The 50,057-nt window shown below is 67.8% G+C and carries 64 protein-coding genes and 32 pseudogenes (1 of these 96 cut by a window edge); 41 read left to right on the top strand and 55 right to left on the bottom strand.

The features are described 5' to 3' along the window. A pseudogene (locus DA06_RS25215) lies at positions 1 to 278 on the top strand (carbon starvation CstA family protein) (its annotated part extends 201 nt beyond the left edge of the window); the annotation flags it as partial. 375 nt (positions 279 to 653) lie between these two features. Here DA06_RS25215 and DA06_RS25210 read toward each other — a convergent pair. Beyond that, entirely contained in the window at positions 654 to 833 is a 180-nt protein-coding gene (locus DA06_RS25210) for a hypothetical protein (protein WP_418606384.1), read from the bottom strand. A gap of 51 nt (positions 834 to 884) precedes the next feature. Here DA06_RS25210 and DA06_RS25205 point away from each other — a divergent pair, with 51 nt between their 5' ends. From DA06_RS25205 to DA06_RS25190, 4 genes and pseudogenes are all read left to right on the top strand, one after another. Then, positions 885 to 1,760: an extracellular solute-binding protein gene (locus DA06_RS25205; protein WP_418606382.1), complete on the top strand. Its 876-nt coding sequence runs from the start codon at positions 885 to 887 to the stop codon at positions 1,758 to 1,760. Continuing rightward, positions 1,700 to 1,840: pseudogene (locus DA06_RS25200) on the top strand (ABC transporter permease subunit); the annotation flags it as partial. The gene DA06_RS25205 and the pseudogene DA06_RS25200, both read left to right, overlap by 61 nt. Positions 1,841 to 1,940: 100 nt before the next feature. Continuing rightward, positions 1,941 to 2,494: pseudogene (locus DA06_RS25195) on the top strand (sodium-dependent transporter); the annotation flags it as partial. 31 nt (positions 2,495 to 2,525) lie between these two features. Continuing rightward, entirely contained in the window at positions 2,526 to 2,789 is a 264-nt protein-coding gene (locus DA06_RS25190) for a hypothetical protein (protein WP_418606381.1), read from the top strand. A 114-nt stretch (positions 2,790 to 2,903) separates the two neighbouring features. On the opposite strand, the pseudogene rpsB reads toward DA06_RS25190, so the two are convergent. Further along, positions 2,904 to 3,335 (bottom strand): annotated as a pseudogene (gene rpsB / locus DA06_RS25185) (30S ribosomal protein S2); the annotation flags it as partial. Here rpsB and DA06_RS25180 point away from each other — a divergent pair. Continuing rightward, positions 3,335 to 3,859: pseudogene (locus DA06_RS25180) on the top strand (alpha-1,4-glucan--maltose-1-phosphate maltosyltransferase); the annotation flags it as partial. The pseudogenes rpsB and DA06_RS25180 overlap by 1 nt on opposite strands. Before the next feature lie 521 nt (positions 3,860 to 4,380). On the opposite strand, the gene DA06_RS25175 reads toward DA06_RS25180, so the two are convergent. Beyond that, positions 4,381 to 4,869 (bottom strand): amino acid permease, encoded by a 489-nt coding sequence (locus DA06_RS25175; RefSeq protein WP_418606379.1) that lies wholly within the window; start codon positions 4,867 to 4,869, stop codon positions 4,381 to 4,383. Positions 4,870 to 5,096: 227 nt separating this feature from the next. Between DA06_RS25175 and DA06_RS25170 the strand changes: the two genes are divergently transcribed. Beyond that, complete coding sequence (locus DA06_RS25170; protein ID WP_052437089.1) at positions 5,097 to 5,282, top strand: hypothetical protein; 186 nt, start codon at positions 5,097 to 5,099, stop codon at positions 5,280 to 5,282. Between the two features lie 64 nt (positions 5,283 to 5,346). Beyond that, entirely contained in the window at positions 5,347 to 5,556 is a 210-nt protein-coding gene (locus DA06_RS25165; protein WP_418606377.1) for a hypothetical protein, read from the top strand. Between the two features lie 120 nt (positions 5,557 to 5,676). Here DA06_RS25165 and DA06_RS25160 read toward each other — a convergent pair whose 3' ends face one another. The 3 genes and pseudogenes from DA06_RS25160 to DA06_RS25150 form a co-directional block, all read right to left on the bottom strand. Beyond that, positions 5,677 to 6,093: a drug:proton antiporter gene (locus DA06_RS25160; protein ID WP_043507483.1), complete on the bottom strand. Its 417-nt coding sequence runs from the start codon at positions 6,091 to 6,093 to the stop codon at positions 5,677 to 5,679. 5 nt (positions 6,094 to 6,098) lie between these two features. Further along, positions 6,099 to 6,621: pseudogene (locus DA06_RS25155) on the bottom strand (sodium-dependent transporter); the annotation flags it as partial. Between the two features lie 69 nt (positions 6,622 to 6,690). Further along, positions 6,691 to 6,945 (bottom strand): GlsB/YeaQ/YmgE family stress response membrane protein, encoded by a 255-nt coding sequence (locus DA06_RS25150; protein ID WP_043507476.1) that lies wholly within the window; start codon positions 6,943 to 6,945, stop codon positions 6,691 to 6,693. A 360-nt stretch (positions 6,946 to 7,305) separates the two neighbouring features. On the opposite strand from DA06_RS25150, the gene frdD reads away from it, so the two are divergent. Continuing rightward, complete coding sequence (frdD, locus tag DA06_RS25145; protein ID WP_043498333.1) at positions 7,306 to 7,665, top strand: fumarate reductase subunit FrdD; 360 nt, start codon at positions 7,306 to 7,308, stop codon at positions 7,663 to 7,665. Between the two features lie 35 nt (positions 7,666 to 7,700). On the opposite strand, the gene DA06_RS25140 is transcribed toward frdD, so the two are convergent. The 8 genes and pseudogenes from DA06_RS25140 to DA06_RS25105 all read right to left on the bottom strand — a co-directional run bounded on the left by DA06_RS25140 (position 7,701) and on the right by DA06_RS25105 (position 10,932). Then, the gene (locus DA06_RS25140; protein WP_418606375.1) at positions 7,701 to 7,949 is read right to left on the bottom strand and encodes a hypothetical protein; all 249 of its coding nucleotides are present in this window, start codon (positions 7,947 to 7,949) and stop codon (positions 7,701 to 7,703) included. Positions 7,950 to 7,991: 42 nt separating this feature from the next. Further along, positions 7,992 to 8,135: a hypothetical protein gene (locus DA06_RS25135; RefSeq protein WP_418606374.1), complete on the bottom strand. Its 144-nt coding sequence runs from the start codon at positions 8,133 to 8,135 to the stop codon at positions 7,992 to 7,994. Between the two features lie 38 nt (positions 8,136 to 8,173). Then, positions 8,174 to 8,685: pseudogene (gene kgd / locus DA06_RS25130) on the bottom strand (multifunctional oxoglutarate decarboxylase/oxoglutarate dehydrogenase thiamine pyrophosphate-binding subunit/dihydrolipoyllysine-residue succinyltransferase subunit); the annotation flags it as partial. Further along, positions 8,685 to 9,220: pseudogene (locus tag DA06_RS25125) on the bottom strand (cbb3-type cytochrome c oxidase subunit I); the annotation flags it as partial. The pseudogenes kgd and DA06_RS25125, both read right to left, overlap by 1 nt. 313 nt (positions 9,221 to 9,533) lie before the next feature. Then, on the bottom strand, positions 9,534 to 9,893 hold the full coding sequence (locus DA06_RS25120) for a hypothetical protein (RefSeq protein WP_418606373.1): 360 nt from the start codon (positions 9,891 to 9,893) through the stop codon (positions 9,534 to 9,536). A gap of 94 nt (positions 9,894 to 9,987) precedes the next feature. Continuing rightward, on the bottom strand, positions 9,988 to 10,128 hold the full coding sequence (locus DA06_RS25115) for a hypothetical protein (RefSeq protein ID WP_418606372.1): 141 nt from the start codon (positions 10,126 to 10,128) through the stop codon (positions 9,988 to 9,990). A 253-nt stretch (positions 10,129 to 10,381) separates the two neighbouring features. Further along, positions 10,382 to 10,678, bottom strand: a complete 297-nt coding sequence (locus tag DA06_RS25110) for a hypothetical protein (protein ID WP_052437088.1) — start codon at positions 10,676 to 10,678, stop codon at positions 10,382 to 10,384. Further along, positions 10,624 to 10,932, bottom strand: a complete 309-nt coding sequence (locus DA06_RS25105; RefSeq protein ID WP_418608422.1) for a hypothetical protein — start codon at positions 10,930 to 10,932, stop codon at positions 10,624 to 10,626. Before DA06_RS25105 ends, DA06_RS25110 begins: the two co-directional genes overlap by 55 nt. On the opposite strand from DA06_RS25105, the pseudogene DA06_RS25100 reads away from it, so the two are divergent. Beyond that, a pseudogene (locus tag DA06_RS25100) lies at positions 10,817 to 11,320 on the top strand (zinc-binding dehydrogenase); the annotation flags it as partial. The gene DA06_RS25105 and the pseudogene DA06_RS25100 sit on opposite strands and share 116 nt — an antisense overlap. Before the next feature lie 78 nt (positions 11,321 to 11,398). Here the strand turns inward: DA06_RS25100 and DA06_RS25095 are convergent. Together DA06_RS25095 and DA06_RS25090 are read right to left on the bottom strand one after the other, a co-directional pair. Next, a pseudogene (locus DA06_RS25095) lies at positions 11,399 to 11,824 on the bottom strand (ABC transporter permease subunit); the annotation flags it as partial. 58 nt (positions 11,825 to 11,882) lie between these two features. After that, positions 11,883 to 12,293: pseudogene (locus tag DA06_RS25090) on the bottom strand (dihydrofolate reductase family protein); the annotation flags it as partial. On the opposite strand from DA06_RS25090, the pseudogene DA06_RS25085 reads away from it, so the two are divergent. Together DA06_RS25085 and DA06_RS25080 are read left to right on the top strand one after the other, a co-directional pair. Further along, positions 12,256 to 12,372 (top strand): annotated as a pseudogene (locus DA06_RS25085) (hypothetical protein); the annotation flags it as partial. The pseudogenes DA06_RS25090 and DA06_RS25085 overlap by 38 nt on opposite strands. 70 nt (positions 12,373 to 12,442) lie before the next feature. Then, positions 12,443 to 12,644: pseudogene (locus DA06_RS25080) on the top strand (CueP family metal-binding protein). A 718-nt stretch (positions 12,645 to 13,362) separates the two neighbouring features. Here DA06_RS25080 and DA06_RS25075 read toward each other — a convergent pair. From DA06_RS25075 to DA06_RS25060, 4 genes and pseudogenes are all read right to left on the bottom strand, one after another. Beyond that, positions 13,363 to 13,688, bottom strand: a pseudogene (locus tag DA06_RS25075) (AAA family ATPase); the annotation flags it as partial. A gap of 590 nt (positions 13,689 to 14,278) precedes the next feature. Beyond that, positions 14,279 to 14,770, bottom strand: a complete 492-nt coding sequence (locus tag DA06_RS25070; protein WP_052437086.1) for a phospholipase D-like domain-containing protein — start codon at positions 14,768 to 14,770, stop codon at positions 14,279 to 14,281. A 63-nt stretch (positions 14,771 to 14,833) separates the two neighbouring features. Further along, complete coding sequence (locus tag DA06_RS25065) at positions 14,834 to 15,145, bottom strand: TusE/DsrC/DsvC family sulfur relay protein (RefSeq protein ID WP_043507440.1); 312 nt, start codon at positions 15,143 to 15,145, stop codon at positions 14,834 to 14,836. 5 nt (positions 15,146 to 15,150) lie between these two features. Beyond that, a complete protein-coding gene (locus DA06_RS25060; protein ID WP_418606371.1) occupies positions 15,151 to 15,492 on the bottom strand; it encodes a hypothetical protein in 342 nt (113 codons plus the stop codon). An 80-nt stretch (positions 15,493 to 15,572) separates the two neighbouring features. Here DA06_RS25060 and DA06_RS25055 point away from each other — a divergent pair, with 80 nt between their 5' ends. Continuing rightward, on the top strand, positions 15,573 to 15,875 hold the full coding sequence (locus DA06_RS25055) for a nuclear transport factor 2 family protein (protein WP_418606370.1): 303 nt from the start codon (positions 15,573 to 15,575) through the stop codon (positions 15,873 to 15,875). Positions 15,876 to 16,116: 241 nt separating this feature from the next. Beyond that, entirely contained in the window at positions 16,117 to 16,776 is a 660-nt protein-coding gene (locus DA06_RS25050; protein WP_418606369.1) for a DUF2255 family protein, read from the top strand. Here the strand turns inward: DA06_RS25050 and DA06_RS25045 are convergent. Together DA06_RS25045 and DA06_RS25040 are read right to left on the bottom strand one after the other, a co-directional pair. Continuing rightward, complete coding sequence (locus DA06_RS25045; RefSeq protein WP_418608218.1) at positions 16,676 to 17,875, bottom strand: PQQ-dependent sugar dehydrogenase; 1,200 nt, start codon at positions 17,873 to 17,875, stop codon at positions 16,676 to 16,678. The genes DA06_RS25050 and DA06_RS25045 overlap by 101 nt on opposite strands. 422 nt (positions 17,876 to 18,297) lie before the next feature. Continuing rightward, a complete protein-coding gene (locus DA06_RS25040; protein ID WP_418606368.1) occupies positions 18,298 to 18,537 on the bottom strand; it encodes an STAS domain-containing protein in 240 nt (79 codons plus the stop codon). Positions 18,538 to 18,632: 95 nt separating this feature from the next. Here DA06_RS25040 and DA06_RS25035 point away from each other — a divergent pair, with 95 nt between their 5' ends. From DA06_RS25035 to DA06_RS25025, 3 genes and pseudogenes are all read left to right on the top strand, one after another. Further along, complete coding sequence (locus DA06_RS25035) at positions 18,633 to 19,331, top strand: 2,3-bisphosphoglycerate-dependent phosphoglycerate mutase (protein ID WP_418606367.1); 699 nt, start codon at positions 18,633 to 18,635, stop codon at positions 19,329 to 19,331. A gap of 80 nt (positions 19,332 to 19,411) precedes the next feature. Further along, a complete protein-coding gene (locus DA06_RS25030; RefSeq protein WP_418606366.1) occupies positions 19,412 to 19,696 on the top strand; it encodes a DUF4262 domain-containing protein in 285 nt (94 codons plus the stop codon). Between the two features lie 1,094 nt (positions 19,697 to 20,790). Beyond that, positions 20,791 to 21,261 (top strand): annotated as a pseudogene (locus tag DA06_RS25025) (sigma-70 family RNA polymerase sigma factor); the annotation flags it as partial. 195 nt (positions 21,262 to 21,456) lie between these two features. Here DA06_RS25025 and DA06_RS25020 read toward each other — a convergent pair. The 8 genes from DA06_RS25020 to DA06_RS24985 all read right to left on the bottom strand — a co-directional run bounded on the left by DA06_RS25020 (position 21,457) and on the right by DA06_RS24985 (position 25,360). Beyond that, entirely contained in the window at positions 21,457 to 22,134 is a 678-nt protein-coding gene (locus DA06_RS25020; protein WP_418606365.1) for a hypothetical protein, read from the bottom strand. A 163-nt stretch (positions 22,135 to 22,297) separates the two neighbouring features. After that, positions 22,298 to 22,588 (bottom strand): hypothetical protein, encoded by a 291-nt coding sequence (locus DA06_RS25015; protein ID WP_052437084.1) that lies wholly within the window; start codon positions 22,586 to 22,588, stop codon positions 22,298 to 22,300. 2 nt (positions 22,589 to 22,590) lie between these two features. Then, a complete protein-coding gene (locus tag DA06_RS25010; RefSeq protein ID WP_418606364.1) occupies positions 22,591 to 22,731 on the bottom strand; it encodes a hypothetical protein in 141 nt (46 codons plus the stop codon). A 296-nt stretch (positions 22,732 to 23,027) separates the two neighbouring features. After that, positions 23,028 to 23,657: a hypothetical protein gene (locus tag DA06_RS25005; RefSeq protein ID WP_418606363.1), complete on the bottom strand. Its 630-nt coding sequence runs from the start codon at positions 23,655 to 23,657 to the stop codon at positions 23,028 to 23,030. A gap of 697 nt (positions 23,658 to 24,354) precedes the next feature. Continuing rightward, a complete protein-coding gene (locus DA06_RS25000; RefSeq protein ID WP_418606361.1) occupies positions 24,355 to 24,480 on the bottom strand; it encodes a hypothetical protein in 126 nt (41 codons plus the stop codon). 52 nt (positions 24,481 to 24,532) lie between these two features. Then, positions 24,533 to 24,787 (bottom strand): dihydrodipicolinate synthase family protein, encoded by a 255-nt coding sequence (locus tag DA06_RS24995; RefSeq protein WP_418608216.1) that lies wholly within the window; start codon positions 24,785 to 24,787, stop codon positions 24,533 to 24,535. 13 nt (positions 24,788 to 24,800) lie between these two features. Then, positions 24,801 to 25,274, bottom strand: a complete 474-nt coding sequence (locus tag DA06_RS24990) for a Fic/DOC family N-terminal domain-containing protein (protein ID WP_418608214.1) — start codon at positions 25,272 to 25,274, stop codon at positions 24,801 to 24,803. Then, positions 25,196 to 25,360, bottom strand: coding sequence for a hypothetical protein (locus tag DA06_RS24985; RefSeq protein WP_418608420.1), 165 nt, complete (start codon positions 25,358 to 25,360; stop codon positions 25,196 to 25,198). Before DA06_RS24985 ends, DA06_RS24990 begins: the two co-directional genes overlap by 79 nt. 543 nt (positions 25,361 to 25,903) lie before the next feature. On the opposite strand from DA06_RS24985, the pseudogene DA06_RS24980 reads away from it, so the two are divergent. Beyond that, positions 25,904 to 26,251, top strand: a pseudogene (locus DA06_RS24980) (acyl-CoA thioesterase); the annotation flags it as partial. 114 nt (positions 26,252 to 26,365) lie between these two features. On the opposite strand, the gene DA06_RS24975 reads toward DA06_RS24980, so the two are convergent. The 3 genes and pseudogenes from DA06_RS24975 to DA06_RS24965 form a co-directional block, all read right to left on the bottom strand. After that, positions 26,366 to 26,926, bottom strand: coding sequence for a carbohydrate ABC transporter permease (locus DA06_RS24975; protein ID WP_418608212.1), 561 nt, complete (start codon positions 26,924 to 26,926; stop codon positions 26,366 to 26,368). Positions 26,927 to 27,182: 256 nt separating this feature from the next. Continuing rightward, positions 27,183 to 27,872, bottom strand: a pseudogene (eno, locus tag DA06_RS24970) (phosphopyruvate hydratase); the annotation flags it as partial. After that, positions 27,872 to 28,507 (bottom strand): annotated as a pseudogene (locus DA06_RS24965) (ATP-dependent metallopeptidase FtsH/Yme1/Tma family protein); the annotation flags it as partial. The pseudogenes DA06_RS24965 and eno, both read right to left, overlap by 1 nt. Positions 28,508 to 29,328: 821 nt before the next feature. Here DA06_RS24965 and DA06_RS24960 point away from each other — a divergent pair. Together DA06_RS24960 and DA06_RS24955 are read left to right on the top strand one after the other, a co-directional pair. Continuing rightward, on the top strand, positions 29,329 to 29,703 hold the full coding sequence (locus DA06_RS24960; protein WP_418606360.1) for a molybdopterin-dependent oxidoreductase: 375 nt from the start codon (positions 29,329 to 29,331) through the stop codon (positions 29,701 to 29,703). Positions 29,704 to 29,826: 123 nt separating this feature from the next. Continuing rightward, positions 29,827 to 30,387 carry a hypothetical protein gene (locus tag DA06_RS24955; protein ID WP_418606358.1) on the top strand — a complete coding sequence of 187 codons (561 nt, stop codon included), beginning with the start codon at positions 29,827 to 29,829 and terminating at the stop codon, positions 30,385 to 30,387. A gap of 54 nt (positions 30,388 to 30,441) precedes the next feature. Here the strand turns inward: DA06_RS24955 and DA06_RS24950 are convergent, their stop codons facing one another. Then, positions 30,442 to 30,873: a malic enzyme-like NAD(P)-binding protein gene (locus DA06_RS24950; RefSeq protein WP_418606357.1), complete on the bottom strand. Its 432-nt coding sequence runs from the start codon at positions 30,871 to 30,873 to the stop codon at positions 30,442 to 30,444. A 47-nt stretch (positions 30,874 to 30,920) separates the two neighbouring features. On the opposite strand from DA06_RS24950, the gene DA06_RS24945 reads away from it, so the two are divergent. Then, positions 30,921 to 31,337: a ScyD/ScyE family protein gene (locus DA06_RS24945; protein WP_052437083.1), complete on the top strand. Its 417-nt coding sequence runs from the start codon at positions 30,921 to 30,923 to the stop codon at positions 31,335 to 31,337. On the opposite strand, the pseudogene DA06_RS24940 reads toward DA06_RS24945, so the two are convergent. After that, positions 31,338 to 31,848, bottom strand: a pseudogene (locus DA06_RS24940) (alpha-amylase family glycosyl hydrolase); the annotation flags it as partial. It lies immediately after the preceding gene. A 20-nt stretch (positions 31,849 to 31,868) separates the two neighbouring features. On the opposite strand from DA06_RS24940, the pseudogene DA06_RS24935 reads away from it, so the two are divergent. Both DA06_RS24935 and DA06_RS24930 read left to right on the top strand, forming a co-directional pair. Then, a pseudogene (locus DA06_RS24935) lies at positions 31,869 to 32,041 on the top strand (glycosyltransferase family 2 protein); the annotation flags it as partial. Positions 32,042 to 32,053: 12 nt separating this feature from the next. Beyond that, the gene (locus DA06_RS24930) at positions 32,054 to 32,389 is read left to right on the top strand and encodes a DUF2304 family protein (RefSeq protein ID WP_418606356.1); all 336 of its coding nucleotides are present in this window, start codon (positions 32,054 to 32,056) and stop codon (positions 32,387 to 32,389) included. A 382-nt stretch (positions 32,390 to 32,771) separates the two neighbouring features. Here DA06_RS24930 and rpmE read toward each other — a convergent pair whose 3' ends face one another. Then, a complete protein-coding gene (rpmE, locus tag DA06_RS24925) occupies positions 32,772 to 32,990 on the bottom strand; it encodes a 50S ribosomal protein L31 (RefSeq protein WP_418606354.1) in 219 nt (72 codons plus the stop codon). A gap of 178 nt (positions 32,991 to 33,168) precedes the next feature. Further along, positions 33,169 to 33,357 (bottom strand): annotated as a pseudogene (locus tag DA06_RS24920) (hypothetical protein); the annotation flags it as partial. On the opposite strand from DA06_RS24920, the gene DA06_RS24915 reads away from it, so the two are divergent. Together DA06_RS24915 and DA06_RS24910 are read left to right on the top strand one after the other, a co-directional pair. Further along, positions 33,353 to 33,529 (top strand): hypothetical protein, encoded by a 177-nt coding sequence (locus DA06_RS24915; RefSeq protein WP_418606352.1) that lies wholly within the window; start codon positions 33,353 to 33,355, stop codon positions 33,527 to 33,529. The pseudogene DA06_RS24920 and the gene DA06_RS24915 overlap by 5 nt on opposite strands. 225 nt (positions 33,530 to 33,754) lie before the next feature. Continuing rightward, positions 33,755 to 34,129: a GntR family transcriptional regulator gene (locus DA06_RS24910; protein WP_418606351.1), complete on the top strand. Its 375-nt coding sequence runs from the start codon at positions 33,755 to 33,757 to the stop codon at positions 34,127 to 34,129. Here the strand turns inward: DA06_RS24910 and DA06_RS24905 are convergent. Then, positions 34,062 to 34,615, bottom strand: a pseudogene (locus tag DA06_RS24905) (cytochrome c oxidase assembly protein). The gene DA06_RS24910 and the pseudogene DA06_RS24905 overlap by 68 nt on opposite strands. 20 nt (positions 34,616 to 34,635) lie before the next feature. Next, positions 34,636 to 35,207: pseudogene (locus tag DA06_RS24900) on the bottom strand (DEAD/DEAH box helicase); the annotation flags it as partial. Here DA06_RS24900 and DA06_RS24895 point away from each other — a divergent pair. Beyond that, positions 35,206 to 35,637 (top strand): hypothetical protein, encoded by a 432-nt coding sequence (locus tag DA06_RS24895; protein WP_418606350.1) that lies wholly within the window; start codon positions 35,206 to 35,208, stop codon positions 35,635 to 35,637. The pseudogene DA06_RS24900 and the gene DA06_RS24895 overlap by 2 nt on opposite strands. A gap of 304 nt (positions 35,638 to 35,941) precedes the next feature. Here the strand turns inward: DA06_RS24895 and DA06_RS24890 are convergent, their stop codons facing one another. The 5 genes from DA06_RS24890 to DA06_RS24870 all read right to left on the bottom strand — a co-directional run bounded on the left by DA06_RS24890 (position 35,942) and on the right by DA06_RS24870 (position 38,249). Then, the gene (locus DA06_RS24890) at positions 35,942 to 36,175 is read right to left on the bottom strand and encodes an RsmG family class I SAM-dependent methyltransferase (RefSeq protein WP_418606349.1); all 234 of its coding nucleotides are present in this window, start codon (positions 36,173 to 36,175) and stop codon (positions 35,942 to 35,944) included. Then, positions 36,112 to 36,489 (bottom strand): 16S rRNA (guanine(527)-N(7))-methyltransferase RsmG, encoded by a 378-nt coding sequence (locus tag DA06_RS24885; protein WP_418606348.1) that lies wholly within the window; start codon positions 36,487 to 36,489, stop codon positions 36,112 to 36,114. Before DA06_RS24885 ends, DA06_RS24890 begins: the two co-directional genes overlap by 64 nt. A 149-nt stretch (positions 36,490 to 36,638) precedes the next feature. Beyond that, positions 36,639 to 37,364, bottom strand: coding sequence for a glycoside hydrolase family 3 protein (locus DA06_RS24880; RefSeq protein WP_418606347.1), 726 nt, complete (start codon positions 37,362 to 37,364; stop codon positions 36,639 to 36,641). A gap of 355 nt (positions 37,365 to 37,719) precedes the next feature. Then, positions 37,720 to 38,133: a tripartite tricarboxylate transporter permease gene (locus tag DA06_RS24875; RefSeq protein WP_418608210.1), complete on the bottom strand. Its 414-nt coding sequence runs from the start codon at positions 38,131 to 38,133 to the stop codon at positions 37,720 to 37,722. Then, on the bottom strand, positions 38,112 to 38,249 hold the full coding sequence (locus tag DA06_RS24870) for a hypothetical protein (RefSeq protein WP_418606346.1): 138 nt from the start codon (positions 38,247 to 38,249) through the stop codon (positions 38,112 to 38,114). Before DA06_RS24870 ends, DA06_RS24875 begins: the two co-directional genes overlap by 22 nt. Before the next feature lie 212 nt (positions 38,250 to 38,461). Here DA06_RS24870 and DA06_RS24865 point away from each other — a divergent pair, with 212 nt between their 5' ends. The 5 genes and pseudogenes from DA06_RS24865 (at position 38,462) to DA06_RS24845 (ending at position 41,193) form a co-directional block, all read left to right on the top strand. After that, positions 38,462 to 38,722 (top strand): mycoredoxin, encoded by a 261-nt coding sequence (locus tag DA06_RS24865; RefSeq protein ID WP_043497801.1) that lies wholly within the window; start codon positions 38,462 to 38,464, stop codon positions 38,720 to 38,722. Between the two features lie 29 nt (positions 38,723 to 38,751). Continuing rightward, the gene (locus DA06_RS24860) at positions 38,752 to 39,096 is read left to right on the top strand and encodes a helix-turn-helix domain-containing protein (protein ID WP_418606345.1); all 345 of its coding nucleotides are present in this window, start codon (positions 38,752 to 38,754) and stop codon (positions 39,094 to 39,096) included. Positions 39,097 to 39,165: 69 nt separating this feature from the next. Further along, positions 39,166 to 39,270, top strand: coding sequence for an FAD-binding protein (locus DA06_RS24855; protein WP_418606344.1), 105 nt, complete (start codon positions 39,166 to 39,168; stop codon positions 39,268 to 39,270). 655 nt (positions 39,271 to 39,925) lie between these two features. Continuing rightward, positions 39,926 to 40,228, top strand: a pseudogene (locus DA06_RS24850) (cation transporter); the annotation flags it as partial. Positions 40,229 to 40,704: 476 nt separating this feature from the next. Beyond that, complete coding sequence (locus DA06_RS24845) at positions 40,705 to 41,193, top strand: DNA polymerase (RefSeq protein ID WP_418608209.1); 489 nt, start codon at positions 40,705 to 40,707, stop codon at positions 41,191 to 41,193. Here the strand turns inward: DA06_RS24845 and DA06_RS24840 are convergent. The 3 pseudogenes from DA06_RS24840 to pstA all read right to left on the bottom strand — a co-directional run. Then, positions 41,123 to 41,479, bottom strand: a pseudogene (locus tag DA06_RS24840) (ATP-binding cassette domain-containing protein); the annotation flags it as partial. The gene DA06_RS24845 and the pseudogene DA06_RS24840 overlap by 71 nt on opposite strands. Positions 41,480 to 41,599: 120 nt before the next feature. Then, positions 41,600 to 41,733, bottom strand: a pseudogene (locus DA06_RS24835) (ATP-binding cassette domain-containing protein); the annotation flags it as partial. Positions 41,734 to 41,805: 72 nt separating this feature from the next. Further along, a pseudogene (gene pstA, locus DA06_RS24830) lies at positions 41,806 to 42,460 on the bottom strand (phosphate ABC transporter permease PstA); the annotation flags it as partial. Positions 42,461 to 42,646: 186 nt separating this feature from the next. Here pstA and DA06_RS24825 point away from each other — a divergent pair. Then, a pseudogene (locus DA06_RS24825) lies at positions 42,647 to 43,135 on the top strand (S1 RNA-binding domain-containing protein); the annotation flags it as partial. Positions 43,136 to 43,185: 50 nt separating this feature from the next. On the opposite strand, the pseudogene DA06_RS24820 reads toward DA06_RS24825, so the two are convergent. Further along, positions 43,186 to 43,281, bottom strand: a pseudogene (locus DA06_RS24820) (hypothetical protein); the annotation flags it as partial. Here DA06_RS24820 and DA06_RS24815 point away from each other — a divergent pair. The 3 genes and pseudogenes from DA06_RS24815 to DA06_RS24805 all read left to right on the top strand — a co-directional run. Further along, a complete protein-coding gene (locus tag DA06_RS24815; RefSeq protein ID WP_418606343.1) occupies positions 43,241 to 43,369 on the top strand; it encodes a hypothetical protein in 129 nt (42 codons plus the stop codon). The pseudogene DA06_RS24820 and the gene DA06_RS24815 sit on opposite strands and share 41 nt — an antisense overlap. 144 nt (positions 43,370 to 43,513) lie before the next feature. Further along, on the top strand, positions 43,514 to 43,660 hold the full coding sequence (locus tag DA06_RS24810; protein WP_418606342.1) for a hypothetical protein: 147 nt from the start codon (positions 43,514 to 43,516) through the stop codon (positions 43,658 to 43,660). 81 nt (positions 43,661 to 43,741) lie between these two features. Continuing rightward, positions 43,742 to 44,372 (top strand): annotated as a pseudogene (locus DA06_RS24805) (helix-turn-helix domain-containing protein); the annotation flags it as partial. Between the two features lie 48 nt (positions 44,373 to 44,420). Here the strand turns inward: DA06_RS24805 and DA06_RS24800 are convergent. Together DA06_RS24800 and DA06_RS24795 are read right to left on the bottom strand one after the other, a co-directional pair. Continuing rightward, positions 44,421 to 44,567: pseudogene (locus DA06_RS24800) on the bottom strand (ATP-binding cassette domain-containing protein); the annotation flags it as partial. Between the two features lie 106 nt (positions 44,568 to 44,673). Beyond that, on the bottom strand, positions 44,674 to 45,003 hold the full coding sequence (locus DA06_RS24795) for an FCD domain-containing protein (protein WP_418606341.1): 330 nt from the start codon (positions 45,001 to 45,003) through the stop codon (positions 44,674 to 44,676). Positions 45,004 to 45,141: 138 nt separating this feature from the next. Here DA06_RS24795 and DA06_RS24790 point away from each other — a divergent pair, with 138 nt between their 5' ends. Next, entirely contained in the window at positions 45,142 to 45,528 is a 387-nt protein-coding gene (locus DA06_RS24790; protein ID WP_418606340.1) for a hypothetical protein, read from the top strand. A 347-nt stretch (positions 45,529 to 45,875) separates the two neighbouring features. Here DA06_RS24790 and DA06_RS24785 read toward each other — a convergent pair. Further along, positions 45,876 to 46,357, bottom strand: a pseudogene (locus DA06_RS24785) (glutamine synthetase beta-grasp domain-containing protein); the annotation flags it as partial. Here DA06_RS24785 and DA06_RS24780 point away from each other — a divergent pair. After that, positions 46,283 to 46,624 (top strand): hypothetical protein, encoded by a 342-nt coding sequence (locus DA06_RS24780; protein ID WP_418606339.1) that lies wholly within the window; start codon positions 46,283 to 46,285, stop codon positions 46,622 to 46,624. The pseudogene DA06_RS24785 and the gene DA06_RS24780 overlap by 75 nt on opposite strands. An 89-nt stretch (positions 46,625 to 46,713) precedes the next feature. Here the strand turns inward: DA06_RS24780 and DA06_RS24775 are convergent, their stop codons facing one another. Beyond that, a complete protein-coding gene (locus DA06_RS24775; protein ID WP_418606338.1) occupies positions 46,714 to 46,875 on the bottom strand; it encodes a hypothetical protein in 162 nt (53 codons plus the stop codon). A 110-nt stretch (positions 46,876 to 46,985) separates the two neighbouring features. On the opposite strand from DA06_RS24775, the gene DA06_RS24770 reads away from it, so the two are divergent. From DA06_RS24770 to DA06_RS24755, 4 genes are all read left to right on the top strand, one after another. Then, the gene (locus DA06_RS24770) at positions 46,986 to 47,177 is read left to right on the top strand and encodes a hypothetical protein (protein ID WP_418606336.1); all 192 of its coding nucleotides are present in this window, start codon (positions 46,986 to 46,988) and stop codon (positions 47,175 to 47,177) included. Then, entirely contained in the window at positions 47,120 to 47,329 is a 210-nt protein-coding gene (locus tag DA06_RS24765) for a hypothetical protein (RefSeq protein WP_418608207.1), read from the top strand. Before DA06_RS24770 ends, DA06_RS24765 begins: the two co-directional genes overlap by 58 nt. 631 nt (positions 47,330 to 47,960) lie before the next feature. Beyond that, positions 47,961 to 48,257, top strand: coding sequence for a hypothetical protein (locus DA06_RS24760; protein ID WP_418606335.1), 297 nt, complete (start codon positions 47,961 to 47,963; stop codon positions 48,255 to 48,257). Further along, the gene (locus DA06_RS24755; protein WP_418606334.1) at positions 48,227 to 48,427 is read left to right on the top strand and encodes a hypothetical protein; all 201 of its coding nucleotides are present in this window, start codon (positions 48,227 to 48,229) and stop codon (positions 48,425 to 48,427) included. The genes DA06_RS24760 and DA06_RS24755 overlap by 31 nt, the downstream gene beginning before the upstream one ends. Here DA06_RS24755 and DA06_RS24750 read toward each other — a convergent pair. The 3 genes from DA06_RS24750 to DA06_RS24740 form a co-directional block, all read right to left on the bottom strand. Continuing rightward, a complete protein-coding gene (locus DA06_RS24750; RefSeq protein ID WP_418606333.1) occupies positions 48,420 to 48,863 on the bottom strand; it encodes a PAS domain-containing protein in 444 nt (147 codons plus the stop codon). The genes DA06_RS24755 and DA06_RS24750 overlap by 8 nt on opposite strands. 362 nt (positions 48,864 to 49,225) lie before the next feature. Next, a complete protein-coding gene (locus DA06_RS24745; protein WP_418606331.1) occupies positions 49,226 to 49,390 on the bottom strand; it encodes a hypothetical protein in 165 nt (54 codons plus the stop codon). 102 nt (positions 49,391 to 49,492) lie between these two features. Then, on the bottom strand, positions 49,493 to 49,702 hold the full coding sequence (locus DA06_RS24740; protein ID WP_043507308.1) for a hypothetical protein: 210 nt from the start codon (positions 49,700 to 49,702) through the stop codon (positions 49,493 to 49,495). Between the last annotated feature and the right edge of the window lie 355 nt (positions 49,703 to 50,057).

Raw genomic sequence — 50,057 nt, 5'->3', positions numbered from 1 at the left:
TCTCGGCGTGACCGACCCGCTCGGGGGCATCAACACCTTCTTCCCGCTGTTCGGCATCTCCAACCAGCTGCTCGCGGCCATCGCGCTGGCCGTGGTCATGGCGATCGTCGCGAAGCGCGGCACCTTCAAGCACCTGTGGGTCGTGGTGCTGCCGCTGGCGTTCGCCACCGTGGTGACCGTCACCGCGTCCCTGTACAAGATCTTCTCGCCGGTCCCGACGGTCGGGTACTGGGCGCAGCACAACGCGTTCCGGCAGGCGCTTGCCGACAGAAGCACCCAGTTACCGAGAACCTCGAAAAGTGGGATGACGGTGGCCGTCTGCGGCGTCATCTGGAGCACGATCAGCAGGCCGAGCCCCACGCTCGTCAGCCATCCCTTGGTGCGTGCGAGCCCGTAGGCGGCGGGAACTGCGACCAGCAGCACGATCGCGGTGGTACCGATCGCGATGGTGGCCGACTGTCCGAGGGCGGCGAACAGCTCGCCGTTGAACGCCTTGACGTACTCGGTGGTCGGGCGGAACAGCAACGAGCTCGACGTCCCGATGACGTCCGCGGAGCTCTTGAACGACGTCAGGACGATCCAGAGGATGGGGACGCCGTACATCAGCGTCAGCAAGATCTTGACGAGGACCGCGACGGGGCCTGCCTTGGGGCTCATCCCTCCTTCTCCTCCTTCCGGATGCTGCGTGCGTAGACGAACGCGAGGACCAGCACGCCGGCCACCGTGAGGAGCGAGGTGGCGGCGCCGAGCCCGAAGTCGTAGCGGACGAATGCCTGCAGGTACCCGAGGAACGGCAGCGTGTTGGTGGCCGTGCCCGGACCGCCGTAGGTCATGACGTAGATGAAGTCGAAGCTGCGGAATCCGTAGAACGAGGAGGTAGGAACATGAACCGCAGGACGACGACGATCGGTGCGGCCGCCCTGGCCGCGAGCGCCCTGGTGCTCGCCGGGTGCGGCTCCTCCGACGACGCCGGCTCCGAGGGCGGGGGCGACGACGTCCTCCGCCTGTGGCACTTCGAGTCCGACGTCCGCATGGGCATCGCCTGGGACGAGGCGATCAAGGTCTTCGAGGAGGAGACCGGCGCGACCGTGGAGTTCGAGGCGAAGAGCTTCGAGCAGATCCGCTCCACCGCCAGCCAGGTGCTCAACTCCGACGAGGCGCCGGACATCCTCGAGTACAACAAGGGCAACGCCACCGCCGGCCTCCTCGCGAGCCAGGGGCTCCTCAGTCCGCTGGACGACGTCGTCGAGGAGTACGGCTGGGACGACCAGCTGGCACCTGCCCTGCAGACCACGGCCCGCTACGACGAGAACGGCGTCATGGGTTCGGGCAGCTGGTACGGCGTCCCCAACTACGGCGAGTTCGTCCCCGCGCCGCAGTGGATCCCGCAGGAGCCGACCACGCAGGCCTACCGGTCGATCTTCGCGACGGAAGGCACACCGGTCGTGCGGTGGCTGCTCAACAGCGTCGTCGCCGCGACGGCGCAGACCCTCGTCATCCTCGTCACCGCCTCCATGGCGGCGTACGCGCTGGCCCGGGTGGATTTCCGCGGCAAGAAGATCGCCTTCGCCGTCATCATCGCCACGCTGTTCGTCCCCCCGGTCATCCTGCTCATCCCCAACTACCTCGTCGTAGGGCGGCTCGGCTGGCTGGACACCCTGCTCGCGGTCATCCTGCCGGGGCGGCCGGTGCGTTCGGGGTGTTCTTCCTCCGGCAGTTCTTCATCTCCCTGCCCGTCGAGCTGGAGGAGGCCGCACTGATCGACGGCGCCTCCCGGTGGCGCACCTTCCGGCAGATCATCCTTCCCCTCTCGCGACCGGCGCTGGTCACACTCGCCCTGCTGTCCTTCCTCACGAACTGGAACGACTTCCTCTGGCCCGTGTACGTGCTGTTCTCGCCGGAGAACCAGACGCTGCCCGCGGGTCTGTCCACCCTCCAGCGGCTCGGCCATCGGGCTGGGGAACATCTGGCGTTTCCCCGGGCGTGGCGTACGACAACGGCGGCGGCGCCTTCCTCATCCCCTATCTCGTCGCGCTGCTGACGGCCGGCGTGCCGATCCTGCTGCTCGACTACTCCCTCGGGCACCGGTTCCGCGGGTCGGCGCCCACGGTGTTCCGTCGCCTGGGCAGGAAGTTCGAGCCGCTGGGCTGGTTCCAGGTGGCGATCGCGTTCATGATGACCTACTACACGGTCATCATCGTCTGGGCGGCCCGCTACGCGTTCTTCTCGGTCTCCCTCGCCTGGGGGCGACGATCCAGCCACGTTCTTCATCGGTGACTTCCTCAGGGACGCCGGGCCCACGGTCACGACCGACGTCGTCGGCGGGATCTTCTGGCCGATGCTCGCGCTGTGGGTCGTGACCCTGGTGATCCTCGCCCTGGGCGTCGCCAGGGGCATCGAGCGCGCCAACAAGATCTTCCTGCCGCTGCTGGTCGTGCTGTTCCTCGTCCTCGTCGTCCGCGCACTCTTCCTCGACGGTGCCATGGACGGTCTCCCGAACGGGCACAGCCGAAGTCGTGTGGCTGATGACGACCTTGGACAGCAAGCATCTTCAGGCATTGCGTGAGGCGCTGCGGTTCGAGCGGTTCCTCGCGCTGCCTCACGGCGAGGAAATGCTCTGGGCGGTCGTGGCCCCGTGGTGGAAGGTCCAAACCATCCTCGGCACCTGGCCGAGCACAGCACCAGCCGACCCTGGGCGTGGGTGGATGACGAGATCGACACCAACCTTCGTCAGTTCTCGTCTGACGGGCCGCACCTTCTCGTGCGAACTGACCCGCGCCGAGGCCTGACGGACAAGGAGATGGAGAGCATCGACGCTTGGCTCGGAGCCCACGACGGCCGCGAAGGGCACCGCGCGTGGATGACTGCCCGGTCCGCCGTTGAGGCCATCCACGACGAGCTCGCAGCCGGTGAGCCTCGGCGACGGCGAGGTGCTCCTTCTTGGTGTCCACGATCCACACGGCGGAGGGGATCTTGGCCATGTCGCGGATGCCGCCGAGGGTGCGCTCGAGCTTCTCCTTCTCCCGGCGCTGCATCAGCAGCTCCTTCTTGGTGAAGGCGGAGGAGGCGACGTCGTCGAAGTCGACCTGCTCGAGCTCCTTGAGGCGCTGCAGGCGCTTGTGGACGGTGCCGAAGTTGGTCAGCATGCCGCCGAGCCAGCGCTGGTTGACGTAGGGCATGCCCACACGCTGCGCCTGCTCGGCGATGGCCTCCTGGGCCTGCTTCTTCGTGCCGACGAAGAGGATGTTCCCGCCGTGGGCGACGGTCTCCTTGACGAACTCGTAGGCCCGGTCGATGTCCTTCAGCGACTGCTGGAGGTCGATGATGTAGATGCCCCGGCTCGCCCTACGGCATCGGGAGCCCCGACGGCGGGCACGACGCGATCCACCCCGACCTCGGCACCTTCGCGGACTTCGACCACTTCGTCGCCCGCGCCCGCGAGCTCGGGATGGAGGTCGCCCTCGACGTCGCCCTGCAGGCCTCCCCGGACCACCCGTGGGTCACCGAGCACCCCGAGTGGTTCACCACGCGGGCGGACGGGTCGATCGCGTACGCGGAGAACCCGCCGAAGAAGTACCAGGACATCTACCCCCTGAACTTCGACAACGACCCGGGCATCTACACGGCCGTCCGCGACGTGCTGCAGACGTGGGTGGACCACGGCGTCACCGCGTTCCGGGTCGACAACCCGCACACCAAGCCGCTGAACTTCTGGCAGCGCCTGCTCGCCGAGTTCCACGAGCGTCACCCCGAGGTCATCTTCCTCGCGGAGGCGTTCACCAGGCCGGCCATGATGCGCACGCTCGGGGCGATCGGGTTCCACCAGTCGTACACGTACTTCACGTGGCGCACCTCCAAGGGCGGTGCCTGCCGACGGTCGGCGGAGCGACGCAGCGGTGTGTCTACGGACCACACCATTGACTCGGGGGCCAAGCCGGGGCGGTCCTCGTACTCAATACCGCCGGTCCACCGGTCGCCGAGGAAACTCTCACGGTTCAACGCCTCCCACAGGGCGCGAAACCGGCCGTGAGGCAATTGAGGCGAGCGGAACGCAGGGCCAGCGCTGCTCGTATCGGTTCTGTCGCAGCGAACGGCAGTCGGGCGACTGAGCTGAAAAGGATCTCGGACTTAGGAACCGACCGGATCGTGAAGTCGAGAAGTAGTGCCGACATGAATCCCTCGAGCACTGCGAGGGTTTCCAGATCTTCGGTCGGCAGCGCGAGGGTGTGTACGGGGTGCACATGAGTCGCGCCCGGGGGAACTATGGCAGAGATGAGGGTCCGTTCTCCGGTGGTGGCCGCCATGCGGCGCCAGGCGATCCGGTAGAAGTCGCGCGCGGGCATGGGTCTCGCCTCTGTGCCCCAGTCGGTATAGGCGCAGTCATACCGATACCGGTCGCCGGCTGGCTTGTACGACGTCACGGGGACGGCATCCGCCGGCAGCCGCTGGATCAGCGGCGCGTCCAGCCGCTCGCGCCGGACGTCCCCGGTTCCGACGGGGGGACGAAGGCGTGTAGTTGGCGGTGTTGACGTAGAAGAGACCGAGGAAGATCACGAGCAGGACGACGGCGAGCTTGATCGCCACGATCACGGCGGTCACCCGTGAGGAGAGCTTGATCCCCAGCACGAGGACGGCCGTGACGGCCAGCGCGATGGCCATCGCCGGGACGTTCAGCGTCGCCGTCTCCCCCGCGATCGACTCCGGCAGCGGGAGACCCAGGTCCCCGAGGAGCCGGTTGAAGTAGCCGGACCAGCCGACCGAGACCGTGGCGGCGCCCAGCACGAGCTCGAGCACGAGGTCCCAGCCGATGATCCACGCGACGAACTCGCCGAAGGTGGCGTAGGAGAAGGTGTAGGCGGAGCCGGCCACCGGCACCGTCGACGCGAACTCGGCGTAGCAGATTCGCCGGGTTTGGCCCGTCCTACCGTTTGTCCCCGTGGAAGCAGGACCGGTCCGATACCGGGACTGCCGCACGCGCGGGCCGCTCATGGGGAGTTGTCCGCACCTGACGGGAACACAGCCATGAACAGCAGCATCGCCAAGGTCGCCGGCATCCTCGCCATCGTCGCCGGAGCGCTCTTCGTCCTCGCCGGGGCGTGACGTGGGGTCTGATCACCACCAACCTGGCCGAGCAGAACATCACGGTCGCCGAGGACTCCAAGATGCTCCCGGGCGACGACGTCAACGGCCCGTTCTCCGCCTTCGCGCAGGCGCAGATCATCGACGAGCACGCGATGGCCGGCACCGAGGGGCGTACCTACGCCGAGCTCGGGGGCTGGTGAAGGAGGCCGAGCGGCGGGTGACACGGCCCTGGCCGAGGAGCTGCAGGGCCAGCGCACCACGGTCATGAACGCCTCGTTCCTGCGGGCGTCGCTGTTCACCTCGGTGGTCTCCTACGGGGTGGCCGCCTTCGTGATGGGCATGGGTGTGCTGATGGTGGTCCTGGGTGCCGCGTTCCGCTCGCTCGTGCCGGCGGCCGCCCCCGAGGTCGCCCGCGCCGTCCGCGCCGACGCGGTGCCGGCGGCGACGCCCGCCATGATGAGCAGCGGGACGTAGGGGTTCGTCATCGTGCCTCCGTCGGTTCACCACGACGACCGTCCGCCTGCGTGACGGCCGTCTCCTCGCCAGCGTACGTGTTTCGCGTCACGACACTGAAAACGCTCACCCGTCGGACCGTCATGACGCCGGCGCCAGCTTCGTCAGGGCGGTGATGGTCCGGTCCATCCAGTCCCCGTCACGGCGGTCGAACCCGTCGGAGAGGAGCTTCATCGTGAATCGCATGAGGGTGGGCCTGGGCAGGCCGTGCTTGACGCACAGCCGCATGATCTCGGGCCGCTCGATGAGCCGCGCGAACACCTGGCCCAGGGAGTAGTAGCCGCCGAGCTCCTCCGCGAGGATCTTGGGGTAGGTCCGCAGCGTCTTCTCCAGCGCGTAGCCCGAGCTGCGGGAGAGCGCCTGGGAGACCACGTCCGCCGCGATGCGCCCGGACTGCATCGCATAGGCGATGCCCTCGCTGAACGGCGAGACCATGCCGCCGGAGTCACCGACGAGCAGCAGGCCCTGGCTGTAGTGCGGCTTGCGGTTGAACGCCATCGGCGAGAGGTGGTCGAGTAGAGCGCCAGCGAGATCACCGCGCACAGGCCGCCGATGAGGACGGAGACCTGCACCCGGCTGAGGCCGAACTTCTCCTGGACGCGGCGGAGACCACCTGCATGATGGAGATGAGCGACGTGAACCCGGCCAGGGTGAGGGAGACGAAGAACAGCACCCCGAAGATCGGCCCCCCGGCATCAGCGAGATGATCTGCGGGAAGGTGATGAAGGAGAGCACCACGCCGGTGATGCCCTCGAGCTCACCGACGGCGACGCCCTGCTGGAACGCCATGTAGCCGAGCGTGGCGAAGACGCCGATACCGGCCAGCAGCTCGAAGGACGAGTTGGCGAACGCGGCCACGTAGGAGACCGGCACGAGGTTCGAGCGGCGCCGCAGGTAGCTCGAGTAGGTGAGCATGATGCCGAAGGCGATCGAGAGCGAGAAGAAGATCTGGCTGTAGGCCGCGATCCACACGCCCGGGTCGGACAGCGCCGCCCAGTCCGGGGTGAAGAAGGCGCTCAGACCGTCCCGGCCGCACGGTGGTACCCGGTCATGTTCCCCGTCTCCGGCATGACCGACCGCACGTCGCGGAACCGGTCAGCGGTGCGTGCGGCGGCCGGCGAGACTCTCGGCGACACCGATGAGGAGCACCGCGGCGATGACCGCGACGACGAAGCCGAGAACGTTGAGCTCGAAGATGTCGCCGGTGCCGAGGAGGTTCGCGACCACGCCGCCGATGACGGAGCCCGCAAGTCCGAGCAGCAGCGTCGCCAGCAGGCCGAGGTCCTGTTTGCCGGGCTTGATCAGTCGGGCGAGTGCGCCGATGATCAGGCCGACGATGAATCCGATCATGCGGGATCTCCTCGACGTTGGTTCGGGGTTTCCAACCTCGCACGTCCGGGTCTCGTCCGCATCGGCTGAGCTGCTCGACGCCCGTCGGGTCCGGCACGCAGCGCGGCGCAGGCTCTGCCGTCGCGATCAGGCTGCACGGTCGCTCCGTCGACTTCTTCCGCCTGGTCACCGTCAGGGAGAGGCACGCCCACCCCCCGGATTTCAGACTCCGTTGGCCCCACGGTCGCCGGCTGTTCGGTCGCATCTCCTACGTTCCGGGGCGGAGCATCCCGAATCCCCCGACCGGTGGGTGGTCTTCCAGCACTACGTGCTCCTGGCGCTGTTCGCGCTCGTCGTCGTCCTGTGGCTCGGAGGTCTGTGATGCGTCAGTGGGAGGGGCGGACGAACGAGCCGCTCATGTGGGCCCTGTTCGGTGGCGGCGGCATGCTCGCCGTGTTCACCATGCCCGTGCTGGTCCTGGTGTTCACTCTCCTGGTGCCCTTCGGCGCGTTCGGCGGAGCCGACGGCACCTACGAGCAGGCGCACGCTTTCCTCACGCACCCCCTCGTCGCGCTCGGCGTGTGCGTCGCGCTCGGCCTGGTGCTGTGGCACTGCTGCCACCGGACATACCACGCTCTGCACGATCTCGGCCTGCACCCGCCGGAGGTCGTCCGCGCAGCGATCTACGGTGTTGCGCTCCTGACGCCCGCGATCGGGTTCGCACTCTGCCTCGCGGCCTGATAACACGACGGCGGCCCGCCCGCGCAGCGTCTGGATCACCAGAGCGACTGCGCGATCGTGCAGAGCACGGCGATGAGGATCGGCAGAGTTGCCGGTCCAGGTTCACCACCGACCCCGGCCTTGTAGCCGGGAACGTCGATCACGATGATGACCGCCACGGCCACCAGGACGCCCCGCAGCGAGAGGTACGGCTCGCCGCGAGCGGGGATCCGGTGCTGACCCGCCGTTCTGGGATGGGCCCAGCTGATTGACCCTCTCGTCAACGACGGCGTCCGGGCGCTCATTCACCGCGCCTTCGCTTTCGATTCGACGATCAGCGATCATGCTTATGCGCCCTCACCAAGAAGGTCGACGTACATGTCACGGGCGTTCTCGAAGAACTCCTGGAACTCCTCCGTCTCCATCACCCGGACGCCGAAGCTGTTGTTCTCCATCACCTCGACGAAGGTCTCCTCCTCGGCCATCTTCACGAAGGCGTCGTTGAGGGTGCTGACAACCTCCGGGTCCACGAGGGCTGGACCACGACCATGTTGTCCTCGGCGCACATCTGCAGGAAGCGCTCGATCCGGGCGGAGGAGTGGTCCGGCCCCTGCCCCTCGTACCCGTGCGGCAGCAGCAGCACGAGCGAGGAGGACTGGCCCCACTTCTGCTCGGAGGAGGAGATGAACTCGTCGATGACGGTCTGGGCCCCGTTGGGAGCGACCGAACTGGCCTCCCAGAGCACGCGTCCGGGCGCTCCACGGAGTACCCGTACTCGAACGCCATGGCGGCGTACTCGCTCAGCGAGGAGTCGTACACCCAGAACTTCGCCTGGTCGGGCGTGAGGTACATCAGCGGGGTCCACTCGGCGCCCGTGCGGTGGTCGTGCATCACCGCGTGACGCTGCACGAACGTGCCGCGCCGGGAGTCCTGCCCGGCGAGCCGCACCGGGGTGCCCTCCATGAGGAGGGAGCCGAAGGCGAGGATCTCGCCGAAGCCCCAGTCGATGCCGCCCTCGCCGGCCATCTTCTCGCGCCGCTCGGGGCGCGCATCGTGATGATCGTGGCGATGAAGTTCACCGCTCCGAAGATGGACGCGAAACCGGTCATCGCGAGCCCGAGGACCCACAGGTCCCCGCCCAGCCCGGGCGAGAAGGTCGCGTTGGACAGGGGGGTGGCGGTCCAGCCGAAGCTCGCCGCGCCCTTGGGGGTGAGGAAGCCTGCGACGGTCACCAGTCCGCCGAAGCTGAACAGCCAGTACGAGAACATGTTCAGCCGCGGGTAGGCGACGTCCGGCGCGCCGATCTGGATGGGCACCAGGATGTTGCCGACGCCGTGAACAACGGCGTCGCGAACAGCAGCATCATGATCGTGCCGTGCATCGTGAAGAGCTGGTTGTACTGCTCCTTGGACTGCAGCAGCATCCCCGGCTCGAACAGCTCCGCACGGATCAGCAGCGCCAGCACGCCACCGACCATGAAGAACGCGAACGACGTGGCGACGTACATGTAGCCGATCGTCTTGTGGTGCCTCGGGTATGGCCAGAGACGTTGGTAAGCGACGCGCCGGACGCACACTGTTCTGTTCCGTCGCCGAAGCGCAGCGTTCCGAACTCGCCCGCACTCCCGCGTGGGTACTACATCCAACCGATCCACCGCAGGGATGTCAGGAGGACTCGGGCCATCTCTATAGCCGGTCTACTTTCCATCGAATAGTTTCTTTGCCGCGATAACGACGATGATCCCGTAGCCGACGATCGGGATGGCGAACCAGAGGGAGATCTCGAGCAGTCGGCTTGTCAGGGCAAAAGTGGGAGCTCCGCCAAGGAGGATGAGCACCAGAAGTGCGTTTCGGAGCCGTCGTCTAGTTCGAGAATTCCGCGTCGGGTGCTCATCCGTCGCCATACCCGAGTTCTCCTCCCGCATGTGTCGACGGTAGTGCTCGAACCAGAGAGAGGGCGGCGGTTCCGTCGCTGAGCGAGGTCCGCAGCCCGTGAGGGTCCTCGTCAACCAGGCGGGGAAGCGCCACCTCGGGATCCAGGAGAATCGCGGGAGCATGGTTACCGAGGTACCGGACCAGGTCACCCTTCGCTTCCGCGAGCTCATCCTTGCTGATTGTCGCCGGGCCACCGGGCGCGTTCATGACGGCCTTCATTCCGTTTCGCTGGTCGGCCGCCACGATCAGCATGTTGCCGGCTGACGTGCAGATCGCGGCCATACCGCGGCGCTCGAGAGTGTTGAGCTCGTTCACTCTGTATCTTCTCCTTCTCGTGGTGCTCTGAGGGGCACGGCGCAGTTCTGCGCGTGCTGTCCGCCTAGGGACGTCCCCGGGCGTCAGATCGTGATCAGTTCGTGGTCTCTGCGGCGTCGGTAAGGGTAAGAAGCCGGGCCGCGAAGAGGGCCGCCCCGTACGCGGTGTCCTGGCTGCGATGGGAGACCGCCACCGCAGGAAGCACGCCGGAGCGCATCTTGAGCACGGACTCCATGCCAGCCCACCCCCGGTGAGCAGCGTGGACCGGGCGGGCGGAAGTTCCCGATCCATCACCTCGATAAGCCGGTCAATCTCGTCGTTGCCGTGCTGAAGGACGGCGCGAAACGCCTCCGCGGGAGTGACACCGTCTGCGCGAATGGTCAGCGAGAGCACTCCGTCGTCGTTGCGCGCGCCGCGGACCTCGATCCCGCCGTGAGCGACGGCGGATGTCTCGAGCGGCGGGCGAGGAAGAAGCGTCAGGAACAGGCTCAGCGCCAGCACGGTGAAGACCAGCGCCACGCGCCGGCGTTGCTGAGCACCTGGCCGGCGAGGTCTCCGGCGTTCTGCTGCACGTAGGGTCGCCTGCGCGACGCCCGGTTGATGGCGTCGTTGATCTCGGCCTGGGTGAAGTGGAACGGCAGCGGGCCGGTCTCGAAGAACTGCAGGATCGTGTCGATGCCGTCGGAGAACCGGTTCGCCAGGCTCTCCCACTGCCCGGCCACCGACGAGATCACGTACGTGAACAGGCCTGCGACGACGAGGAACGAGCCGAGCAGCGCCAGCACCGTCGCCAGCCCCGGGGCACGTACCTCGCCAGCCAGGTGACCATCGGGTCCAGCACCGAGGTCACCACGAGCGAGATGAATACGGCGATGAAGACGATCTGGATCCGGCTCGTCGCGAAGACCGCCATGCCCACGACGATGACGATGCCGATGAACAGCCACGCGATCGTGCCGTACTTGCGGATCCAGCGGGGAACGCCGTCGGCCGGGGCATCTGCGTGCGCCGCACGCTCCGGCATCCGCCGCACGCTCACGCGGCGCCTCCGGCGGCGTGGGGACGGCCTCGGTGCTGCTCGCCAAGAAGCTCGGCGCGTACGTCGTCGCCGCCGTCGGCTCGCACCAGAAGGCGCGCGGATGCTCGAGATCGCCGACGAGTACATCAACTACCGCGAGACCGACTTCTACGAGTGGACCAAGGAGCACCTCGGCAAGCCCAGCCGCATCTCCGCGGACACCGGCTTCGACGTCATCGTCAACTACACCGGCGGCGACACCTGGAAGCCCACCCTCAAGAGCGTCAAGCTCGGCGGCAAGATCCTCGTCTGCGGCGCCACCGCCGGCTTCGACCCCAAGGAGGACCTGCGCTACATCTGGACCTTCGAGATCCAGGTCATCGGGTCCAACGGGTTCAGCGAGCGAGACTTCCGCGCCCTCCTCGACGACGTCTCCGCCGGTCGCCTCGACCCGGTCATCGACGACGTCCCCCCCTCGAGGGCGCCGTACGTACGTGACGACCCAGTCGAAGCGCTGGTAGCCCTGGGTGAGCGCGAAGTTACCCAGCCGCCGCCGCCGACGATGCCGGCGAGGGCGGACATGTCGACCACCGCCACGAAGATGAAGGTGTACCCGAGGATCAGCGGCGCGAGAGCCTCGGGGATGATCACCGTGCGGATGATGCGCAGGGAGAGCGCCCATGGACCGGGCGGCCTCGATCACGCCCGGGTCGAGCGCCACGAGGTTCTGCTCGACGATCCGTGACGTCGCGAACGACGTCATGATCGCCGCGGGCACGATGAAGGCCTCCGTGCCGATCCGCGAACCGGTCAGGGCGATGGTCAGCGGGCCGACCGCCGTGATGAAGATGACGAACGGGATCGGCCGCACGAGGTTCACCAGCACGTTCAGGCCGGTGAAGACGTAGCGGTCGGCCGATCAGCACCGGGTGGACGTAGATGCGGTACTCGTCGATGAGGTCGAGGGCCGCGAAGGACGCGGCGAGGTTCGGCCCGCCCACGACGAGATCGCCGTCGGTGCGTTCCTTGAGCGCCTCGATCTGCTCCCGGTCGTCGCGCCACACCACCGTGTTCCACCGGGCGTGCTCGTCGAGGGTGCGGGAGAAGGCGATCTTCGGCATGTCCGTCCAGATCTTCGCGAACTCCTTCTCGACGGGCGTGGCGGCCGGGTCCTTCCCGGCGTGCGGCCAGTAGCCGGCCATGAGCTCGTAGGTGACGCGGCCCTCGAGAAAGGCACTCGCCTCGCTCAGCCGGTCGTTGAAGTGCTGGTGCACCTCCTCGTCCACCAGGTGCCAGTCGATCTCGCGGTCGGGCCCCTCGAAGTACCCGTCCAGGGACACGGAGATGGACAGGACGATCTTCCCCACGGGCGGCCTCGCCATCGTCTGGGGCCGCGGGCGGCGACGGGAGGTCGCGATGGACCTTCCGGAGGACCGGTTCTACCTGTCGGTGGCTCCGTTCGTGGACCAGACGCACGAGTGCTTCTACCACTCCCTCACCACCTGCACCGGGGGAGCTCGGCGGCGAGGACGTGGAGGTGAGGATCGTCGACGACGCCGGCAAGGTGCTCGTCGACGAGAAGACCACCACCTACGACAACGGCTTCGTCGGGTACTCTGCCGCGCGACATCGACGGCACCCTCACGGTCTCCTACGACGGCAGGATCGGCGAGGTCGACTTCTCCACCCGGGAGGACAGCCCGACCTGCGTCACCACGCTGCAGGTGGTCTGACCGTCCGCGGCGGCGCACCGACCGCCGCGACGCTCACAGCAGGATGCCCGCGACGAGCGTGAGCGCCGCCAGGACGGCGATGACCTTCGCCGGGCGCACCCACCAGGTGCCCGGGAAGATCACGCAGCCGAAGACCCGCTCGTCCTCCACGATGCGCCCGGTGGAGCGCTTCACGCCGGGGTTGAGCCGAGCGACCAGTGCGCGACCCGGTACATGTTCGGGTGTCCTGCGCCGCCAGCCAGCCGCGGTAGCGTCGGCGTCGCGGCCCTCGCCCCTGCGTCGGTGACCGACGCCGTTCTCCGACAGTGAGGGTGATCGGGTTGCGGAGCAGCCCGTTCTCGTCCGGCGGCCAGGCGCCGTCGAAGACGATCGTGCCGTTCTGCGTCTCCTCGAGCGGGTTCCACGAGATCTGGCCCGCCAGCATGACGGACATGCCGGGCTTGTCGGCCGGGATGCCGCGCACGTGGATGGGCCGGTCGCCGGTGCGGCCGGTGATGTCCATCCCCTGCTTGGAGGTCATCCGGATCTCCTCGCCGGCGCTGAGCAGCTCGACGAGCTTGTCGCCGAGCTCCCGGACGCCGGCGTAGTCCACCTTGGCGACGGTGTCGACGAGCATCTGCACGTCCAGGCCGGTCAGGCAGGTGTAGCGGGTGCCGCGCTCCATGGCCGCGCGGAACGCGTCGGAGTGCATGATGTAGGCACACGGAGGCGCCGACGCGACGAACATCTCGACGAACTCGGACCCGGAGATGGAGAAGAACGGCACGCCGGCCTCGCCGGCCACGGCACGCGCGAGGAGCGTCTTGCCCGTCCCGGGCGGGCCGTAGAGCAGCACGCCCTTGGGGATCTTGGCGCCGACGGCCTGGAACTTCTCCGGCTCGGCGAGGAACTCCTTGATCTCCTGGAGCTCCTCCACGGCCTCCTCCTCGCCGGCGACGTCGGCGAAGGTGACCTGGGGGTTCTCCTTGTTGACCATCTTGGCCTTGGACTTGCCGAACTTCATCATGCCGCCGGCGCCTGGGCCCGGGAGAGCAGCCACCAGAAGACGATGAAGATGATGACCATCGGCAGCATGAACGTCAGCAGCGACGTCCAGATGGACGTCGTCGGCACCACGGAGTTGTACCCCTTGTCGGGGTCGGCCGCCTCGACGAGCTCCGCACCACAGTCATCGGGGTGGCCGACGAGATTGCCTCAGCCGCCGAGCTGGTGAGGGGAAGTGTCCGGCCGGCCCGTGGCCGTCGTGCGCGGGATGAGCCATCTGGTGACCCTGGACGACGGCGACGGTGCGGCCTCGTTGATCCGCCCACCGGAGGAGGACATGTTCCGACACGGAGCGGCGAAGGACTGAGCTCGCCACAGCGTGTCGCCGCGAATCGTTGCAGTTAGCCGAAGGGCCCCGGGGATCCGGGGCCCTTCGCCTTTTCGTCGTGTGTCGTGCATTTGCCCGGCCGGTGGGCCTGTTCCGGCTGGTCGTCGTTGCTCGGTCGGTCGTCGTTGCTCGGTCGGTCGCCGCTGCTCGGTCGGTCGCCGCTGTACGGACTCGGGCTCGCGGGGCTCGGGCTGCGGACCCGTGGACTGGCGGAGGAGGAGCTGCGGGCCGCGGACACCTGGCGCGTGAGCCGCGGGCGTGCTCAGAGGAGAGGGCCGAGCGGTTGAGAAGTCGCTCGACGACGCGGCGGGGCATCCCGCGCTGCTCCCACTCCTCGAGCGTCAGCCCGGCAGTTTCCGAGGTCGTTGGCGAAGATCTTCTCCATCTGCGCGGCGAGCTCGTCGTCGTAGAGCTCGAGGTTGATCTCGAAGTTGCCGGTCATGGACAGCCGGTCGATGTTCGTGGTCCCCACCGTCGTCCAGCGTCCGTCCACGGTCATCGTCTTCGCGTGCACCATCGCGTCCTGGAAGAGCCAGATGCTGACTCCGGCCTCCAGGAGGCGTGAGTAGTAGGTGCGGGCGGCCCAGTCCGCGAGGATGTGGTTGGAGTACTCGGGGATGAGCACCCGCACGTCGACCCCGCGGCGGGCGGCCGAGATGAGCGCGTGGAGAATCTCCCGGTCCGGATGAGTAGCCTGCGTGATGTAGACGTGGTGCTCGGCGCGGTCGATCGCCTCGAGGTAGATGCCGCGCACTGTCCTCGTCGTCGAAGGTCGGGACGATCAGCGGTCGGGTCTCGGTGGTCATGGCGGTCCCTCTCAGACGCAGCCGTGCGGCTTGGGGAGGCCGGCGATGTAGGACATCTTCCGGCCGGGCTTCTTGGGGAAGAGATCGAACTGCTCCTTGACGGGGATGCCGCCGACGGTGTTCACCCGGCGGGTCGTCGGGGTCTCGCCCTGGGCGCGGAAGTCCTCGCGCAGGAACCGGATGACCTTCCAGTGGGCGTCGGTCATCTCGATGCCGATCTGCTCGGCGAGGCGGGCGACGTCCTCGTCCCACTCGTCGTACTCGGTGAGGAATCCCTCGTCGTTGACGTGGACCGGCTTGGTGCCGATCTCGATGACGGGCATGGTGGTCACCTTCCGCTCGTGCCGGCGGTCTCCTTGCCGGCCATGGACATGTGGGACGGGACAGGCATCGGCAGGCCGCGCAGGAGCACGTTCCAGTACACGTGGCGGAAGCGAGCTTCCCCCAGTGGTTGGCGCGGGTCTCCTTGAGCAGTCAGCGGCCCGACCTTGGGGTAGGGATAGACGCCGGGCAGCGGCTCGGTGTCGTAGTTGAAGTCGATGAGCAGGCCCTTGCCGTGCCCCGACTCGATGAAGCAGTTGGCGTGTCCGTCGAACAGGTCCGTCATGGGCCGGCCGTGGACGTGGTCCACGAAGTTCCGCACGAAGCCGTCCGCCTCGAAGTGCGCCACGGATCCGGCCTTGGAGGCGGGGATGTCGTTGGCGTCACCGACCGCGAAGATGTTATCGACGCCGCGACCCTGGAGTGACCATGACAGACACCGGAATCAGTCGCAGGGACCCGGAGGGCATGGATCGCCGCGACGACATCGCCGCCGCGCTCCGCGCCAACTACGAGGGACAACGCCGCGCCATGGTCGCCGCCGATCCCGACGCCCTCGGCGACCTCCTGCAGGACGACTTCACGCTGACCCACATGACCGGCTACGTGCAGCCGAAGACGGAGTGGCTCACCGACGTCCGTTCTGGCTGGATGACCTACCACGACGTCCGCGACGTCGAGGTGAGCGTCGCCCCCGGGGCGAGCACCCCGAGCTCACGGTCCGCACGCTGACCCAGGCAACCATCTGGGGCGCTCACGGCACCTGGCGCCTGCAGCTGCGCATCACCTTCACCCACGACGGCGAGAACTGGCTGGCGGCCCGCACCGTGGCCTCCACCTGGTGAGCCACCAGGTTTGCTGACGACAAGAGGAATGACATGACCAGCTGGACGCACGACGAGCTCGAGCGGGTCGCGACGCCCGCGAACTTCAGGTCGCTTCCCGACGTCCCGACGGGACGCTCCGGCGGTACGTGACCATCTGGCACGTCCGCTCGGGCGATGCCGTCTACATCCGCTCCGCCCACGGACCCGACAACGGTTGGTTCCGGCGCGCCATGGCAGCAGGTACCGGCATCCGCTCCGGCGGCGTCGAGCGTGACGTCACCTTCGAGCTCGCCGACCCCGGCGGAGTTCGCGTCGATCATCCCCGCGATCGGCACCCAGTACGACGCCGGGATCGCCTCCTTCTCGGTCAACCCCGACCGCGTCGCGCAGGTCGACATGATCGCCTACATCTCCGCCGGCTCGACCTTCTCCGTGCAGCAGGCAACCCGAGCCTCGACGCCCAGGACCTGTGCGGGACCACGATGGGCGTGCAGACCGGCACCATCCAGGACGAGGACGTCGACGCAATCTCCACCGCGTGCACCGACGCCGGTGACGAGCCGATCGAGGTGCTGCGCTACACCTCCCAGGCCGACGTCACCACCAACCTCGTCGGCGGCAAGATCGACATCATGTACGCCGACTCCCAGGTCGGCCAGTACGCCGCACTGCAGACGGACGACCAGGTCGAGCAGCTCGGCGACGTCACCGACGCCGCCCCCCCAGGGCATCTCCGTGTCCAAGGACGACCCGGAGCTGACCGCCGCCCTGCAGGCCGCGATGGTCGAGGGCCGGGTCCACCGTGACGGCGAACCGGACCGGCGCGCCGACGACCTCACCGAGCGCCTCGGTGATGGGGATGCGCGCCGGGTCTCCAGGAAGTCCTTCGCGAACTCGCTGGGGACAGCCAGAAGGATGGTGCCGTCGATGACACCCAGGGGGCGGGTGAGGCCGACGAACGCGAGCTGTGCCCGCCCGATCTCGCCACGGGTGGTCAGAAGCTCGACCGCACGCGCCCAGCTCTCGGCGATCGGTTCGTTCTCGGGCACTGCTCTCCCCTGTGGGCGTGTGGGTCAGGAGGACGAGTCTGGCACGGACGGCGACTCGTCCACACGTTTCTCCACAAGTGTGGGTAGAACGACAGGTGTTCAGTTTCCCGCTGTGCTGCCGTCGCTCGGGCATCGGCGTGGGTCCCAGCCGGATTCGTCGGCGGGCTCTCCATCCACAGGAGGTGTGCTTGAATCCACAGATCCGGAGGTGCTGGACGGGTTTGACCCCTGTAGGTGGCTCACGTACCGTAGGGAGGCCGTCTCGACGGATCTTGTGGTGTGCCCGCGCGACGCGTGTGAACCCCCGAGGCCCGCACGGACGGGTCTGACCTGCACTGCCCGACCGTGGCGGGGCCTGACGAACCACCGAGCGTTTGGAGTAATGCCGTGAGCAAGCGCACTTCCAGCCGAACAACCGGCGCCGGGCCAAGGTGCCGAACGTCGACGTCCCCACCCACGTGGGCAGCACTGGCCACGCTGGGCCTCGACCTTGAGGATGACCTGCTCGGTGCTGAGGTCGAGCGCCTGCGCCTCGGCGTCCCACTTGACGCGGGTGAGCTGGTTGTAGCCCTTCCACTGGTCCCAGTAGGAATCGTCGGCGCCTGCGGGCAGGCTGTTGGGCGCGGACCCGGTCGGCGTCGTCGTCGGGTAGCCCTCGCCCTCCATCGCGCGGGGCGTAGTAGAGGTAGACCCAGCCGTTCTCCTCGAAGTTCGGGTCGAGGGTGGCGGTCTGCAGACCGTCCTCGGAGTTGGCGTAGACGTCGATCGTGTTGACGATCTCGGTGACGCCGGTGCTCGGGTCCGTCAGCCGGATGTCTCCGTTGCGGGCGGTGTGCAGGACGGACCCGTCCGGCATCACGGCCATCCCGATGGGCTCACCTACGTTCTTGGTGAGCAGGATCTTCTCGTAGTTGGACCAGTCGAGGGCCGTCCGGCGGCCCCTCCTCCGTGGAGTGGTCCGACCCCGCACGACCTGCTCGACTGACCCGGGGCGGCTGGCTCCCGCCGCCGCCCGCCTCCGCTCGCGAGACGTCATCTTCTCAACGAGATGTCATCTCTTCCGCGAGGTGTCATCTCTTCGGCGAGGTGTCATCTCTTCGGCGAGATGTCATCTCTTCCGCGAGATGTCATCTGCGGCGAAGGTGGTACCGGCGGGAAGACCCCGCTCGCATGCTGGTGAGGACGTGAGTTCTCGCGGAGATCTCGACCTCTCGCGGAGAAGTTGACCTCTCGCGGAGAAGTTGACGGCTCGCGGAGAGTGGGGGGTGCGGTGGGCGGTCAGGCGGACGGGTCCTCGTCGAGGATCTCGACGACGTCGGCGAGGTGCGTGAGCTCGAGGAGGAAGCGCACGGAGTCCGACGGGCGGATCACCCGCAGGGGCCCGGTCAGTCGCTGGCTGAGCCGCGCGATGACCGACAGCACGGACGAGTCCATGAAGGTGACGTTGCGGACGTCGATGTCGAGCGGCTGACCCAGGCGCGTGATCTCGGTGGTGCAGGTGGCGAGCTCTTCGTTCATGCTCGCGTCGACCCCCCGCGGGGTGGCCGGCCGTCGTCGTGGGACGCGGCAGACGTCCCGGGTGACGCCGCCCCGATGATGGAACAATGACGGGCATGACCTACACCCTGGTACTGCTCCGTCACGGCGAGAGCGATTGGAACGCCAAGAATCTGTTCACCGGCTGGGTGGACGTGCCCCTCTCCGAGAAGGGCGTCATCGAGGCGAAGCGTGGTGGTGACCTCCTCCGCGAGGCCGGGGTCTCACCGGACGTGGTGCACACCTCGCTCCTGCGCCGCGCCATCTCGACGGCCAACTACGCCCTCGACGTCGCGGACCTGCACTGGATCCCGGTGAAGCGGAGCTGGCGGCTCAACGAGCGCCACTACGGGGCGCTGCAGGGCAAGAACAAGAAGGAGATCCGCGACGAGTACGGCGAGGAGCAGTTCATGCTCTGGCGCCGCTCCTACGACGTCCCGCCGCCGGAGATCGAGCTCGGCTCGGAGTACTCCCAGGACGCCGAGTCGCGCTACGCCGAGCCGATTCCGCGCAGCGAGTGCCTCAAGGACGTTCTCGAGCGTGCCCTGCCGTACTGGGACGCCGAGATCGTCCCGGACCTCAAGGCCGGCAGGACCGTGCTGGTCGCCGCGCACGGCAACTCCCTGCGCGCGATCATCAAGCACCTCGACGGCATCGACGACGACACCATCTCGGGCCTCACGGGGTGGCGCGCCACCGTCCCCGAGGCTCGTCATGCACCACCCGGCACGCCGCGAGCCTGTGGGGCCGCCGGACCTCGTCGATTCTGTGGATGACAATGACGCCCTCCGCGCCGCCGTCGTAGCGTCCACGGCGACGGAAGGGGGAGGGTGATGTCGGAGACGGAGGAGACGAGATGGCGTGGCTGGACCAGCAGGCCCAGCTCGTGTCGCAGCACATCCGGGAGACGGGGGTGCACCTGGAGTACGTCATCGGTGACTTCGACGCCGGGCGGACGTCGTTGTGCTACACGATCGGCCTGTTCGGCGTCGGTCATCCCGAGCTGCTGGTCACCGGGCTCAACATGCACAACGCGCACGGGCTGCTGAACGATCTGGCCGCCCAGGTCTACGACGGCCGACAGCTGGTTCCCGGCGAGGTGGTCGAGCCTCGGGCTCGGGGCAGGGCAGGCAGGGTGTAGGCGGTCATGGGCTCCTCAGATCTTCTTCTGGTGGGTCGGCCAGCGCGTGCACCACGTCACAGCTGGCGGCCTACGGCTTAGGCGGCGCGCCCGACGGGTCCACCGACCCGATGAACCCGAGGCGCCGAGCGCGAGACATCACCGCTGAGGCGTACCCGGTTGCCCTTCCCGTTGAGTTCTGCACTTCTCCCTCAGGACTGCGCTTCGTTGCCGCATGACTTGGAGCCTGCCAGCAAACGATTACTGATGTCAAGCAATCGATTACTTCAATTGATGGCGGCGACAGGGGCCGCAGAATCCACCGGAAGTGCCTTTTGATCATTGGCACTGGATCGGTGGAGGAAAACGTCTCCGTGAGCCAGCGCAGCGGCAGGTTGCCTCGGATGTGGAACGGCCGGCACTCACGGTCGATCCCGTCGGTTTCGGGTCCGTCGCACCGTTGACCGCAAAATGGCTGCACGAACGCAGCGGTGGCAATATCGGGCACACTCCCAGAGCATCCCTTTGTCCCAGGGCCCGTGCACCCGGAACCTTCCAATTCCGGAACCGCCCGATGACCCGCAGGCAGAGGCGCTCACTCTCGATTTGATGGCCGAATCTCGGCGCGACATCCGCGCCGAAAGCGCCGAACAGCTCGCTGCACGGACACAAGCGTCCGGCATCTCACGAAAGGCCGGAGCGGCCGAAAGGCCAGCAGTGCCGCATAGGCCCCTTCCACCAATGCTGCGTCCAACCGTCCATCCAGCGGAAACTCTCGGAAGCTACGTCAACAGGATTGAGCACCGCATCGGAATGGGGCCTGGTGGCCTCTGGGGCATCGCGAGGACGGTCTCCGATAGCCAAGAGAGCAGCTCGGTCGAGGCCGCACTGGTCGCTCTCGCCGAGCAGCTCACCGCCCTTGCCCCGGGCACCCTCAAGGCGGGTCCCCGGGTGCAAGCTGAAGCGGCAGCGCCGAACCCGCGCCTGCTCTGTCTCGAGTGCGCCGCCGGCGAAGACATCGAACTCCTCCCCGCACGAAGACTCGTTCTGCTGCCTTCAGCACGGACGGTGGACGGGGTCCCGTCGCGAGCGAGGGCGAAGGTCTCGCGCCGAAGCTGCGCCGCGAGCTGCAGTGATCGCCAACGACGGTCACCTGGCCAAGAACCACCTGCTCGAGGCCAACCTGCGTCTGGTCGTCTCGCTCGCGAAGCGGTACACCGGCCGCGGCATGCTCTTCCTCGACCTGATCCAGGGGCAACCTCGGTCTGATCCGCGCGGTGGAGAAGTTCGACTACACCAAGGGCTACAAGTTCTCGACCTACGCCACCTGGTGGATCCGTCAGGCCATCACCCGCGCCATGGCGGACCAGGCCCGCACCATCCGCATCCCGGTGCACATGGTGGAGGTCATCAACAAGCTTGCCCGCGTCCAGCGGCAGATGCTCCAGGACCTGGGCCGCGAGCCCACCCCGGAGGAGCTCGCCAAGGAGCTCGACATGACCCCCGAGAAGGTCGTCGAGGTCCAGAAGTACGGACGAGAGCCGATCTCGCTGCACACCCCGCTCGGCGAGGACGGCGACAGCGAGTTGCCGGGCCGACGATCGCCACGAGGAACATGGCGACGATCATCTCCGGAAGGCCAGCATCACGTCGGACAGGCGCATCACGAACTCGTCCAGAGCCCCCTGACGCGGGCGCACACTAGGCCCAGAAGGTTCCGAGGACGGCGGATATGACGAGCGTGACCGCAGCGATCGAGACGGAGAAGCGCCCGCCCCACATCAGCCGGGAGAGGACGTCCCGACCAGATGGTCCGTCCCGAGAAGGTGTCCCGCACCGGTAGGCGCCAACCGATTCGCAAGATCCTGCGCGGCAGGGTCGTGCGGCGCCAGCCAAGGGGTGAGCAGGAGCACCGCCACGACGAAGACCAGGGCGCTCAGACCGATCCGGAGGTTGAGCGGCCACGGCCTGCGGACCTTTCGCCGACGGACCGGAGCGGAGATGCGTGCAGTGTCAGCGGTGTCAGGAACCTCGACCACGTAGTCGGCGCCCATGTTGAGCGGGACGGTCACGAGCAGGTCGAACGGCACCTCGCGCTCGTCCATCGACACGAGCGTCCTCGTGCCCGGGTCGATGTGCTCGACGTAGAAGTCGGGCTCGACGGCGATGTCACGGTCGGCGAGCATCGAGCGAGGTGGGCGGAGGCGACGGGTTTGGTGAGGCCCCCTCGAGCGGGGTGACGTAGACGATCTCGACCCTCTCACGCATCTTCCTCTCCTCGAAGAAGGCGTCGGCGAGGAACGTGAACTCCAGGGCGCGACCGGGCACTTGATGGGCATCTCGGTGACGTGGACGACGAGCCGGCCACCCTCCCAGGAGGCGAGCCTGTCGCGGAGGGCGACGGCGCCGTCGAGGGTGAAGAAGTCGAAGATGCTGCGCCGCCACTCCCCGTCCGCCATGCCCGGGGTCTCCTCCGGCCGCGGCGAGGTACCGGTGGCCTTGTGATGAGCAGCCCGTTCAGCCAGCCGACGCCGCCGCCGACGATGAGCGCCGTCACGATGCGACCCAGACGGCCGGGTAGGCCGTGACGTCGAACAGCGAGAGCTCCATGCCCCCGGAGCATCACCCCCCGCCACGATCCCCCGAGAGCCCGACGATGGAACCCACCGAGAGGTCGATGCCGCCCGTGAGGATGACGAGCAGCATGCCCAGGGCGAGGATCGCGTTGTAGGCGTGCCGGGTCATCGTGATGAGGTTGCTGGGGTTGAGGAAGGCGTCGGTCAGCAGCGAGAAGACGATGACGAGGACGATCAGGGCGATGAACGCGCGCTGGTCGAGGAGGAACTCCCCCACGCTCCGTCCGCCGAGGATGTCGATGCCCCGCGCGGGGGTGCCGGTGCGCTTTCCGGCCATGGTCAGGCTCCTACTCTCTGGCTCGGTCCGACGGACTCGTCGGAGGCGGCGAGGATCTGCTCGCGGTTGGTCGTGGCGGGGTCCAGCTCGGCGACGACGCGCCCGCGGGACATGACGAGGATGCGGGTGGAGGCGTGGAGCACCTCGCCCACCTCCGAGGTGGCGAACAGGACGGCACCGGCAGGTTCGGGCCGACCGCCTCGATCCGGTCGCCGACCACCAGCACGTCGGAGTCCTTCAGGACCGTCCGGCGGTCGTCCATCGTCACCACCGTGCCGCGTCGGAGAACGAGGGGACGACCTCCGCGGGGGCTGGCTCGGGGAGCCGGAAGGGGGCGTCTGGCTCATGGTCGGTACCTCCGTCGTCGCAGGAACTCCGCGCGGACGCTCGTCCGTCTAGCGGTCACCAATGTTGTGGCTCACACTCTGGAGTCACCCCCTCAGCATGTCAAGAACCGGACCGGATCGCGGCGGAACGGGGAGCGGCGACGGTTGACACCACGCGGCGGACTCTGAAGCATGAACTCCAGGCGGACGGTCGTCCGCTGGAGATCGGAGGAGATCCCGTGCGTGCCGCCGTCGTCACCGTCCCCGGCCAGCTGCCCGCGTACGCGTGCGAAGCCTTCTTGAAACGGGCGATGCCTCGCGGGACATCGCCCGCACGGAACGGACGCAGGCCTCGCGTCGAAGCCGTCGCTCACCCGGCCGAGACCGTACTGCTCGACGACGCGCTGCATCTCCAGCGTCGGCCCGACAGCGATGGCGAGCCGTGCCTGGATGAAGTCGAAGAACTTGTTCGGCAGCGCCAGCCGGGCGTTGGTGTTGACCGGCGGCATCCAGTACACGCCCAGGTCGAACCTGTTGAGGGTGTGGGGAAGGACATCCGGGTCACGGGGATTGATCCGGACGCGCTCATGCCCCGACGCGCGCTCGGTCAGCTTGGCCAAGTACTTGCCGCCGTCGTTGGCCGGTACGAGGAACAGGTCGAGGCTGTATTCCGGCCCCAGAGCGATCGCGGCGTCGATGATCGTCTCGAGGTGCCTTCCCGGGACCGCCCCTCCCGAGTGCACGAGGCGGATCGCACTTCCGTCGACCGGCGTCGGCGAGAGGTCCGCGAAGGGGAACTCGGACGCTCTCGTCGTCTCCCTGCACGGTGCGCTCGAGCGTTCGCTCTACGAGCTGCCCCGCTTCGAAAGGCTCACCACCCTCGCGGCCGGCCGGGCAGAGAACCTGCTGTTCCTCGCCGACACCACCCTTGGACTTCGCAGCGATCTCAACCTCGTTGGTACGTCGGCACCGAGTCCGACAACCTCACGGCGCGTTATGCCAAGTACATCGCCAGCCTCGCCGAGACCGGCGTTCGCCGGCTGGTGCTCGTCGGCATCTCGGGCGGCGGGTTCGCCGCCCTGGCGCTCAGCCACATGCTCCCGGGCTCGGTAGCGCTCGCGATCTCGCCGCAGACGCGGATCGGGGTCTACGAGGAATGGGCGTACGAACGGTTCATCGAGACGGCGTTCCCCGCCGCGGCCTCCTACGAAGAGGTCGAGGCGTCGTTCCCCCGAGCGCCTCGACCTCCGGTACTCGTACGTGCTTCGCCCGCTGCGCAGCTCGTTCTGGTACGTCCAGAACTCTGGCGACGTCACGCACGTCGAGCGGCATTTCCGGCCGTTCGCCCGGGCGTCCAGGCGCCGTCCTCTGTGAATGGCGTCAGGACGGGCGCGATGATGCCGGTCAAGTTCACCGCAGCAACCTTCTGTGGTGCGCTGCTCACTTGGCTGCGGCCAACTCGAGCGCACCGAACCGCTCGAGCTCGCGACGGATGTTCTCGCGCTCCTCGGGCGAGGCAGAGGTGAGCGGCAGGCGGGGTGACCCAGCATCGCCGGCGATCCGCATGGCGTCCTTCCACAGGGTGCGGGGTTGGTGCGACCGCCCTGGCCCATGATCTTCAGAACGGGATACAGCTTGGCCTGCATCGACCGGCTTCGACGACGTCACCGGCCTGGAAGGTCTCGATCATCGTGCGGATGAAGTCGCCCAGCAGGTGCGACGCGCCCGAGACGACGCCGCCGACGCGCTCACCAGCCTGGGCGTAGGTCTCCAGGATCATGGTGTCGTCGCCGTTGTAGAGGATGAAGTCCTCCGGCGTGACATTGAGGTACTGGGTGATCTGCTTGGGGTTGAGCTCGGCCTCGTCCTTGATGGCGACGACTGGGCTACCGCCATGCGCACCAGCGGGTGAGATCGTCCTCGGCGTGGACGAAGTGCTCCCAGGCCGCGAGCTTCTCGCGAATCAGTTCGGCACCCTCGGGTGGTGCGTACACGACCTGCCGTGTGGTGGGGTTTGCGATCCGGGTGCCAGGTGCCGCACGAACAGACATGTCCCGGCCCTGCAGCTCGGCGCAGATCCGAGCAGCCGTCGCCGCAGTGAGTGGCCGGTTCCTGATCGACTCGACTCCCGCAAACAGCACCCTCCGGTAGCGCAAGGCCTCCTTGGTGGCGTGGTCGCCCCACCCTGAGTCGACGTGCTTGAACAGCTCGTCGGCGGCAGTCACGATGTTCTCGATCTCGGAGCTGGCCTGCGCCTCGAGCAGCGGGTTTGTGGGACCTGTCAGGTGTCTGGACGCGTCTGCGTCGCCGGCAGGAGACGGGAGTTCGGGTGCGGCACACTCGCCAGGTGAGCACCACACCGCCGACGGCCCACCCCGGAGGAGCTCCGGGCCTGCGCCGGCCGCAGCATCCCGCCGGTCATCGCGCCGGGGCTGACGGTCCTCATGTGCGGGATCAAGGCTCGCCGCAGTCGACCGGACCGACGGCGCGCGGTTCCCGGTTCTCGTTCCCAACGAGCGCGGCCTAGATCGGGCGCTCGCGAGCGGCGTCACGGAGATCGCGATCTTCGGCTCCGCCACCGAGTCCTTCGCCCAGCGAAACCTGGGCGGGTCCGTGGAGGAGTCGCTCGCGATTGTTCGCGCCGGTCCGTCCGACCGTGCCTCGCCGAGGCTGCCGGTTCGTGCCTACCTCTCGATGTGCTTCGGTGACCCCTGGGAGGGCCATGTGCCGATCCCACAGGTTGTCACAGCCGCCACGCGGCTCATGGGACTCGGCTGCTCCGAGCTCTCGCTCGGCGACACCATCGGCGTCGCCACCCCCGGTCATGTAATCGCGCTGCTCGACGCACTCGCCGAGGCGGGCCTGGGATCGGACCGGCTCGCCGGCCCGACGTCCCGGCCCAGACAGGGCCGCGCGCCGCGGCAGCGAACCGCAAGGAGGACGTCCGGGCCTCGGCACGGGAACCGCCCGTACCCTGGCGAGCATGAGCATGCCCACGGACGACGGGATCACCTTCCGCACCCGCAAGTGGATCAAGCCGGAGGACCTCAACGCCAACGGCACCCTCTTCGGCGGCAGTCTGCTGCGCTGGATCGACGAGGAGGCCGCGATCTACGTGATGATCCAGCTGAACGAGCGGGTCGTCACCAAGTACATGTCCGAGATCAACTTCGTCAGCTCGGCCGAGCAGGGCGACATCGTCGAGATGGGTCTCGTGGCGACGGCGTTCGGCCGCTCCTCGATGACCATGCGCGCGGAGGTGCGCAACCTCTTCACGCGCCAGAGCATCCTCACGATCGACAAGATCGTGTTCGTCAACCTCGGCGAGGACGGCCGTCGGACCGGGCGGCCAGCACGCGCAGGTGTGTGCCGCGACGTCCGACCCCCACGGCCACGCCGCCCGAGAGAGTCCCGGGCGGCCGGCTGCGGGGGCCTTGCCCCTCGCTGGCCATCACTTCACCCCCCGTGCGCGCGATGCCCTGGACGAACACCCGCTGCGCCAGGAGGAAGACCACCAGCGTCGGCAGGCTGGCGACGAGCGCCCCCGGCCATCACGACGTTCTGGTACCCCACGCCCATCGTGTAGGAGAGCAGACGCGAGAGGGTGAGCACCACGGGGTACTTCGCCTCGGACTGCAGGATCGACAGCGGCCACAGGAAGTTGTTCCAGTAGTAGACGACCGTGAAGACCAGGAGAGTGATCGTCGCCGGCCGCAGCAGGCGCGACGACCTGGACGAGGATGCGAAGCTCGCTGGCGCCGTCGATCCGGGCGGCGTCGATGAGCTCGTCCGGGACGTCCGCGATGAACTGGCGCATGAGGAAGATCCCGAACGCGTTCACCAGCCACGGCAGCATCACGCCGAGGTAGGAGTCCGACAGCCCCAGGCTCGAGACCACGTGGTAGAGCGGGACCAGCGTGACGATCGGCGGGAGGAACATCGTCGCGACGACGCCCCAGAAGATCGCGTCCCGTCCTCGGAAGCGGTACTTGGCGAAGACGTAGCCCGCCATCGTCGAGGTCACCAGCACCGCCAGGCTGCTCACCCCGGCGATCAGCACGCTGCGCGCGGGGCGCGGCGGGTCGGCGGCTGCTCATGGGCTCCATCGTCTCGCACCGGGACGGCGAACGCCGGGAGCCACGGCGCGTGAGTCGTTGACGAGCTCACGCACGGCGGCTCCCGCGTCGGGCGCAGACCGGACCGGCACGATCCGGTCTGCACGGCCGGACGGGCGTGGGGCCCGTCCGTGCCGTCAGGCGCGGGACGGCGCGGGGGAACGCGCTGCGGCCGGCGTAGACCGCCGCGTCGTCGAGCTCCTCCTCGATGCGCAGGAGCTGGTTGTACTTGTTGATGCGCTCGCCGCGGGCGGGCGCACCGGTCTTGATCTGGCCGGCGTTCACGGCGACGGAGAGGTCGGCGATGGTGGTGTCCTCGGTCTCGCCGGAGCGGTGGGAGACCATCGCGGTGAAGCCGTTGCGCTGGGCGAGGGTGACGGCGTCGAGCGTCTCGGTCAGCGAGCCGATCTGGTTGAGCTTGACGAGCAGGGAGTTCGCCGCGCGCAGCTCGATGCCCTTGGCCAGGCGCTCGGGGTTGGTGACGAACAGGTCGTCGACGATCTGCACGCGGGAGCCGACCTCGGAGACCAGCTGGGCCCAGCTGTCCCACTCGTCCTCGCTCAGCGGGTCCTCGATGGAGACCAGCGGGTAGTCGGCCACCAGCTTCTCGTAGTAGGCGACCATCTCGGCGGGCGAGGTGGCCCTGCCCTCGAACTGGTAGGCGCCGTCGGAGAAGAACTCGGTGGAGGCGACGTCCAGCGCCAGGGCGATGTCCTCGCCCGGCTTGTAGCCGGCCTTCTCGATGGCCTCGAGGATGAGGTCGAGCGCCGCCCGGTTGGACTCGAGGTTCGGGGCGAACCCGCCCTCGTCACCCAGGCCGGTGGCCAGGCCGCGGGACTTCAGACGGCACGCGCGAGGAGCGTCTTGCCCGTCCCGGGCGGGCCGTAGAGCAGCACGCCCTTGGGGATCTTGGCGCGACGGCCTGGAACTTCTCCGGCTCGGCGAGGAACTCCTTGATCTCCTGGAGCTCCTCCACGGCCTCCTCCTCGCCGGCGACGTCGGCGAAGGTGACCTGGGGGTTCTCCTTGTTGACCATCTTGGCCTTGGACTTGCCGAACTTCATCATGCCGCCGGCGCCGCCCTGGGCCCGGGAGAGCAGCCACCAGAAGACGATGAAGATGATGACCATCGGCAGCATGAACGTCAGCAGCGACGTCCAGATGGACGTCGGCACCACGGAGTTGTACCCCTTGTCGGGGTCGGCCGCCTCGACGGCCCGCACCACCTGGTCACCCTGGGGCGCGACGTAGAAGAACTCCACGCTCTCGCCCTTGTCCACGGTGCCGCCCTCGCCGTCGTCGGCCTCGAAGGGCTCGGACAGCGTCAGGCGCACCCGCTGGGCGCCCTCCGTGATCTCGACCTGCTCGACGGTGTCCCCCCCTGAGCAGCTCGAGGCCCTGGGAGGTGTCGATGCGCTGGGTGCCGGACTGCCCCAGGAGGGACCATCCCAGGGAGATGAGCACGAGCATGATCAGCATGAGTCCTCCAGGGGTCGTGCTGGAAGGCTAGGTGCTTCCTCGCCGTCGCACCGGCGTTTCGTCCAGGCAATGACGCCCGGTGCTGGTAATGGCCGCGATTCGCCGAATCTTCGCGGACGGGTCGGGTACGTTCCAGGCACCGCGGGGTGCCGCACGCCTCGCCGAGGGAAGGGGCCACGTCATGGCAGCGCTCACCGACGTCCTCATGATCACGTACAACAGCCCGAGCCGCGCTCCGGGTCTCCCTGCCCCACCTGCTGTCCACCTGTGACGAGTGGACCAGGGTCTGGCTGTGGCACAACGGTGACGACGAGGAGACGCTCGCCGTCACCTCGGAGCTGGCGCAGGACCCGAGGGTGCACCGGTTCCACCACAGCCGTGAGACGTCCGGCTCACGGCCCCCACGAACTGGTTGTGGAGCGAGTCGGACGCGACGTACGTGTCCAAGGTCGACGACGACTGCCTGCCGGCGCACGGCTGGATCGAGCGCCTCCGGGACGCCCACGACGCGAACCCCGAGTTCGGCGCGGTGGGCTGCTGGCGCGGCATGCTCGGCAGGCCCGGCTGCGGCCTGCTGCAGATGAACGGCCAGCCGACCGCCGAGAACACCCGTGAGGCCGGCGCCGACGGCGACCTGGCGGGCTTCCGGAACTGGTCCAACGACGCCCATGTCAAGGATCTGGCGCGGGTCTGGAACGTCGACCCGATGGAGATCCCGCACTACTCGCCGCCGACGCACGCCATGCAGATGATGCGCTACGGTCGGAGGGACGGGGTCCGATCCGCAGTGATGGTGGTCCACACCAACCCCCGTGGTCTCGATGCCGGAGCTGGACCGGATGCGCTCGATCCTCAGCCAGGACCGCCTGTTCCTCGTGGTCCAGGACATCTTCCTCTCCGAGACGGCGCAGCTCGCCGACGTCGTCCTGCCCGCCGCGACCTGGGGCGAGAAGGCGGGCACGTTCACGAACGCCGACCGCACGGTGCACCTGTCGGAGAAGGCCGTCGACCCGCCCGGAGAGGCGCGGCCGGACCTCGACATCTTTCATCGACTTCGCCCCACCGCCTGGGGGGCTGGGAGGACAAAGGGACGGGCGCCCCCCGCTGGTGAAAGTGGGTCCCACCCCCCGGGAGGAGGCCCTCGAGGCGTGGGAAAGGAGTGCAGCCGCGGGGCGGCCGTGCGACTACGACGATGATCGTGAAGAACGCGAAGGCGAACAGGCCGGCGACGATGGACGGGATGCCCGTCATGACGTCCACGAGGATGGTAATCGCGCGGGCGAGGCGCCCCCCTGCCGTACTCGACCAGGTAGATCGCGGTGAAGATGCCCAGCGGGATCGAGATCAGCGAGGCGATCCCCGTCACCCACAGGGTGCCGATGATGGCGTGCAGCGCACCGCCCTCGCGCATGTCGCCGAAGATGCCGGTCATGTCCGTCGTCAGGAAGTCCCAGCTCAGCAGCGCCAGGCCGTTGGACAGGACGGTCCACACCAGCGAGACGAGGGGAGCCATCGCCAGCGCGAACGCGCCCGTCACGAGGGACGTGGCGAGACGGTCCTTGGCGCGACGCCGGCTCGACGGCTCGGGAGGTCCCCCAGTTGGCCACGAGGAAGACGATGGCCCCGACGAGCACGACCGACGCGACGGTCGGCTCGGAGAGCACGCTGAGCAGCACGAGCGCGACGACGAAGGAGCCGGCGAGGATCCCCCAGGGCGCCCACGCGGGCAACTTGCCCGTGCGCTCGAGCAGCGGGGCGGTCGTGGTGGTCATCAGTTCGCTCCCGAGAACTCGGCGCGGCGGGCGATGATCCAGCGGGCGAACAGGTCGCAGCGCGAAGACGATGGTCCGTCGTTCATCGTGGCGACGTCGCGCCGGTGAGGATGTTGCCCGCCGAGACTCCGATGAACACGTCCGCACCCGCCAGACCCTCCTTCAGCGTGCCCGTGAAGCCCTCCTCGTTCGTGTTCTCGGCGATCCACCGACGGTACTCGTCGCCGTTGGCGGCCTCCCGGTGGAGCGCTCCGCCCCGTCCGAGGCGAGGATGTACCGGGCGCCCTGGGCCTTGAGCAGCTTGATGATCGCCGAGCCGGCGGCGACGCCGGAGACGACGATGCGCACGTCCTCCATCGACTTCCCGGTCACCTTCAGCGCGTTGATCAGCGCCGCCAGCACCACGATGGCGGTGCCGTGCTGGTCGTCGTGGAAGACGGGGATGTCCAGCTCCTCCCGCAGCCGCGCCTCGATCTCGAAGCACCGCGGCGCGGAGATGTCCTCCAGGTTGATCCCGCCGTACACCGGCGCCATCGCCTTGACGATCGAGATGATCTCCTCGGTGTCCTTGGTGGTGGACCGTGACGGGGACATCTCCACGATCTTCGTCTTCCCGAAGGAAGCCCGCCGTCGACTCCCCCATGGGTCGCCTCCAGCCCCGACGCCGTGCCGACCACGGTCGTGCGCGGCCCCGACGGCGACCTGTACGTCAGCCAGCTCACCGGCTTCCCGTCCCGAGCACGGCGACGGTCTGGCGCTTCGAGGACGGCGAGGACCCGGAGGTCTTCGCGGACGGCTTCACCAACGTCATCGACCTCGGGTTCACCGACGACGGCGACCTGCTCGTCCTGGAGTTCACCACGAACGGCCTGCTGTCCGGCGACCCGAAGGGCGCACTGCACTGGGTCGACAGCGACGACACCGACAAGCACAAGGTGCTCACCGACGAGCTGACCATGCCCGGCGGCCTCGCCGTGGACGGCGACGACCTCTACGTGTCGAACAACTCCGCCATGGCGAACAAGGGCGAGGTGCTGCACTTCACCCTGAACGAGTGACTCGGCGGTGTGGTTGTAGACGACGTCCAGGATGACCTCGATGCCCGCCTCGTGCAGCGCCTTGACGAGGGTCTTGACTCCTGGACCTGCTCGCCGCGGGTGCCGTAGGCGGCGTAGCGTTGTGCGGGGCGAAGAACCCGATGGAGTTGTAGCCCCAGTAGTTGCTCAGGCCCTTCTCCTGCAGGGGGTCGTTGACGAACTGGTGCACCGGCATCAGCTCCACCGCGGTGACACCGAGCTCCACGAGGTGCTGGACCACCGCCGGGTGGGACATGCCCGAGTAGGTGCCGCGCAGCTCCTCGGGGACCTCCGGGTGCAGCTTGGTCATGCCCTTGACGTGGGCCTCGTAGATGACGGTCTCGTGGTAGTCGCGGTTCGGGGGACGGTCGTAGCCCCAGTCGAAGAAGGGGTTGACGACGACGGACGTCATCGTGTGTCCGGCCGAGTCCTCCTCGTTGCGCTGCTCGGGGTCGTCGAAGGAGTACGAGTACAGGGACTCCGGGTCATCGACGGGACGCGGCCTCCTCGCTCGACCTCAGGCAGAACCGGATGGCGCACGCCACGGAGATCGTGCTCAACCTGGGTCGGACCCGGCTGCCGTGGGCGGAGTATCCCGTGCACGTGCTCTACACGGACTACTCCAGGGCAAGGGCCAGTCGTTGCTGAACTCGGTCAACATCCTTGTCGACCTGGTGTTCAACTAGTTGGGGGCGCTCGTGCTGATCCAGATCATCCTCCTGGTGGCCATCGCCATCATCACCGTGCTGCTGACACGGTCGACGGCGGGAGCGCGCCATCAGGCGGTCCGCCGGCTGCTGCTCGCCGGCTTCGTCGTCCTCGCGGTGCTGTCGGTCCTCTTCCCGAGCTGGCTCACCGTGCTGGCACGTTTCCTCGGTGTCGGCCGCGGTGCGGATCTCCTGCTCTACGCGCTGGTGATCGCCTTCCTCAGCTCCCTGGCCACCACCTACAGGACGACCAGTCTCCTCAACCGCCGCATCACCGTATACCTCTCTCGCGGTGTACGAACGTCAGAGAATCTCGCACGCCGTTGACTAAGGCCTCTCCTGACGGCAGCGCGGAGTTGCGTGGCGTTCCCACAAGCTTCCCCGCCTGTTTGGCGTCCCGTGAAAACTCGTTCTTGGGGAGCAACCACATCGGGAGATCAGTGCGGCCGCCGTCCGTGGTGACGGGCAGCATCCCGCCCGTATAGCTGGAGTGCGCAGGTTCGCCACCTGCCTCGGGGCGATTCCGGTCCGACCGTCTCGGTCCGAGCGATCCCGGGGATTACACAGGGAGGGCGGCCACTGTGGTGGTACGAGGTCGTAAGCAAGCTGGCGTACCGAGAGCAACTCTGCGGTTCGGTCGAGCTCAGGCGGTGTTCGTGCGTCACACCACAGAGGCGAGCGGTCCCACCTGCCGCGGCACGATCTACCTTCAGCCCGTGGTCGGCTGCACGCGAACCGATGGCGAGGACCGTGGGGTCCCCCAGGGCCACCCCCGGTACGGAGAACTGGGTGGTGTAGAAGGGTGGCAGGCGCTGCACACGTCGGCGTGGATCTCGCCGGACGTGGCGGTGCTGCGGGTGGTGAAGGTGTTGCCGCACGTGCACGTGACGGTGGTGGTCACGTACTCGGGGTGGATGCCCTGCTTCATGTCTCTCCTAGGTTCGTGAGTGCCCCGGGTCGGGCGAGGGACGCGTCCGTGAACCGGAGGCCGACGAGATATTGTGCCAGACCGCACCTGACGGCCGGAACCTTGTTGTCAACGCCGCGGGCGTCCGCCCTGTTCCCGCCTGGGCGGACGGCCCGCAGATGTGAGCGACGTCTCCGCGTCAGCGGATGGCGAGCTCGGGCTCGTGCGTGGGCGTCGGCGTCGTCTTCTGCACGGTCATGAGGAACTCCGCGTTCGACGCGGTCTCCCGCAGCTTGCCCAGGAGCAGGTCGATCGCCTGCTGCTGGTCGAGCGCGCCCATGACGCGGCGCAGCTTCCAGACGATCTTGAGCTCCTCCGGCGCCATGACCGCCGGCTTCGGACTGGGGGCGATGCTGGCCGACGGTCAGCCGTACATGACCAGTGCGGCCGGTCTGGTCATCTACCCCGGCCTGGCGATCTTCCTCACCGCACTTGCGGTCACGTTCATCGGGCAGGGCATCGAGACACGAAGGCAAGGACGAGGACATGAGCACGACTGAGCCGGCGAGGAGTCGACCGAAGGCGGCCCGCGGCGCGAGCGGCGCGCCACAGGTACGCAAGCGGACCCTGTCCTCGGTCATCACCACGCAGGTGCGTCGGCGCATCGTCGACGGAAGCTACCCACCTGGGGCTCAGCTCAACGAGGTGGAGCTGGCGAGACAGTACTCCACCAGCGGGGACCGGTCCGGGAGGGCCTGCAGCGCCTCGTGCAGGAGGGCCTGCTGGTGAGCCATCCTCACCGCGGCATCTTCGTCCCGGTCCTCGCCTACGACGACCTCAACGACCTCTTCGTGGCGCGAAGTGCCGTCGAACGCGCCGCGATGGTCGAGGTGCTCGCTCATGGCGTCCCAGCTGCGACGATCGCCGCCCTCGAACAGGTGCTCGGGCAGATGGAGCTCGCGATCCAGGCGCACGAGTGGTCGGGCGTGGTCGCGGCCGACCTGCGTTTCCACGAGCTGATCGTCGAGGCGTCGGGCAGCCCCCGGCTGACCAGGATGCACAACACCCTGTCCGGCGAGACCCGCCTGGGCTTCAAGCCCACGCGACGGCGACGCCGATGGCGAGGGCGAGCGTCGGGAACTCGCCGATGCCCCAGGTGATGGCACCGCCCTTCTCCTGGTCGGCGAGGGCGTCCCCAGCCCCCAGGCCAGCCGAGCAGCCGAAGTAGTCGGCGGCGAGCAGGGAGGTCTGGGAGATGATCGAGATCCCGAAGAAGGCGTGGAACCCCATGGTGGCGAGCAGCAGGAGCAGGCGGAGGCGGGTAGGAGGCGCGCGGGACCTGGGTCGATGCCGATGAGCGCGTTGGCGAAGAGGTATCCCGCCAGCGTGAAGTGCACGACCATGAGGATGTGCCCCACGTGCGTGGTCAGGGCGAGCTCGAAGAGCGCGGTGTAGTAGAAGACCACCAGCGAGCCCGCGAAGTTGATGCCCGCGACCACGGGGTTGGAGAAGAAGCCCGCCCACCGCGAGTGCACGAGGGCCAGCAGCCACTCCCGGGGCCCGCGGGACCCGTCCCGCCGGTGCGGCAGGGCCCGGACCGCCAGGGTCACCGGCGCCCCCAGCACCACGAAGATCGGCACGACCATCGCCAGCAGCATGTGCTGTGCCACAGCGGCACGGGGCGTCGCTCGGTGACGACCACCTGGGTGTTGCCGCGCACCATCGTCAGCCACTCGCCGAACTCCTCCGCGTTCGACACGGTGGCGGAGAGGGAGACCACCTGGACGCCCTGGTCCAGGTGGATGATGACCTCCTCCCAGACCGGCCCGCGGAACCGGTCGGCGAGGTAGTGCACCTCGTCCATGACGACGAAACCGAGCCCGTCCAGCGTCTCCGAGCCGGCGTAGAGCATGTTGCGCAGCACCTCGGTGGTCATGACCACCACGGGCGCGGAGCCGTTGATGGACGTGCGCCGGTGAGCAGCGACGTTCTCCTTGCCGTGCACGGCGGCCAGGTCGAGGTACTTCTGGTTGCTCAGCGCCTTGATCGGCGTGGTGTAGAACGCCTTGCGGCCGCTGGCGAGGCCCAGGTGGACGGCGAACTCCCCCACCACCGTCTTGCCGGCGCCGGTGGGGGGCGGCGACGAGGACCCCCGTGCCCGGACTCGAGCGCCTCGCACGCCTCGACCTGGAAGTCGTCGAGCTCGAACCCCCAGCCGACGACGGAAGCGCCCAGCATGCTGCGTTCCGCGGGCGACCTCCTCCCGCTGGGGCAGGCCGCCGAGATCGGCGACTACACCATCACCGTGAACGGCCTGAACCTCGACGCCGACGACGCGATCGCCGAGGCGGACGAGTTCAACCCGCCGGCGGACGGCCGCTACGTCGTCGCCGACGTCTCCGTCGTCTACAACGGCGCGGAGGAGGGCAACCCGTGGATGGACCTGTCCTACATCTTCATGGGCTCCGACAACGCCCAGTACGACGACGGCACCTGCATGGCGATCGAGGAGAACTCCGTCGTCAACGTGCCCACGCTGAACACCGGCGGCGCCGACTACAGCGTCTGCATGGACGTCCCCGTCGAGGCGATCGAGGGCGGCAGCTTCGCCATCGAGCCGCTCTTTTCCCTCGACGAGTCCGACCGGGCCGTGTGGGCGATCAACTGACCCGGCCCGCGGCTCGCTGAGCCGTCACGAGCGAGGCGCCGGAGGATCTCCTCCGGCGCCTCGCTCTTTCGACCTCGGCGATCGCCTCGGGCGGCGTCTTCCTCACCCGGCGTCGAAGCGCTCCTCGCCCTCCTGCTCGGGGCTGTCAGGAACGCCTGGGCAGGATACCGGTTCATGCCCCAGCAGAGCCGACGGTCGGACGCCGATCATGGAAGCGGCTCATCCTCTGGATGGCGTGCCAACCGACCCACCACGTCTTCAGTACCGAATAGTTCGATCAGCTACCCACCGATGACCGCGCTACTTATCGACGCTTGTCGATAATAACGACCATCGTGCTTTCCCCTCCGGGAACGGGCCGTACCTCTTCGACCCGGGTGTCGCGCGCCCCGAGCTTCCGCAGGACGTACTTGGCCTTCTCGACCTCCTCGCCAGCGCGCTGACCCTTGAGCGCGACCAGCCGACCGTCCGGCATCACCAGCGGGAGGGTCCACCGAGCGAGCTTGTCGAGCGCCGCGACCGCACGGGCCGTGACCACGTCGTACGACGCCTTGCCGTGCAGCTCGTCGCGCGCTGGACGATCGTCACGTTGTCGATGCCGAGTTCCTCGACGACATCGGTCAACCAGTCGACCCGTCGCTCCATCGGCTCGATCAGGTGCATGTTGAGGTCGGGCCGCATGATGGCAAGAACCACCCCTGGGAATCCGGCACCTGAACCGACATCCGCCACCGTCGCGTCGTCCTGGATGAACGGCGCGACCGCAGCAGAGTTCACGATGTGCCGGGTCCAGAGCCGGGGTAGCTCACGCGGGCCGATCAGGCCTCGTAGCTCGCCCTCCTCGACAAGCATCTGCGCAAAATGCTCGACCGGGGCCCACGAGAGTCCAAACAGCTTGCGGACCTCGTCCGACGGCGCTCGACAGCGCCCTCCGCGGAACTCGTCATCGCATCACGCCGGGTGGATAACCACGCGGCGCTCGGGCTCCGACCCCTTCTGAGTCACTGACGAGACCGGTTCTCGAGGATGCCGCGCTCCGCCTTCCAGGTGAGGATCCGTCGCACCGACTCCTCGAGCCGCTCCTCGGTGAGGACACCGTCGGCCACGGCCTGGCGCACGCCCGCGAAGGAGGCGTCGACGTCGGGCGAGTTCAGGAGGATGTCGGAACCGGCCTGGATCGTCATGACGGCGATCTCCTCCTGGCTCCAGTTGGCGGCCATCGCGGCCATGTCGAGGGCGTCGGTGGTGACGAGCCCGTCGAAGCCCATGTCCTCGCGGAGCAGACCGGTGAGGACGTCGTGGGAGAGGGTGCCGGGGAGCTCGGGGTCGATCGCCTCGACGATGATGTGCGCGGTCATGACCATGTCGCCCGCGTCGATCGCGGCCTGGAACGGCTGGAGGTGCTCGTCCAGGGTGGCGCGGTCGTAGGTGACGACGGGCAGGCCGTAGTGCGAGTCGACGTTGGTGTCGCCGTGGCCGGGGAAGTGCTTGGCCGTCGCGGCCACGTGCTCCTGCATGCCCTGGATCTGGGCGACGCCGAGCCTGCTGACGGTGTCCGGGTCCTCCCCCATGGACCGGATGCCGATGACCGGGTTGTCCGGGTTGGAGTTGAGGTCCAGCACTGGGGCGAAGTCGACGTTGACGCCCATGGCGCGCATCTCCTCGCCGAGGATCTGCCCCTGCTCGTGCGCGAGGTCGGCGTCGAACCGACGGAGGCGGTGGGACATGAGCGAGTCGCGTGGAGTGTTTCGTGGAAGGTGCCGCTGACTCTGTGGTTGCTCGGGCTGATCGCGAAGATCGGGCTGAGTGTGTTCGTGAGTGACAGCCTCGGTAACTGGGTGGGCGGCGTATGGTTCCTTGCTTTGGTGACTTTGGGGCTATGGGTCGCATCTAGGGAGCGGAACTCGGGAGAAAGATCTGACCAGTAGTCGTCTCCCCGCGGGTGGACTGCTTCAAGGAGCAAGACTTCTTCGTCAACGGCGTGAGGATCGAGTCGTTCTTTTCGGTGGACTGGTAGAGCTGGCTAAGGATGAGGCCGGAGTAGTTGCTATATCGCTGGGACCTGTCGGCGCCGGGCGGCGGTCAGACGTTCGACAGAGGCGCGGCCCGGCCGCACGAAGGCCAGAGCAGGGAGAGCACCGTCATCGCGATGAGCACGAGGCTCAACGGGCGGGTGAAGAAGGAGGCCCACGGGTTGGCGTCGCCCTGGGCGGTCAGCAGCCCCTGGACGAGGCCGGTCTCGGCGATGCTGCCGAGGATGAGTCCGAGCACGATCGGTGCCGAGCTGATCCCGGCCAGGCTCAGGAAGTAGGCCAGGACGCCGAGGGCGAGCATGATGACGTCCACCACGGACGAGCGAACGGCGTACGCGCCGACGATGGTCAGCACGGTGATGCCGGGGGCGAGATACCGGGCCGGCAGGGCGATGACCCCTCGCTGGAGCGCCCGTCCTGCGACGAGGCCTACGGGCACCATCATGACCGCCGACACGGCCAGGGCGATGATGAAGGTGTAGACCAGGTCGCCCGAGGTGGTGAACAGCTCGCGCCCGGACGTAGGCCGTGCAGCAGGAGGACGCCGAGGATGATGGCGTCCGGCGGGCTCGTACTCATCCCGGCCAGTGTCTCAGCCTGCGCCGACACGCACCGCGGCCGGTCGCCGGTCTGTGTGCGGCCCCACTCGGCCGCGCGCAGGCACAGGGGGAAGAATCAGAACGGTCCGGGCGTTCCCGGAACAGCGGGCGCGATACGCCCCACGAGAACGACGAGGGCGTGCGAGCCCCGCGACGACGGCGAGGGCGGACGCCGAGACGAGAGGAGCAGCCATGACGGCACAGGCACCCGAGGCCGGAAGCATCACGATGTACTCGACCACCTGGTGCGGCTACTGCCGGCGGCTGAAGACGCAGCTCGACCGTGAGGGCATCCCGTACAACGAGGTGAACATCGAGGAGGACGAGGCGTCCGCGTCGTTCGTCGAGTCCGTCAACGACGGCAACCAGACCGTCCCCACGGTGGTGTTCCCCGACGGGAGCGCCGCGACGAACCCCTCGCTGGCCGACGTCGTCGAGCGACTCAAGAACTGAGCGGTCGGACCGGCCGCTGACCGATCCGCGTGGCCCTGCTCGCCCGCGCGTGCGCTCTTCTCGGGGACGCCGAGACGTCGCAGCGCGAGACCGGCGTGGCCCGCGAGATCTTCGAGCGGCTCGGTGCGGATCCGGACCTCAGGTCCCTGGACGGAAGCCGGCTTCTCACCGAACGCGAGACCGAGGTGCTGAGCCTGGTCGTCACCGGAGCGACGAACCGTGCGATCGCCGCCGAGCTCGTGCTGAGCGAGCGCACCGTGGACCGGCACGTGAGCAACATCTTCGCCAAGCTGGGCGTGTCGTCCCGGGCGGCCACCGCCCGCGCCCTCGAGCTGCAGCTGGTACCCACGCGCAGTGCCTCGGAAGATGGGTAGTCTCGCCGACGCGCGAGGCCACCGTGGCTCCCTAGCGTCGACCCCGACGGATCAAACCAAGGAGTCGACATGGCAGAGCACTTCGACACGGTCGTCATCGGTGCCGGACAGGCCGGACTGGCCGCCGGGTACCACCTGGCCAGCCACGGCCGGGCGTTCGTCATCCTCAGGTAGAGGGAGATGAACAGGACCGCGAGCACGATGGAGATGGCCCAACGGATCCAGTCACCACCGCCCGTGTCTGCCATGCCGAGCGCGTTGGTGATCAGCCATCCGACCGCCGCACCGGCGCGCCGAGGATGATGGTCCAGAGGATGCCCAGGTTCTGGTCACCCTTCATGAAGAGTCGCGCCAGGCGCCGATGACGGCTCCTGTGATGATGATCCAGAGAATGCTCATCTGAGCCTCGCTTTCTCACGCCGCGCGTGCGGCGATGACGTCGTGCTGACATGAAGAAGCGTGGCAGCAACGGGCGCCCACCGCATCTTGAAACGCGTCACAGGTGCGTCACAAGTTGTTCAGGACGTCTCGCGTCAGCGAGTGGAGCCCCCACGGGGAGCGCCCTGCGCCGCGCCGGCGCGACGACGCCGTCCCGAGCGGGGCCGGCCACCGGGCGCGGTGGCTGACGACGCCCCCCAGGCCCCCACCCCGGGCGCTACCTGCTGTACCTGGACTTCCAGGTCGACGGCCACGTCCACACCGCGACCTTCGCCGTCAACACGACCGAGGGGCCGGCTCCGCGCGCGGGAGACCACGGCCGCGACGACCACGGTCACTGATCTCCCCCGAAGAGCCGCACCCGTACCGGACACCACGAGAGAAGTTTTCAATGTCTGCATCCTCGAACCAGCCACAGGCGCTGGGCACGCTCATCGAGCTCGAGATCGGCGGGATGACCTGCGCCTCGTGCGCGATGCGCATCGAGAAGAAGCTCAACAGGCTCGACGGGGTCACCGCGACGGTCAACTACGCCACCGAGAAGGCACGGGTCAGTGTCCCGGAGGGGATCGACGCGGCCGCGGTGATCGCGGAGGTGGAGAAGACCGGCTACACCGCCGCCGTGCCCCGCACCGAGCACTCTGACGTCGGTGACCAGGACGGGGCCGAGGAGCCGGACGCGGAGCTGACCGCGCAACCGTCGGAGGAGACAGCCCGTAGAGGCGACGGGAACTGCCGGTTCCGCAGAACTCGTTCCTGCGTGCCGCGGGGCATTTCTGGGCGCGCATTTCCGTGTCTTCCGTCACAGGAGCGAATCGACAGGGAAGCAATGGGTGTACGGCTCGAACTTGGCGTTCCGGTCCAGCTCTCCCTGCCGGGTTCGTCACTGCGGCCGCTGCCAGGCCGTGAGGACGGGCTGCGTCACGCCGAGACACGGTCGAGGCGAACCTGGCCCCGGCTCGAAGGAAAGAATGGCGGACCGGCATGCCGAACGGGCCGTGCCGTGAAGGGCCGCACCTAAAATGGAATACGTGTCGAGAAATGCGCCGGCCCCGCGCACCAAATCGCCCTGGCGCCTGCGCGGAACGGTCACCGGAGCGGCCGTCCTCGGCTACGAGCAGCTCCTGACGGCCGACTACTCCCAGATCGAGATGCGGATCATGGCGGCACCTGTCCGCCGACGCGGGGCTCATCGACGCGTTCAACTCGGGGGGAGGATCTGCACTCGTTCGTCGGCAGCCGCGTCTTCGACGTGCCGACGGACGAGGTGCGCCCGCGCAGCGCAGCAAGATCAAGGCGATGAGCTACGGCCTGGCCTACGGGCTGAGCGCGTTCGGCCTGTCCAAGCAGCTCCGTATCGAGGTCTCCGAGGCCCGGACCCTCATGGAGGGCTACTTCGAGCGGTTCGGCGGTGTGCGTGACTACCTCACCGGGGTCGTCGACCAGGCGCGCCGTACCGGCTACACCGCGACGATCATGGGGCGGCGCCGCTACCTGCCGGACCTGACGAGCGACAACCGGCAGCGCCGCGACATGGCCGAGCGGATGGCGCTCAACGCGCCCATCCAGGGCTCGGCGGCAGACATCATCAAGGTCGCATGGTGGGGACCCGTCGTGCGCTCGACGCCGCCGGACTGCCGCGCTCGGAGATGTTCATGACGAGACCCATGTCGTGCTCGATGAGGACCACGCCGATGCCCAGGTCCCGGATGCGCCGGATCAGCGCGATCAGGTCCTGCTTCTCGCTGTGGTTCAGGCCCGCGGCCGGCTCGTCGAGCAGCAGCATCTTCGGCTGTGTCGCCAGGGCTCTCGCGATCTCGACCCGGCGCTGCTCGCCGTAGGGCAGCTGGGACGCCAGGAGGTCCTCGTCCAGCGAGAACCCGACGAAGTCGAGCCAGCCGCGCGCGTCCTCCAGGCACTGCGCCTCCACCCGCCGGTAGCGGGGGTGTGGAGGATGGCGTCGAAGACGTTCTGCCTGATCCGGGCGTGCATGGCCGTCTTGACGTTGTCGACGACCGTCATCTCCCGGAACATGCGCACGTTCTGAAAGGTCCGGCCGAGGCCCAGCTTGACGATCGAGGACGGCAGCTTGCGGACGATGCTCTCGCCGCCGAACAGGATGTCCCCGGAGGTGGGCCGGTAGAACCCGGTGATGCAGTTGAACGCGCTCGTCTTGCCCGCGCCGTTCGGGCCGATCACGAGATGATCTCCCCGGCGTAGGCATCGAAGGTCAGCCCGTCGACCGCCTTGACCCCGCCGAACCGCAGCCTCGACGAGGGTGAGCGCCGTGGCCCAGGCCCGCTCGACCCCGACACCACCCTGCGCGTACTGGCGGTAGGCGAACACCGGGGAGCGTCGCCATGCGGCCCTCGAAGGGGTCGTTGTTCGTGGTGGCGATGATGCCCGTGGTCATCAGCAGCGGGGCGGTCTCGCCGATCACGCGGGCGATCGCGATCATCACGCCGGTGGTGATGCCGGCGATGGCGGTCCGGAGCACCATGACCACGGTGAGCCACTTCGGCACGCCGAGGGCGTAGGAGGCCTCGCGCAGCTCGTTGGGGACGAGGCGCAGCATCTCCTCCACGGAGCGCACCACCACCGGGGTCATGAGGACGGCGAGCGCGACGGCCCCCATGAACGCGGAGCGGTAGGCGGGCCCGACGATGATCGTGAAGAACGCGAAGGCGAACAGGCCGGCGACGATGGACGGGATGCCCGTCATGACGTCCACGAGGATGGTAATCGCGCGGGCGAGGCGCCCCCTGCCGTACTCGACCAGGTAGATCGCGGTGAAGATGCCCAGCGGGATCGAGATCAGCGAGGCGATCCCCGTCACCCACAGGGTGCCGATGATGGCGTGCAGCGCACCGCCCTCGCGCATGTCGCCGAAGATGCCGGTCATGTCCGTCGTCAGGAAGTCCCAGCTCAGCAGCGCCAGGCCACCCCGGCGTGACGCCCGTCACCGGGGGCCGGCGGTGGTTGCCCGGGCGGGGACGACGTCGGTAGGATCGATCCTTGGTGCAGTTGTGCCCATGTGGCTGCTCCTGCGCCGAAACTTCCAGAACAATACTGTCCGCACTAGTTCCCTGTCCGCATCGGAGTCCACCACTCAATGACCACCACCACGCCCACGCAGCCGACGTCCCCGCAGGTTGCCGTCAACGACATCGGTTCCGAGGAAGACTTCCTCGCCGCGATTGACGAGACCATCAAGTACTTCAACGACGGCGACATCGTCGAGGGCACCATCGTCAAGGTCGACCGGGAGGTTCTCCTCGACATCGGTTACAAGACCGAGGGCGTCATCCTCTCCCGCGAGCTCTCCATCAAGCACGATGTGGACCCCGACGAGGTCGTCTCCGTCGGAGACAAGATCGAGGCGCTCGTCCTCCAGAAGGAGGACAAGGAGGGCCGGCTGCTCCTGTCGAAGAAGCGCGCCCAGTACGAGCGCGCCTGGAGCACGATCGAGAAGATCAAGGAGGAGGACGGCGTCGTCACCGGCACCGTCATCGAGGTCGTCAAGGGCGGCCTGATCCTCGACATCGGTCTGCGCGGCTTCCTCCCCGCCTCCCTCGTGGAGATGCGCCGGGTCCGCGACCTGATCCTCACCGTGTCCTTCCAGCCCAGCTCGGTCGGGTCCGGCTTGCGGATGATGCCGTCCCAGCCGACGCGGTTGAGGAGCTGGACGTCGTAGAGGTGGAAGTGGATGGGGTGGGTGTCCACCCCGTTGTGCGTGAACTTCCAGATCTGCGTGCCGTCGTCCGCCGTCGTCAGCGGGGTGGCCTCCATGCCCTGGGGAAGCTCGACTCCGTCGAGGATCTCGGTGGGCGGGTAGACGTACGGGCTCAGGATCATGTTCTGCAGCCCGGCCTGCGCGTTGGGGGTCTCGACCCCGAGGTAGCCGCTCATGCGGCCGTAGTCGTGCTCGAAGGCCTCACCCATCTCGTCCTGGATCATCTTCGGCTTCAGCGGAACGGTGATGCGCTCGCTCTCCGTCGACGTGCGGAACGGCGCGCCGGGTGACGTGGCGGCGTCGTCTTCGGCGAGCCGGTCGAACGTCAGCGTGGTGTCGAAGATCTGCACCGTGCCGTTGGTCGGGCCGTTCGTCCCGAACGTGGTGCCGTAGGCGGTGTTGTACTCGCCCTGGCCGACGATCACCGGCTTCTGACCGGACTCGAAGACGCCGGTGCCGTCCGCCCGGTGGGTCTTCCACACCTTCAACTCGTTGCACAACGACAACAAGCAGGTCGTGATCACGTCCGACCTGCCGCCGAAGCAGCTCAACGGGTTCGAGGACCGGCTGCGGTCCCGGTTCGAGTGGGGCCTGCTCACCGACGTGCAGCCGCCGGACCTCGAGACCCGCATCGCGATCCTCCGCAAGAAGGCGGTCAACGAGAACCTCCAGGCCTCCGACGAGGTCATGGAGTACATCGCGTCGCGCATCTCCACCAACATCCGCGAGCTCGAGGGTGCCCTCATCCGCGTGACGGCCTTCGCGAACCTCAACCGCCAGCCGGTCGAGCTGTCCCTGGCCGAGATGGTCCTCAAGGACCTCATCACCGACCCCGAGGGCGAGGACATCACGCCGGCGCTCATCATGAGTCAGACGGCGAACTACTTCTCCGTCTCCATCGAGGCCCTGTGCTCCGCGGACCGCTCGCGCGTGCTGGTCACGCACGCCAGATCGCCATGTACCTGTGCCGCGAGCTCACCGACCTCTCCCTGCCCAAGATCGGCCAGCTCTTCGGCGGGCGCGACCACACGACGGTCATGCACGCCACCGGAAGATCCGTGAGCAGATGGCGGAGAAGCGCTCCACCTTCAACCAGGTGCTGGAACAGCATGCTGATCCGGCCTCCTCGTACCCGGTTCATCTGCCTGTCCGACGCTCGAAGGACGTCGATGTCCTCGAACCGGACGGCGGACGCGCTCATCCGGGCACCGTGCGGCAGGAGACGCATGGTCGACATGGCCGTCATGCTCTTGCCCGAGCCGGACTCACCCACCAGTGCGAGCACCTCGCCCTGCACCATGCTCAACGAGATCGAGTCGAGGACCGGTGGCGCGTCCTTCGCCCCGAAAGCGACCGTCAGATCCTCGATCTCCAGCTGTGCGGTCATGATTCCTCCCTAGTGAGGACTAGTCCGTGACCACGGGATGAACCTCCCCTTTGTGGTCGTGCCAGTGGCCTTCGTCCGCGGGGTCACCGAGCTGCTTGTGCAGGGTGCGCAGACCTGAGCTCAGATGGTTGTCGAGCTCAGCGAGCAGACCCTCCTGATCGCCCGAGGCAAGGAGGTCGAAGATGCGCCGATGCTCCTCGAGGTAGTCCTCCTGCCCCTCGAGGCTCTTCACGAGGATGTTGAAGCCCAGGCGGGTCTCGCCGGACAGGGTGTTGTGCATCCTGGTCAGCCGGGGGCTGCCCGACGCCTCGACGATCAGCTCGTGGAAACGCAGGTCGGCCGCGACCACGCCCGACCACTCGTGCCCTAGACTCCAAGGGCCGGGTCGTGAGCCCGGTGGAGCCGTGGGCCTGGTAGGCCGCTCAGCCCGACGCAGTCGGCGGCTCTGCAGGCGCACACCTGGGAGGGGCAGGAAGTGGGAAGACGCGTGACTTCGCTAGGAGTCGCCGGGATGGTCGTGGCCGGGTCGCTCGTCGGTCTGCCGACGGCATCTGCCAAGGGTGGAGCGATCGGTGGGAGCGGAAGCGGCTTCTACCTGTCCGACACGTTCTCGTCGAAGGCCAACATCGAGCTCACCTACGGGTCGGCGGCCGACGACGTCTTCGTCGGCGACTGGGACGACGGCGCCGACACCCTCGCCTACCGGCGCGGCAACGCCTTCTACGTCCGCAACTCCAACACCACCGGAGAGCCGGATCAGCTCTTCACGTACGGGCGTCCCGGAGACACCGTGCTGGTCGGCGACTGGGACGGTGACGGCGCGACACCCTCGCCGTCCGGCGAGGCAACCTGTACCACGTCAAAAACAGCCTGACCTCCGGCGTCGCCGATTCCGTCGTGGCGTACGGCCGGTCCGACGACACCGTTCTCGTCGGCGACTGGGACGCCGACGGCAAGGACACGTTCGCGGTCCGCAGGGGCTCCGAGTACCACGTGCGCAACTCCATGAGTTCAGGGGTCGCCGACAAGATCGCCTACTACGGTCGGTCGGGCGACGACTATGTGGGCGCTGGGACGGCGACGGTGAGGACACCTTCACGGTGCGCCGCGGCAGCGTGTACTACGTCGCCAACGCGATCCGCGGGGGCGAGGCCGATTTCGAGGTCGTGTACGGGCGGGCCACCGACACGACGCTGGTCGGGGACTGGAACGCCGACGGCGTCCGTCCTCGTCCCGCCCCGTGTTCCAGGCCGCTCGGCCGACGTCGAGGTAGTAGAAGCTCGAGTGCTGGGTCGTCTGGAACCGCACGTCGTCGAAGATGTAGAACTCCGCCTCGGCGCCGAAGTAGACGGTGTCGGCGATGCCGGTGCTCTTCAGGTACGCCTCGGCCTTGGCGGCGATGTTGCGCGGGTCGCGCGAGTAGGCCTCGTCGGTGAACGGGTCGACGATCGAGAAGTTGACCACGAGCGTCTTCTGCTTGCGGTAGGGTCGACGAACGCCGAGGTCACGTCCGGCACGAGCTTCATGTCCGACTCGTGGATCGCCTGGAAGCCGCGGATGGAGGACCCGTCGAACATCAGGCCGTCGGTGAACGCGTCCTCGTTGAACGCCTCGACGGGGATGTTGAAGTGCTGCATGACGCCCGGCAGGTCGCAGAAGCGGACGTCGACGAACTTGACGTCCTGCTCCTTCGTGAAGGCGATTGCCTCCTCGGCGTTTTTGAGAACATCCGTTGGCTCCTTGAGGGTAGGGCTGGTGGGTCCGTGGGCGGCGACGCGTTCGGGCGGAACGGCTCCGGCCTGGCGGGCGAGTCGAAGGTAGCCCGCGGCAGTTTCCCGTGTGTCACCCGAATGTGGATGTCATCGATGAGCTGGACTTGCACCTTCTGCGCCATGGTGAGTTCTTTCTCGTCGTCAATCGTCAAGAAACAGGCATCCCCTGAGGAACGGGCGGACGCGCTGCTGCAGTGATACGAATCGATCACGCGTGTGGTGAGCGTAATTCTCTCGACGAGAATTGTCACGCCAGTGGCGCGAGCATGTGTGGGAAGAAGAAGTAATCAGGCTCCGCGAGTCTCCTGCGACTCTTTACGCAGCGCCTCTTCGTCGAGCTTGCGCAGCGCCTCACGCTCATTACGGTCGGCGTTCACGAAGGCCCGGATCACGAGGTAGAAGAGCAGACCCGTGCCCACGGAGGGGATGAGCGCGACGAGATAATCCACGCCTGGAGTGTACGTCGGACGTCTATGTTCCTCCCGCCGCCGATCCCAGGCTCCTGCGGTTCCTCACGACCTTCGCCATGCACTGCACCCGCTCGAGGTGGGAAGCCGCCATGGCGGTGTTCGCAGAGGTCAACCGGATCGCGCTCGGCGCCTATGACGATCTCGTCGACGGCGGCATCTCAGAACCGGTGCGACCGGCGGAACCGTTCCTGGCGGCTTCGCCACGGACGCAGATCGAGAGGTTCTGGCCGAAGAGTTCCGTTACGCCAACGCCCACGGGGCAGACATCGACTACACGTTGATCTCCGGGGACCAGGCGCGCGCCATGGAGCCGGTCCTCGGCGACGGCGTGCGCGCCATCCGGATCGAGGGGCAGCGCTATATCGATCCTCCCCGGTTCATCAGCTCCGTGGCCGATGCCGTCCGGGCACGGGGAGGCGTGATCGTCGAGTAGAGAATGGTGTAAGTCGCGGAGCGCCCCCAGCCGCCGCGGCGCATCCGTCGGTACCGGCCCACTTGTTGCTCAGCCCGGCAGCGGCAAAGAGCAAGGCACGCGATACCGCCTCTTCGGCCTTGCTGATGCGGCGCGTGCGCAATACGTGGCAGTGTGGCCCTTGTTTCACGTGAACACGAAGCACCGGTTCGGGCACTGCGGGCAGAGAAGGAGAGACGGCTACTGGCACCCATACGATTGGCGTTACGCCAGGTCGTGTCAGGATGCAGTCACCGTCGATCCGGCCAGGTAGCAGGAGCGGACACAGGTGATGATGGCCGTTCGGACTGTGACGCCCGTGTGCACCTGTTCGCAGGGCCGCTCGGAGAGGTTGTTCGGCGCCACGTTTCACGTGAAACAGAATGCGAGAACGCAACAGTCGCCGACCCAGCTCGAATCCGACGCCGCGCCGGTTGAGTCTTCGCTTCGATCCACCCCGTGCGCCGACCGGGCCGAATAGACGGCGAAGGCAGCCGGTCTGGGGTACCACGCACCCGTCTCCGCGGACGTCCCGCCCACACGCGGCGAGGCGGGCTCCGACGTCGACGAGGACCTCGCCGCGACGGGAGGTGCACGATGAAGATCGGGGCTCGTGCTCAGGGAGCTGCACCGCTCCGAGAACGACCTGGCCCACGAGCTGCTGCAGGTCTCGGACCGGCACAAGGTGGACCACGAGATCTACCACGTGGCAAGAGACCTCGCGCAGTGGTCGCAGCGGCACGTGCGGGAAATCGCCGAGATCGCGCAGCGGTACGGCGAGAAGCTCGACCCGGAGCCCGAGGGCGAGTCGAACGTCGCCGAGCGGCTCATCGACAAGGGGTCGGAGCTGATGGGCCGCGCGAAACGCCAGGGCTCCTCATGCTCCGCGACCTGCGCGAGCTCTACATGAAGGCGTCCGGGGTCTCCGTCGACTGGGAGATGCTCGCCCAGGCGGCGCAGGGCATCAAGCACACCGACCTGCTCGAGGTGTGCCAGCGCTGCCACCCGGACACGCTGCGTCAGATGCGGTGGGCGAACGGCAAGCTCAAGGAGGCCTCGACGCAGGCCATCGTCAGCTGAGCGCCGCCGCGGCGGCCGCCCCGGACGCTCGGCGGGCACCGCCCCGTCGGCCCCGGCGGGAGTCAGAGCTCGACGGCCTCGACGAGCTCCGGCCCGTCGTTGTTGACGTTGCCACGGTGCTGGTGTAGAACCCCCGTGTCGCCGTCCCGCTGGTCCGACTCGAGCGCGAGCAGGCGTCGCGCTCGTGCGGCGCGAACGAGAGCAGGTAGTCCTTGCCGTAGAGCTCCTCGAAGGGCTTGCCGACGAGGCTGGCACCGGCGGGGTTGAGATAGAGCCACGTGTGCTCGTCGCCCGTGATGCACACGCCGTAGGAGCTCTTCTCGATGATCTCGACGAGGACGTCGATCCCGAGCGAGCGCAGCACCTCGTGACTCGCCGGAGGCCGAACCTTGTCGAGGGTTCCCTGCGGCGGTTCGGCGGAGACCCCGTGGACCACGCTCGGATGCTAGTACCTCCGATCATCCTTGAGGATGAGGTTCCGCTCCGTATCTCCGCCTACGTTTGGCGCGTGAGATCGGAGTTCTGGCAGCCACGGCTCTGCGCCCGCGACGAAGAAGTCGCTCGAGTCGTGGATGCGGGCCTTGGCCCACAGCCCGATGCGACCATGACGAAGAAGTAGCCGCCGAGCACGAGCCAGTCGAGAACGCCCATCGTCCCTCACCTCCTCAGTGGGGACGCCCGTTGGTGTCCCGGTTGGGGAGCGATGGTTGCGTGCAACCGTTTGCATGTCAATGGTTCCGGGCGCGTATGGTGAGTCCGTGGCCAGGAGACGCTCGGATCGTCCGGCCGTCCCGACACTCAAGATGGTCGCCGCGGCGGCCGGTGTGGCGACGTCCACGGTGTCCCGCGCGTACTGGGGAGGAAGAGGAGCGACTTGGCGATCTTCTCGAACCGGGCCTTGTCGACGAGGATCGCGTAGAGAAGGCGACCGTCGTCGAGACCGTCGGGACGAGGACCACCCACCAGAAGGTGTTGATGAAGGACTGCAGCGAGTCGGGTTGGTGAGGACCCACTCGTAGTTGGCCCAGCCCACCCAGGTCTCGCTGCTCCGGTCCATGAACGACATCATCGTCGTGCGGATGGCGGGGTAGATGAGGCCGAGGCAGAGCAGGAACGCCGCCGGGCCGCCGAAGAGCAGGACCATCCAGACGTCCGGCTGCGTCCGCTGTAGCGGTCGGCCAGCTGGGCGAGCCCCAGGATTATCGCGATGACCGCGGCGAAGACGATGACGGCCAGGATCATCTGGCCGAACTTGGAGTAGAGGAAGAAGTCCATCCCGGTACCTCCTTCGGTAACAGGACGGGGGCACGGCTCGCGCCGTGCCCCGTCGAGCCGTCAGGTCAGCTGGACGGCCAGGAGGCCGCGATCTGGTCGAGGACCGGCTGGGTCTCGGACCCGTTGATCCAGTCGACCATCCCGGTCCAGAAGGAACCGGCACCGACCTCGGACGGCATGAGGTCGGACCCGTCGAAGCGGGCGACGGCTCCCTCGTCCTGGAGCAGCTCGATCGCCTGGCGCAGGACGTCGGAGGAGGCGAGCTCCGGGTCGACGGCCTTGTTCGCGGACACCACGCCACCGATCTCGACGCGGGTGTTCGCCCAGTCGCCGGACGCCATGTAGGCCTGGACGG

It is taken from the genome of Georgenia sp. SUBG003 (assembly GCF_000715355.2).
In the GTDB taxonomy this organism is placed as follows: Bacteria; Actinomycetota; Actinomycetes; order Actinomycetales; family Actinomycetaceae; genus Georgenia.
Note: the sequence above shows the minus strand (reverse complement) of the source record. Positions and strands in the feature narration are given on the sequence as shown.

Coding starts and splice junctions, on each gene's coding strand:
- DA06_RS25140 (WP_418606375.1), bottom strand. CDS start 7,949: ATGAGCGCCCGGACGCCGTCGTTGACGAGAGGGTCAATCAGCTGGGCC.
- frdD (WP_043498333.1), top strand. CDS start 7,306: ATGCGTCAGTGGGAGGGGCGGACGAACGAGCCGCTCATGTGGGCCCTG.
- DA06_RS24960 (WP_418606360.1), top strand. CDS start 29,329: ATGCCGGAGCTGGACCGGATGCGCTCGATCCTCAGCCAGGACCGCCTG.
- rpmE (WP_418606354.1), bottom strand. CDS start 32,990: ATGAAGCAGGGCATCCACCCCGAGTACGTGACCACCACCGTCACGTGC.
- DA06_RS25020 (WP_418606365.1), bottom strand. CDS start 22,134: ATGGCGGACGGGGAGTGGCGGCGCAGCATCTTCGACTTCTTCACCCTC.
- DA06_RS24770 (WP_418606336.1), top strand. CDS start 46,986: ATGGCGGTGTTCGCAGAGGTCAACCGGATCGCGCTCGGCGCCTATGAC.
- DA06_RS25150 (WP_043507476.1), bottom strand. CDS start 6,945: ATGATCGGATTCATCGTCGGCCTGATCATCGGCGCACTCGCCCGACTG.
- DA06_RS24865 (WP_043497801.1), top strand. CDS start 38,462: ATGACGGCACAGGCACCCGAGGCCGGAAGCATCACGATGTACTCGACC.
- DA06_RS24975 (WP_418608212.1), bottom strand. CDS start 26,926: ATGGCGGGCTACGTCTTCGCCAAGTACCGCTTCCGAGGACGGGACGCG.
- DA06_RS25065 (WP_043507440.1), bottom strand. CDS start 15,145: ATGCCCGTCATCGAGATCGGCACCAAGCCGGTCCACGTCAACGACGAG.
- DA06_RS25165 (WP_418606377.1), top strand. CDS start 5,347: ATGAACGCCTCGTTCCTGCGGGCGTCGCTGTTCACCTCGGTGGTCTCC.
- DA06_RS25210 (WP_418606384.1), bottom strand. CDS start 833: ATGACCTACGGCGGTCCGGGCACGGCCACCAACACGCTGCCGTTCCTC.
- DA06_RS25190 (WP_418606381.1), top strand. CDS start 2,526: ATGACGACCTTGGACAGCAAGCATCTTCAGGCATTGCGTGAGGCGCTG.
- DA06_RS25205 (WP_418606382.1), top strand. CDS start 885: ATGAACCGCAGGACGACGACGATCGGTGCGGCCGCCCTGGCCGCGAGC.
- DA06_RS25000 (WP_418606361.1), bottom strand. CDS start 24,480: ATGCGGATCGCCGGCGATGCTGGGTCACCCCGCCTGCCGCTCACCTCT.
- DA06_RS25115 (WP_418606372.1), bottom strand. CDS start 10,128: ATGGAGTCCGTGCTCAAGATGCGCTCCGGCGTGCTTCCTGCGGTGGCG.
- DA06_RS25160 (WP_043507483.1), bottom strand. CDS start 6,093: ATGGCGTTCAACCGCAAGCCGCACTACAGCCAGGGCCTGCTGCTCGTC.
- DA06_RS25015 (WP_052437084.1), bottom strand. CDS start 22,588: ATGGCCGGAAAGCGCACCGGCACCCCCGCGCGGGGCATCGACATCCTC.
- DA06_RS24880 (WP_418606347.1), bottom strand. CDS start 37,364: ATGTCCCACCGCCTCCGTCGGTTCGACGCCGACCTCGCGCACGAGCAG.
- DA06_RS24870 (WP_418606346.1), bottom strand. CDS start 38,249: ATGAGTACGAGCCCGCCGGACGCCATCATCCTCGGCGTCCTCCTGCTG.
- DA06_RS24740 (WP_043507308.1), bottom strand. CDS start 49,702: ATGGACTTCTTCCTCTACTCCAAGTTCGGCCAGATGATCCTGGCCGTC.
- DA06_RS24915 (WP_418606352.1), top strand. CDS start 33,353: ATGACCGCCGGCTTCGGACTGGGGGCGATGCTGGCCGACGGTCAGCCG.
- DA06_RS24755 (WP_418606334.1), top strand. CDS start 48,227: ATGCTCCGCGACCTGCGCGAGCTCTACATGAAGGCGTCCGGGGTCTCC.
- DA06_RS24885 (WP_418606348.1), bottom strand. CDS start 36,489: ATGCTTGTCGAGGAGGGCGAGCTACGAGGCCTGATCGGCCCGCGTGAG.
- DA06_RS25055 (WP_418606370.1), top strand. CDS start 15,573: ATGACAGACACCGGAATCAGTCGCAGGGACCCGGAGGGCATGGATCGC.
- DA06_RS24895 (WP_418606350.1), top strand. CDS start 35,206: ATGCTGCGTTCCGCGGGCGACCTCCTCCCGCTGGGGCAGGCCGCCGAG.
- DA06_RS24855 (WP_418606344.1), top strand. CDS start 39,166: ATGGCAGAGCACTTCGACACGGTCGTCATCGGTGCCGGACAGGCCGGA.
- DA06_RS24945 (WP_052437083.1), top strand. CDS start 30,921: ATGGGTCGCCTCCAGCCCCGACGCCGTGCCGACCACGGTCGTGCGCGG.
- DA06_RS24950 (WP_418606357.1), bottom strand. CDS start 30,873: ATGTCCCCGTCACGGTCCACCACCAAGGACACCGAGGAGATCATCTCG.
- DA06_RS24985 (WP_418608420.1), bottom strand. CDS start 25,360: ATGAGGACCGTCAGCCCCGGCGCGATGACCGGCGGGATGCTGCGGCCG.
- DA06_RS25030 (WP_418606366.1), top strand. CDS start 19,412: ATGGCGTGGCTGGACCAGCAGGCCCAGCTCGTGTCGCAGCACATCCGG.
- DA06_RS24810 (WP_418606342.1), top strand. CDS start 43,514: ATGCGCTCGCTCTCCGTCGACGTGCGGAACGGCGCGCCGGGTGACGTG.
- DA06_RS25045 (WP_418608218.1), bottom strand. CDS start 17,875: ATGCCGGACGGGTCCGTCCTGCACACCGCCCGCAACGGAGACATCCGG.
- DA06_RS25035 (WP_418606367.1), top strand. CDS start 18,633: ATGACCTACACCCTGGTACTGCTCCGTCACGGCGAGAGCGATTGGAAC.
- DA06_RS25040 (WP_418606368.1), bottom strand. CDS start 18,537: ATGAACGAAGAGCTCGCCACCTGCACCACCGAGATCACGCGCCTGGGT.
- DA06_RS24815 (WP_418606343.1), top strand. CDS start 43,241: ATGGGGTGGGTGTCCACCCCGTTGTGCGTGAACTTCCAGATCTGCGTG.